General features: G+C 45.0%; 59 protein-coding genes and 6 tRNA genes (1 of these 65 only partly in view). 32 read left to right on the top strand and 33 right to left on the bottom strand.

What is annotated here, in order from left to right; genetic code table 11:
• Positions 1–56: 56 nt before the first annotated feature.
• The 7 genes from HOP38_RS00585 to orn form a co-directional block, all read right to left on the bottom strand.
• Positions 57–132: transfer RNA gene (locus HOP38_RS00585), tRNA-Gly, on the bottom strand.
• A 48-nt stretch (positions 133–180) separates the two neighbouring features.
• Positions 181–256 (bottom strand) — tRNA-Gly (locus HOP38_RS00580).
• A 30-nt stretch (positions 257–286) separates the two neighbouring features.
• A tRNA-Met gene (locus HOP38_RS00575) sits at positions 287–363 on the bottom strand.
• Between the two features lie 42 nt (positions 364–405).
• Positions 406–481: transfer RNA gene (locus HOP38_RS00570), tRNA-Gly, on the bottom strand.
• A 30-nt stretch (positions 482–511) separates the two neighbouring features.
• Positions 512–588: transfer RNA gene (locus HOP38_RS00565), tRNA-Met, on the bottom strand.
• A gap of 42 nt (positions 589–630) precedes the next feature.
• Positions 631–706 (bottom strand) — tRNA-Gly (locus tag HOP38_RS00560).
• A 175-nt stretch (positions 707–881) separates the two neighbouring features.
• Positions 882–1,427 (bottom strand): oligoribonuclease, encoded by a 546-nt coding sequence (gene orn / locus HOP38_RS00555; protein WP_006075671.1) that lies wholly within the window; start codon positions 1,425–1,427, stop codon positions 882–884.
• 99 nt (positions 1,428–1,526) lie between these two features.
• On the opposite strand from orn, the gene rsgA reads away from it, so the two are divergent.
• From rsgA to HOP38_RS00535, 4 genes are all read left to right on the top strand, one after another.
• A complete protein-coding gene (rsgA, locus tag HOP38_RS00550; RefSeq protein WP_124940538.1) occupies positions 1,527–2,582 on the top strand; it encodes a small ribosomal subunit biogenesis GTPase RsgA in 1,056 nt (351 codons plus the stop codon).
• A gap of 132 nt (positions 2,583–2,714) precedes the next feature.
• Positions 2,715–3,605 (top strand): archaetidylserine decarboxylase, encoded by an 891-nt coding sequence (asd, locus tag HOP38_RS00545; protein WP_031494866.1) that lies wholly within the window; start codon positions 2,715–2,717, stop codon positions 3,603–3,605.
• 220 nt (positions 3,606–3,825) lie between these two features.
• Positions 3,826–5,241, top strand: coding sequence for an SLC13 family permease (locus HOP38_RS00540; RefSeq protein WP_198557250.1), 1,416 nt, complete (start codon positions 3,826–3,828; stop codon positions 5,239–5,241).
• Between the two features lie 113 nt (positions 5,242–5,354).
• On the top strand, positions 5,355–6,251 hold the full coding sequence (locus tag HOP38_RS00535; protein WP_038223789.1) for a DMT family transporter: 897 nt from the start codon (positions 5,355–5,357) through the stop codon (positions 6,249–6,251).
• On the opposite strand, the gene epmA is transcribed toward HOP38_RS00535, so the two are convergent.
• Positions 6,248–7,222, bottom strand: a complete 975-nt coding sequence (gene epmA, locus HOP38_RS00530) for an elongation factor P--(R)-beta-lysine ligase (protein WP_423250075.1) — start codon at positions 7,220–7,222, stop codon at positions 6,248–6,250. The genes HOP38_RS00535 and epmA overlap by 4 nt on opposite strands.
• 249 nt (positions 7,223–7,471) lie before the next feature.
• Between epmA and frdA the strand changes: the two genes are divergently transcribed.
• The 5 genes from frdA to HOP38_RS00505 all read left to right on the top strand — a co-directional run bounded on the left by frdA (position 7,472) and on the right by HOP38_RS00505 (position 11,636).
• Positions 7,472–9,289 carry a fumarate reductase (quinol) flavoprotein subunit gene (gene frdA / locus HOP38_RS00525; RefSeq protein ID WP_006075450.1) on the top strand — a complete coding sequence of 606 codons (1,818 nt, stop codon included), beginning with the start codon at positions 7,472–7,474 and terminating at the stop codon, positions 9,287–9,289.
• Positions 9,289–10,029, top strand: coding sequence for a succinate dehydrogenase/fumarate reductase iron-sulfur subunit (locus HOP38_RS00520; RefSeq protein WP_006075449.1), 741 nt, complete (start codon positions 9,289–9,291; stop codon positions 10,027–10,029). The genes frdA and HOP38_RS00520 overlap by 1 nt, the downstream gene beginning before the upstream one ends.
• Position 10,030: 1 nt before the next feature.
• Positions 10,031–10,414, top strand: coding sequence for a fumarate reductase subunit FrdC (gene frdC / locus HOP38_RS00515; protein ID WP_006075448.1), 384 nt, complete (start codon positions 10,031–10,033; stop codon positions 10,412–10,414).
• Positions 10,415–10,424: 10 nt separating this feature from the next.
• Positions 10,425–10,787 carry a fumarate reductase subunit FrdD gene (frdD, locus tag HOP38_RS00510; RefSeq protein ID WP_006075447.1) on the top strand — a complete coding sequence of 121 codons (363 nt, stop codon included), beginning with the start codon at positions 10,425–10,427 and terminating at the stop codon, positions 10,785–10,787.
• A 153-nt stretch (positions 10,788–10,940) separates the two neighbouring features.
• The gene (locus HOP38_RS00505) at positions 10,941–11,636 is read left to right on the top strand and encodes a VV20781 family protein (RefSeq protein ID WP_198557249.1); all 696 of its coding nucleotides are present in this window, start codon (positions 10,941–10,943) and stop codon (positions 11,634–11,636) included.
• Positions 11,637–11,697: 61 nt separating this feature from the next.
• Here HOP38_RS00505 and efp read toward each other — a convergent pair whose 3' ends face one another.
• The gene (gene efp, locus HOP38_RS00500) at positions 11,698–12,264 is read right to left on the bottom strand and encodes an elongation factor P (RefSeq protein WP_006075445.1); all 567 of its coding nucleotides are present in this window, start codon (positions 12,262–12,264) and stop codon (positions 11,698–11,700) included.
• 34 nt (positions 12,265–12,298) lie between these two features.
• Between efp and epmB the strand changes: the two genes are divergently transcribed.
• Positions 12,299–13,321, top strand: a complete 1,023-nt coding sequence (gene epmB, locus HOP38_RS00495) for an EF-P beta-lysylation protein EpmB (RefSeq protein WP_062461776.1) — start codon at positions 12,299–12,301, stop codon at positions 13,319–13,321.
• Positions 13,322–13,473: 152 nt separating this feature from the next.
• Entirely contained in the window at positions 13,474–13,896 is a 423-nt protein-coding gene (locus HOP38_RS00490) for an MgtC/SapB family protein (RefSeq protein WP_081836363.1), read from the top strand.
• Between the two features lie 44 nt (positions 13,897–13,940).
• Here HOP38_RS00490 and HOP38_RS00485 read toward each other — a convergent pair whose 3' ends face one another.
• From HOP38_RS00485 to HOP38_RS00475, 3 genes are all read right to left on the bottom strand, one after another.
• Complete coding sequence (locus HOP38_RS00485; RefSeq protein WP_006075442.1) at positions 13,941–14,504, bottom strand: VC2662 family protein; 564 nt, start codon at positions 14,502–14,504, stop codon at positions 13,941–13,943.
• A 191-nt stretch (positions 14,505–14,695) separates the two neighbouring features.
• A complete protein-coding gene (gene groL, locus HOP38_RS00480; RefSeq protein WP_038223798.1) occupies positions 14,696–16,333 on the bottom strand; it encodes a chaperonin GroEL in 1,638 nt (545 codons plus the stop codon).
• 68 nt (positions 16,334–16,401) lie between these two features.
• Complete coding sequence (locus HOP38_RS00475) at positions 16,402–16,692, bottom strand: co-chaperone GroES (RefSeq protein WP_031493033.1); 291 nt, start codon at positions 16,690–16,692, stop codon at positions 16,402–16,404.
• Between the two features lie 232 nt (positions 16,693–16,924).
• On the opposite strand from HOP38_RS00475, the gene HOP38_RS00470 reads away from it, so the two are divergent.
• On the top strand, positions 16,925–18,268 hold the full coding sequence (locus HOP38_RS00470; protein ID WP_198557248.1) for an MATE family efflux transporter: 1,344 nt from the start codon (positions 16,925–16,927) through the stop codon (positions 18,266–18,268).
• A 58-nt stretch (positions 18,269–18,326) separates the two neighbouring features.
• On the opposite strand, the gene cysE is transcribed toward HOP38_RS00470, so the two are convergent.
• From cysE to HOP38_RS00450, 4 genes are all read right to left on the bottom strand, one after another.
• Positions 18,327–19,148: a serine O-acetyltransferase gene (gene cysE, locus HOP38_RS00465; RefSeq protein ID WP_038223802.1), complete on the bottom strand. Its 822-nt coding sequence runs from the start codon at positions 19,146–19,148 to the stop codon at positions 18,327–18,329.
• 39 nt (positions 19,149–19,187) lie between these two features.
• Positions 19,188–20,210 (bottom strand): NAD(P)H-dependent glycerol-3-phosphate dehydrogenase, encoded by a 1,023-nt coding sequence (gene gpsA / locus HOP38_RS00460; RefSeq protein ID WP_031493036.1) that lies wholly within the window; start codon positions 20,208–20,210, stop codon positions 19,188–19,190.
• A 152-nt stretch (positions 20,211–20,362) separates the two neighbouring features.
• On the bottom strand, positions 20,363–20,830 hold the full coding sequence (gene secB, locus HOP38_RS00455) for a protein-export chaperone SecB (RefSeq protein WP_031493038.1): 468 nt from the start codon (positions 20,828–20,830) through the stop codon (positions 20,363–20,365).
• A 159-nt stretch (positions 20,831–20,989) separates the two neighbouring features.
• Positions 20,990–21,424 carry a rhodanese-like domain-containing protein gene (locus HOP38_RS00450; RefSeq protein ID WP_031493039.1) on the bottom strand — a complete coding sequence of 145 codons (435 nt, stop codon included), beginning with the start codon at positions 21,422–21,424 and terminating at the stop codon, positions 20,990–20,992.
• Positions 21,425–21,820: 396 nt separating this feature from the next.
• Here HOP38_RS00450 and gpmM point away from each other — a divergent pair, with 396 nt between their 5' ends.
• Positions 21,821–23,353, top strand: coding sequence for a 2,3-bisphosphoglycerate-independent phosphoglycerate mutase (gene gpmM, locus HOP38_RS00445; RefSeq protein WP_006075491.1), 1,533 nt, complete (start codon positions 21,821–21,823; stop codon positions 23,351–23,353).
• A 156-nt stretch (positions 23,354–23,509) separates the two neighbouring features.
• The gene (locus HOP38_RS00440) at positions 23,510–24,640 is read left to right on the top strand and encodes a murein hydrolase activator EnvC family protein (RefSeq protein ID WP_038223809.1); all 1,131 of its coding nucleotides are present in this window, start codon (positions 23,510–23,512) and stop codon (positions 24,638–24,640) included.
• Between the two features lie 21 nt (positions 24,641–24,661).
• On the opposite strand, the gene HOP38_RS00435 is transcribed toward HOP38_RS00440, so the two are convergent.
• From HOP38_RS00435 to zapB, 3 genes are all read right to left on the bottom strand, one after another.
• On the bottom strand, positions 24,662–25,657 hold the full coding sequence (locus tag HOP38_RS00435; RefSeq protein WP_031493041.1) for a hypothetical protein: 996 nt from the start codon (positions 25,655–25,657) through the stop codon (positions 24,662–24,664).
• Between the two features lie 97 nt (positions 25,658–25,754).
• On the bottom strand, positions 25,755–26,408 hold the full coding sequence (locus tag HOP38_RS00430) for a TetR/AcrR family transcriptional regulator (protein ID WP_006075488.1): 654 nt from the start codon (positions 26,406–26,408) through the stop codon (positions 25,755–25,757).
• A 146-nt stretch (positions 26,409–26,554) separates the two neighbouring features.
• Positions 26,555–26,797: a cell division protein ZapB gene (zapB, locus tag HOP38_RS00425; protein ID WP_006075487.1), complete on the bottom strand. Its 243-nt coding sequence runs from the start codon at positions 26,795–26,797 to the stop codon at positions 26,555–26,557.
• 341 nt (positions 26,798–27,138) lie between these two features.
• Between zapB and glpX the strand changes: the two genes are divergently transcribed.
• From glpX to HOP38_RS00410, 3 genes are all read left to right on the top strand, one after another.
• The gene (glpX, locus tag HOP38_RS00420; protein WP_006075486.1) at positions 27,139–28,146 is read left to right on the top strand and encodes a class II fructose-bisphosphatase; all 1,008 of its coding nucleotides are present in this window, start codon (positions 27,139–27,141) and stop codon (positions 28,144–28,146) included.
• A 149-nt stretch (positions 28,147–28,295) separates the two neighbouring features.
• Positions 28,296–28,916 carry a helix-turn-helix transcriptional regulator gene (locus HOP38_RS00415; protein WP_006075485.1) on the top strand — a complete coding sequence of 207 codons (621 nt, stop codon included), beginning with the start codon at positions 28,296–28,298 and terminating at the stop codon, positions 28,914–28,916.
• Positions 28,917–29,048: 132 nt separating this feature from the next.
• Positions 29,049–29,378, top strand: a complete 330-nt coding sequence (locus tag HOP38_RS00410) for a DUF3135 domain-containing protein (RefSeq protein WP_038223815.1) — start codon at positions 29,049–29,051, stop codon at positions 29,376–29,378.
• Positions 29,379–29,427: 49 nt separating this feature from the next.
• Here the strand turns inward: HOP38_RS00410 and HOP38_RS00405 are convergent, their stop codons facing one another.
• A complete protein-coding gene (locus HOP38_RS00405; protein ID WP_062461756.1) occupies positions 29,428–29,853 on the bottom strand; it encodes a DUF805 domain-containing protein in 426 nt (141 codons plus the stop codon).
• Positions 29,854–29,866: 13 nt separating this feature from the next.
• Positions 29,867–30,214: a 5-carboxymethyl-2-hydroxymuconate Delta-isomerase gene (locus HOP38_RS00400; protein ID WP_038223817.1), complete on the bottom strand. Its 348-nt coding sequence runs from the start codon at positions 30,212–30,214 to the stop codon at positions 29,867–29,869.
• A 253-nt stretch (positions 30,215–30,467) separates the two neighbouring features.
• Here HOP38_RS00400 and tpiA point away from each other — a divergent pair, with 253 nt between their 5' ends.
• Positions 30,468–31,241 (top strand): triose-phosphate isomerase, encoded by a 774-nt coding sequence (tpiA, locus tag HOP38_RS00395; RefSeq protein WP_006075481.1) that lies wholly within the window; start codon positions 30,468–30,470, stop codon positions 31,239–31,241.
• Positions 31,242–31,362: 121 nt separating this feature from the next.
• Here the strand turns inward: tpiA and pfkA are convergent, their stop codons facing one another.
• From pfkA to HOP38_RS00380, 3 genes are all read right to left on the bottom strand, one after another.
• On the bottom strand, positions 31,363–32,325 hold the full coding sequence (pfkA, locus tag HOP38_RS00390) for a 6-phosphofructokinase (protein WP_062461752.1): 963 nt from the start codon (positions 32,323–32,325) through the stop codon (positions 31,363–31,365).
• 275 nt (positions 32,326–32,600) lie between these two features.
• Positions 32,601–33,512 carry a CDF family cation-efflux transporter FieF gene (gene fieF / locus HOP38_RS00385; RefSeq protein ID WP_124940533.1) on the bottom strand — a complete coding sequence of 304 codons (912 nt, stop codon included), beginning with the start codon at positions 33,510–33,512 and terminating at the stop codon, positions 32,601–32,603.
• Positions 33,513–33,730: 218 nt separating this feature from the next.
• Positions 33,731–34,252, bottom strand: a complete 522-nt coding sequence (locus HOP38_RS00380) for a CpxP family protein (RefSeq protein ID WP_107307343.1) — start codon at positions 34,250–34,252, stop codon at positions 33,731–33,733.
• A 171-nt stretch (positions 34,253–34,423) separates the two neighbouring features.
• On the opposite strand from HOP38_RS00380, the gene HOP38_RS00375 reads away from it, so the two are divergent.
• The 4 genes from HOP38_RS00375 to trmL all read left to right on the top strand — a co-directional run bounded on the left by HOP38_RS00375 (position 34,424) and on the right by trmL (position 38,436).
• Entirely contained in the window at positions 34,424–35,107 is a 684-nt protein-coding gene (locus HOP38_RS00375) for a response regulator (protein WP_124940532.1), read from the top strand.
• Between the two features lie 2 nt (positions 35,108–35,109).
• Entirely contained in the window at positions 35,110–36,495 is a 1,386-nt protein-coding gene (cpxA, locus tag HOP38_RS00370) for an envelope stress sensor histidine kinase CpxA (RefSeq protein WP_124941211.1), read from the top strand.
• A 98-nt stretch (positions 36,496–36,593) separates the two neighbouring features.
• On the top strand, positions 36,594–37,718 hold the full coding sequence (locus HOP38_RS00365; RefSeq protein WP_198557247.1) for a M14 family metallopeptidase: 1,125 nt from the start codon (positions 36,594–36,596) through the stop codon (positions 37,716–37,718).
• Positions 37,719–37,959: 241 nt separating this feature from the next.
• The gene (gene trmL / locus HOP38_RS00360; RefSeq protein ID WP_006075767.1) at positions 37,960–38,436 is read left to right on the top strand and encodes a tRNA (uridine(34)/cytosine(34)/5-carboxymethylaminomethyluridine(34)-2'-O)-methyltransferase TrmL; all 477 of its coding nucleotides are present in this window, start codon (positions 37,960–37,962) and stop codon (positions 38,434–38,436) included.
• A 100-nt stretch (positions 38,437–38,536) separates the two neighbouring features.
• Here the strand turns inward: trmL and rpmG are convergent, their stop codons facing one another.
• The 3 genes from rpmG to radC all read right to left on the bottom strand — a co-directional run bounded on the left by rpmG (position 38,537) and on the right by radC (position 39,928).
• Positions 38,537–38,704 carry a 50S ribosomal protein L33 gene (gene rpmG / locus HOP38_RS00355; RefSeq protein ID WP_002535344.1) on the bottom strand — a complete coding sequence of 56 codons (168 nt, stop codon included), beginning with the start codon at positions 38,702–38,704 and terminating at the stop codon, positions 38,537–38,539.
• Positions 38,705–38,717: 13 nt separating this feature from the next.
• Positions 38,718–38,954 carry a 50S ribosomal protein L28 gene (gene rpmB, locus HOP38_RS00350; protein ID WP_004728407.1) on the bottom strand — a complete coding sequence of 79 codons (237 nt, stop codon included), beginning with the start codon at positions 38,952–38,954 and terminating at the stop codon, positions 38,718–38,720.
• Positions 38,955–39,253: 299 nt separating this feature from the next.
• Positions 39,254–39,928 (bottom strand): RadC family protein, encoded by a 675-nt coding sequence (gene radC / locus HOP38_RS00345; RefSeq protein ID WP_107307341.1) that lies wholly within the window; start codon positions 39,926–39,928, stop codon positions 39,254–39,256.
• A gap of 210 nt (positions 39,929–40,138) precedes the next feature.
• On the opposite strand from radC, the gene coaBC reads away from it, so the two are divergent.
• The 4 genes from coaBC (at position 40,139) to lpxM (ending at position 44,078) form a co-directional block, all read left to right on the top strand.
• Entirely contained in the window at positions 40,139–41,341 is a 1,203-nt protein-coding gene (gene coaBC / locus HOP38_RS00340) for a bifunctional phosphopantothenoylcysteine decarboxylase/phosphopantothenate--cysteine ligase CoaBC (RefSeq protein WP_198557246.1), read from the top strand.
• Between the two features lie 227 nt (positions 41,342–41,568).
• On the top strand, positions 41,569–42,159 hold the full coding sequence (slmA, locus tag HOP38_RS00335; RefSeq protein ID WP_006075426.1) for a nucleoid occlusion factor SlmA: 591 nt from the start codon (positions 41,569–41,571) through the stop codon (positions 42,157–42,159).
• A 5-nt stretch (positions 42,160–42,164) separates the two neighbouring features.
• Positions 42,165–43,106 carry a Kdo(2)-lipid IV(A) acyltransferase gene (locus tag HOP38_RS00330; protein WP_031496960.1) on the top strand — a complete coding sequence of 314 codons (942 nt, stop codon included), beginning with the start codon at positions 42,165–42,167 and terminating at the stop codon, positions 43,104–43,106.
• A 15-nt stretch (positions 43,107–43,121) separates the two neighbouring features.
• A complete protein-coding gene (gene lpxM, locus HOP38_RS00325; protein ID WP_062461687.1) occupies positions 43,122–44,078 on the top strand; it encodes a lauroyl-Kdo(2)-lipid IV(A) myristoyltransferase in 957 nt (318 codons plus the stop codon).
• A 71-nt stretch (positions 44,079–44,149) separates the two neighbouring features.
• On the opposite strand, the gene mutM is transcribed toward lpxM, so the two are convergent.
• From mutM to HOP38_RS00310, 3 genes are read right to left on the bottom strand one after another with little or no spacing between them, the layout of a single operon-like run.
• A complete protein-coding gene (gene mutM / locus HOP38_RS00320; protein WP_038223838.1) occupies positions 44,150–44,959 on the bottom strand; it encodes a bifunctional DNA-formamidopyrimidine glycosylase/DNA-(apurinic or apyrimidinic site) lyase in 810 nt (269 codons plus the stop codon).
• A gap of 9 nt (positions 44,960–44,968) precedes the next feature.
• Entirely contained in the window at positions 44,969–45,475 is a 507-nt protein-coding gene (locus tag HOP38_RS00315; protein ID WP_198557245.1) for a hypothetical protein, read from the bottom strand.
• Position 45,476: 1 nt separating this feature from the next.
• Positions 45,477–45,980: an FxsA family protein gene (locus HOP38_RS00310; RefSeq protein WP_031493359.1), complete on the bottom strand. Its 504-nt coding sequence runs from the start codon at positions 45,978–45,980 to the stop codon at positions 45,477–45,479.
• A gap of 352 nt (positions 45,981–46,332) precedes the next feature.
• Between HOP38_RS00310 and aspA the strand changes: the two genes are divergently transcribed.
• The 6 genes from aspA to HOP38_RS00280 all read left to right on the top strand — a co-directional run bounded on the left by aspA (position 46,333) and on the right by HOP38_RS00280 (position 54,247).
• A complete protein-coding gene (gene aspA / locus HOP38_RS00305) occupies positions 46,333–47,784 on the top strand; it encodes an aspartate ammonia-lyase (protein WP_006075419.1) in 1,452 nt (483 codons plus the stop codon).
• Positions 47,785–47,932: 148 nt separating this feature from the next.
• The gene (locus HOP38_RS00300) at positions 47,933–49,243 is read left to right on the top strand and encodes an anaerobic C4-dicarboxylate transporter (RefSeq protein WP_038223846.1); all 1,311 of its coding nucleotides are present in this window, start codon (positions 47,933–47,935) and stop codon (positions 49,241–49,243) included.
• Positions 49,244–49,380: 137 nt separating this feature from the next.
• Positions 49,381–51,198: a protein-disulfide reductase DsbD gene (locus tag HOP38_RS00295; protein WP_198557244.1), complete on the top strand. Its 1,818-nt coding sequence runs from the start codon at positions 49,381–49,383 to the stop codon at positions 51,196–51,198.
• Positions 51,199–51,307: 109 nt separating this feature from the next.
• Complete coding sequence (locus tag HOP38_RS00290; protein ID WP_038223850.1) at positions 51,308–51,943, top strand: response regulator transcription factor; 636 nt, start codon at positions 51,308–51,310, stop codon at positions 51,941–51,943.
• 322 nt (positions 51,944–52,265) lie between these two features.
• Positions 52,266–52,532 (top strand): DUF4212 domain-containing protein, encoded by a 267-nt coding sequence (locus HOP38_RS00285; protein WP_006075415.1) that lies wholly within the window; start codon positions 52,266–52,268, stop codon positions 52,530–52,532.
• Between the two features lie 11 nt (positions 52,533–52,543).
• On the top strand, positions 52,544–54,247 hold the full coding sequence (locus tag HOP38_RS00280; protein WP_006075414.1) for a sodium:solute symporter family protein: 1,704 nt from the start codon (positions 52,544–52,546) through the stop codon (positions 54,245–54,247).
• A gap of 68 nt (positions 54,248–54,315) precedes the next feature.
• Here HOP38_RS00280 and HOP38_RS00275 read toward each other — a convergent pair whose 3' ends face one another.
• The 3 genes from HOP38_RS00275 to HOP38_RS00265 all read right to left on the bottom strand — a co-directional run.
• A complete protein-coding gene (locus HOP38_RS00275; RefSeq protein WP_031493356.1) occupies positions 54,316–54,651 on the bottom strand; it encodes a DUF3316 domain-containing protein in 336 nt (111 codons plus the stop codon).
• Between the two features lie 254 nt (positions 54,652–54,905).
• Positions 54,906–55,238, bottom strand: coding sequence for a DUF3316 domain-containing protein (locus tag HOP38_RS00270; RefSeq protein ID WP_031493355.1), 333 nt, complete (start codon positions 55,236–55,238; stop codon positions 54,906–54,908).
• Positions 55,239–55,399: 161 nt separating this feature from the next.
• Positions 55,400–56,588, bottom strand: partial view of a hybrid sensor histidine kinase/response regulator gene (locus HOP38_RS00265; RefSeq protein ID WP_124940526.1) — the final stretch only. The gene runs 2,237 nt beyond the window's last position; 1,189 of the gene's 3,426 nt are visible here — the last part of the coding sequence; its start codon lies off the right edge, out of view; the stop codon is at positions 55,400–55,402.

The following is a 56,588-nucleotide window of genomic DNA, read 5'->3' as shown; positions in this document are numbered from 1 at the left end:
ACTTTGCTATCTCTTAATGAGATGACCGCTTTTGGTGTCCATTATGAGGAAGAAATTGGAGCGACACACGAGGTTCGAACTCGTGACCTCAACCTTGGCAAGGTTGCGCTCTACCAACTGAGCTAGTGTCGCATTATTATCGCTAATTAAATAACGATTATTTCTTTCACTTTAGGAAAATGGAGCGACACACGAGGTTCGAACTCGTGACCTCAACCTTGGCAAGGTTGCGCTCTACCAACTGAGCTAGTGTCGCATATCAACAGCAAGCGCTATTGATTAAATTTGGTTGCGGGGGCCGGATTTGAACCGACGACCTTCGGGTTATGAGCCCGACGAGCTACCAAGCTGCTCCACCCCGCGTCCGTATTGTGTCACCGTTAAGTACCGTGAGAACTTTCAAACTGGAGCGACACACGAGGTTCGAACTCGTGACCTCAACCTTGGCAAGGTTGCGCTCTACCAACTGAGCTAGTGTCGCATATCAACAGCAAACGCTATTGATTAAATTTGGTTGCGGGGGCCGGATTTGAACCGACGACCTTCGGGTTATGAGCCCGACGAGCTACCAACCTGCTCCACCCCGCGTCCGTATTGTGTCACCGTTAAGTACCGTGAGAACTTTCAAACTGGAGCGACACACGAGGTTCGAACTCGTGACCTCAACCTTGGCAAGGTTGCGCTCTACCAACTGAGCTAGTGTCGCATTGAACGTCTTTCGTCGTTCAGGGCTGCGAATTATAAGAGCATTTTTTTGTGATGCAAGTCCTTATCAGCAAAAAAACCAACTTTTTTTTCGTTTGATGAAAAAGCACACAAAAATACGTTATTTTCCCGCCAGCTACAGCCCTAAACTTATCTTTTTAACAAATATTCGAAGATCAGATAGTAAAAATAGTCTCACGATAATATTTGAGTTCAGCAATAGACTCACGAATGTCATCCAACGCTAGATGGGTTCCTTGTTTAGAAAAACCATCAAGGACTTCCGGTTTCCAACGACGAGTCAATTCTTTTAACGTACTGACATCCACGTATCGGTAATGGAAATACTCTTCAAGTTCCGGCATATGTTTGTAGAGAAAACGTCGGTCTTGACCAATACTATTGCCACAAATCGGTGATTTTCCTTTTGGTACCCATTGCTCTAAAAACGTGATGGTTTGTTTAATGGCTTCCGCTTCATCATACTCACTGTCTTTAACGCGAGCCACCAGCCCACTTGCAGTATGGGTATTAGTGCACCAATCATCCATTTTGGCCAACTCTTCATCCGATTGGTGAATGGCGATTACTGGGCCTTCAGCAAGAATGTTTAACTCGCTGTCCGTCACTATACTGGCGATTTCGATAATTTTGTGTTGCTCAGGATCCAGTCCTGTCATCTCCAAATCGACCCAGATCAAGTTGTCATCACTGAAAGACATAATGCCCTCGTCTATTTGTTTTCTGCTAAAAGAGGTACTATACCGAAATTAAATTCAGTAACCCAAATGGTTTGATGCAAATTGCATCATTGAAATATCGTGGCGAAAAAGAAAAAACTAACCAAAGGTCAGGTGCGTCGTGTACGCAGCAACCAAAAGAAAAAACTGGCAAAGGAAGAAACGGTCCAGTGGGATGAAACCATGCTTGGTGCAGTCAAGCAGGGGCTTGTTATCACGCGTTTTGGGCAACATGCCGACATTGAAGATCTCGAAACTAAAGAAATTCACCGCTGTAACTTAAGGCGCGGCATTGAATCTTTGGTGTCTGGCGATCGCGTTAAATGGCGAGTTGGCCTTGAATCTATGCATGGTATTTCTGGCGTTGTAGAAGCTGTAGAGCCACGAACCTCAATGCTAACTAGACCTGACTACTACGACGGTCTCAAACCCGTAGCAGCAAACGTTGACCAAATGGTGATCGTCTCTGCTGTAGTGCCAGAGTTGTCTTTAAACATCATTGATCGCTATTTGATTGCCTCTGAAACATTAGAAATCGCGCCACTTGTGGTTCTAAATAAAATAGACCTACTTCCAGAGCAAGATCGCGAGACGTTTTACCAACTTTTAGATGTCTACAAGAACATCGGTTACAAAGTACTGTTGGTCAGTAAGGAGAGTGGCGAAGGCATCGAAGAGCTCGAGGCCCACCTAAAAGACAAGATCAATATTTTTGTTGGTCAATCTGGTGTCGGCAAATCAAGCTTGGTTAACGCCCTGATGCCAGAGCTCGATGTAGAGGAAGGTGAAGTTTCCACTAACTCTGGTTTAGGCCAACACACCACGACAGCAGCAAGATTGTATCATTTCCCATCAGGCGGCGATCTTATCGACTCTCCAGGGGTACGTGAGTTTGGCTTGTGGCACTTGGAACCAAATGAAGTCACCGAAGCATTTGTTGAGTTCAAGCCCTATCTAGGTGGTTGTAAGTTTAGGGACTGTAAACACCTCGATGATCCTGGTTGCATTCTTCGTGAAGCGGTAGAAGAAGGTAAAATCGACCAAGTACGCTTTGATAACTACCATCGAATTATCGATAGCATGAGCGAAGGCAAAGCGAACCGACAATATTCAAGAAACAAAAAAGCCGATTTGTGATAACCCTAGAACATGGGCGAGATTAACACTCTGACCGTGTATCATTCACAAATTGCTGACATTTAGGGCGAATTACATTAGTATCTCGCGCCCTGAATTAATAACACTCAATTAATGTTGGAATAGTAAACAATGGATAAGATTAAAGTTGGACTGCAATACTGGATACCTCAGCACGGCTTGACCCGTTTGGTAGGTAAACTGGCATCAGCAAAAGCAGGCGGTCTAACAACAGCGATCATTCGTTGGTTTATCAAGCAATATAACGTCAATATGGACGAAGCTTTGCACGCAGATCCGGCTCACTTTAAAACCTTCAATGAGTTTTTTGTGCGTGAGCTGAAACCAGGAATGCGTCCAATTGCTGAAGGTGAAACGGTGATTTCCCATCCTGCAGACGCATGCGTGAGCCAATTTGGGCCAATCACAGATGGTAAGCTCATCCAAGCGAAGAACCACGACTATACCGCGCAGGAGCTACTTGGTGGCAATGCTGATTTAGCGGCTGAATTTGCTGAAGGCGAATTTGCGACTCTCTATCTATCGCCTAGAGACTACCATCGAGTGCACATGCCATGCGATGGCACCTTGCGTCAGATGATTTATGTTCCAGGCGATCTGTTCTCTGTAAACCCATTGACAGCCGAAAATGTACCAAACCTATTCGCCCGAAATGAGCGCGTTGTGTGTATTTTCGATACTGAGTTTGGGCCAATGGCTCAAGTACTGGTTGGGGCAACAATCGTGGGCAGTATTGAGCTTATCTGGGCTGGCACAGTAACACCACCTCGCGGTAATACTGTTTACACCTGGGACTACCCTGCAGAAGGTGATAAGTCAGTCGTACTGAAGAAAGGCGAAGAAATGGGTCGCTTCAAACTGGGCTCAACGGTCATCAACTTATTTGCTAAAGACAGCATTCGCTTTGATGACAGCATGCAGAATAACGCGCCAACGGTTATGGGCACCCCATACGCTCATCAGCAAAACCAAACGGAAAGTGTGTTACAAGACGACGAATAACAAACTTAAACGGTGCCTAGGCACCGTTTTTTGTTTAGATGATATAACGATACTTCACTTTAAAATCCCGTGATAAATAGCCATTCAGATTTTGACGCAAAGCAAAACACCTTACGAATCTTCCCTCGACTTTTCAAAACTTTAATACCAGTCTAAGACCCCAAGTAGAATATCTTTTAACCTAGGTGCAGTTTAAATATCCACCATGGTGACCGCCCCTATGCCGAAGATACATACTGGGACACTCATTAAGCTATTCATCTGCTTTTTAGTGCCGTTAGGCGTCCTGATGATGCCTATTGATTGGATTCCGATTGATGACCTCACGCTGATTCAGCACCGATTATTAGCCATCTTTTTACTTGCCGCTTTGCTATGGGTACTCGAGCCAGTACCAGTCTTTGCCACCTCAATTTTGATCATTGCGCTTGAGTTGATCATGATCTCTGACAAAGGACTTCACTTATTCCGCACGCCACCAGCAGGTCATGAACTTGGTGAACTGATGGCTTACACCGATATTTTCAGTGCCTTCTCATCACCTATTATTATTCTGTTTATGGGCGGCTTCGCGCTTGCGATCGCCGCTTCAAAATACGAACTTGATAACAACCTAGCTCGCGTACTACTTGAACCTTTTGGACAGCAGCCTAAGTTCATTATGCTGGGGTTAATGTTGATTACGGCGGTGTTCTCAATGTTCATGTCTAATACCGCAACAACAGTCATGATGTTAGCCCTTCTCGGTCCTATCGTTGCCTCAGCACCCAAAGGTGACTTGGGTATCAAAGCTTTAGTGCTTTGTATTCCGATAGCCGCCAACACCGGGGGCATTGCCACTCCGATCGGAACACCACCAAACGCTATCGCGCTGCAATATCTTACTGGTGAAAACACGATTGATTTCTTGCAATGGATGATGATGGGACTACCGTTTGTCATCGTTCAGCTCACATTAGCTTGGTTCCTACTGCAGAAACTGTTTCCATCTTCTGAAGACAAAATGGTGCTCAAACTGGAAGGCGCTTTCCAGAGAAACTGGCGGGCTATGGTTGTCTATGTCACCTTTGCCACAACGATACTACTATGGATGACCACCAAGCTTCATGGCATGAATACCTATGTAGTTTCTATCATTCCACTTGCTGTATTTACGCTAACAGGCATCATGGGTAAAGATGAACTGAAGCTCATTAACTGGGACGTACTTTGGTTAGTCGCGGGTGGTATCGCCATTGGGATTGGTTTGGATAAAACCGGATTGGCCGCAGCATTAGCGCATGCCATTGATTACGAGTCCCTCTCTCCATTTGCTGTCGTGATTACGCTGTCGATTGTGTGTTGGTTAATGGCTAACTTTATGTCCAATACCGCAACCGCAAACCTGTTAATGCCTATCGCGGCGGCAATCGGTGCATCAATGGAAAGCTTAGCCAGCATTGGCGGTTTACAAGGGTTGCTCGTGGTGGTCGCATTCTCAGCATCCCTCGGTATGATTTTGCCAGTGTCCACACCACCAAACTCCTTGGCGTACTCAACCGGGCTTATAGAAAGTAAAGACATGGCAAAAACCGGTCTTATCATTGGTGTAATCGGCCTGCTCATAGTCTATGCAGCAACGCTCATCCTCACCTGATCATAGGTGAATGAAATCCTCTTGCTTACAAGTAAGAGGATTTCATTGCAGTTTTCACCGTGCCATAGTAAAACCTAATGAATTAACAGGGATAATACACGTTAGGGATAACAATGGGATTTGAATGGCTGGCGTTGATCGCCGCTTTTTTATGGGCGGTATCTAGCATTATTTCCGTCACCCCGGCCAAGCATCTAGGATCCTTTTCCTATAGTCGCTGGCGCATGGGTTGTACCGCAATCATACTCTCCACGATGGCTGCCATTACTGGTGGCTGGTCAAGCGTAGAAGCCAGTCACATTACACCGATGATGCTCTCTGGGCTTATTGGTATCTTTATAGGCGATACCGCCCTGTTCGCCTGCCTAAACCGTATGGGACCGAGACAAGCAGGGCTACTATTTTCCTGCCACGCCGTGTTCTCGGCGGTATTAGGTTACTTCTTATTTGCAGAAACCATGACATCGTTAGAGTTGGTCGGCTCCGCTTTAGTTTTCTCCGGGGTTGCTACGGCTATTTTCTTTGGGCGACGTGGGAAGAGTAACCATAAAGCCAGCGAACTCGAAACCATCAAAGGTAATGTGTGGTTTGGTGTAGGACTTGGTATCACCGCAGCCTTGTGTCAGGCTCTTGGTGGAATTATTGCCAAGCCCGTGATGCAAACTTCAGTGGACCCTGTCGCTGCCTCTGCCATACGTATGATCACCGCTTTTATTGCCCATAGCTTGTTTCTATTTACCGGGGCTCGACACGCTAAGAGCATTAACCCTATTACTTGGTCGATATTTGGTATTACGGCACTTAACGGTTTCTTAGCGATGGCGGTAGGCATGACGCTGATTCTGTTTGCATTGCAAACCGGAAATGTGGGGATGGTCGCTTTGCTTTCTTCGACCACGCCGATTATGGTGCTGCCACTACTTTGGTTGTACACCAAGCAGCGCCCCAATAAATATGCTTGGTTAGGTGCCCTATTAGCTGTCGCGGGCACCAGCATATTGGTCAGTTAAGCGCGCGGGAACGGAAACGCAACCACTTCATCAATATGTTTTGCACCAAGTGCTAACATAATGAGGCGGTCAATACCTAAAGCAACGCCAGCACATGCAGGAATGCCTGACTTTAGTGCATCTATTAAATGGTAATCAATTGGCTGCTGAGGAAGTCCCATTTGCTGACGCTTACGATTATCCTCTTCAAAGCGAGCTAATTGTTCGTTTGGGTTGTCTAGCTCATGAAAACCATTCGCTAGCTCTATGCCCTTAAAATAGACTTCAAATCTATCCGCAACACGCTCATCGTTTGGATTGACCTTAGCCAGAGCAGCTTGTGAGGCAGGAAAGTCATACACGAACGCAGGAACGTCTTGGCCAATCTTGGTTTCGACTCCCATGCTAAAAAGCAATTGCAATAGCGTATCTCGATCTTGTTCTTTATCCGCAATATCACTTAGCCCTAAGCTTCCAGCCGCCGTTCGGAGTTCTGGCATATTCGCTACTAGCGGACACACTCCTAAGTGGGTCATAAACGCCTGTTGATATGTCATTCGCTCAGCGCCATCACACGCCAACACCATCCTTAACAGTTCATCCATTTCATCCATTAACTGGTGGTGGTCAAAGCCTTCGCGATACCACTCAAGCATGGTGAACTCAGGGTTGTGGTAGCGACCGCTTTCTTCATTGCGGAATGCTTTATTGATTTGATAAATAGAGCCACTGCCCGCCGCCAACAAACGCTTCATATGAAACTCAGGACTAGTCATAAAATACAGCTTACGACCATCCGCATAACCCGGCCCAACAAACTCCGTTTGGAACGTATGTAAATGGATATCTGTCACGGTCGCATGACTCATAGCAGGCGTATCCACTTCCATTACATTCCTTGATAGGAAAAAGTCTCGTATTGAATGGATTATTTGCGCTCTTTTTTTCAGCAAAGCCACAGATGCTGTGGGCTGCCACTCATTGCAAATCATAATTAAACTCATTAGCTCTGTTTATTGATAATTATACGATTGTGGAGATTTCTACTCAATAACGCGTGATTTTAATCACACATCATATAAATACTATGCTTCTCTTTGCATTTCCGGAGCAAAAACCTAACTCAATCAATTTTTTTGCCATACAGCTTATCTAATATAAAACCTTACTCTATAAAAGCTTACTTAAGCATTTAATTATAACTCGCGAGCTAACTCGCTCTCACACACTGGAGGATAACTGTGAAAACAATTACCACAGATATCGCAGTCATCGGCGCAGGCGGCGCCGGTCTTCGTACTGCCATTGCAGCAGCAGAAGCAAACCCAGAAATGGAAGTTGCTCTGATTTCTAAAGTCTACCCAATGCGTTCACATACTGTGGCCGCGGAAGGTGGTTCTGCAGCTGTAATCAAGGATGAAGATAGCCTAGATAACCACTTCAACGATACTGTTGGTGGTGGTGACTGGCTTTGTGAACAGGATGTTGTCGAATATTTCGTAGAAAATGCCACACGTGAAATGATCCAAATGGAACAATGGGGTTGCCCATGGAGCCGTAAGGAAAATGGCGAAGTTAACGTTCGTCGTTTCGGTGGTATGAAGGTTGAACGTACATGGTTTGCCGCTGATAAAACCGGCTTCCATATGCTACACACTCTGTTCCAGACTTCGATGAAGTATGAGCAAATCAAACGATTTGACGAATACTTTGTGGTTGACCTACTTGTCGTTGAAGGCGAGGTTCAAGGTCTGATTGCTATTCATATGTCTGAAGGTGAACTGGTTACCATTAAAGCCAAGTCTGTTGTGCTTGCAACAGGTGGCGCTGGCCGCGTTTATCACTGTAATACCAATGGCGGTATCGTAACAGGTGACGGCATGGCGATGGCCTATCGTCATGGTGTACCACTACGTGACATGGAGTTTGTTCAATATCACCCAACCGGTCTTCCTGGTACAGGTATCCTGATGACAGAGGGCTGTCGTGGTGAAGGTGGTATCATCGTTAACAAGAATGGTTACCGCTACCTACAAGATTACGGCATGGGTCCTGAGACGCCAGTTGGCCAGCCGAAGAACAAATATATGGAACTGGGTCCTCGTGACAAAGTTTCACAAGCATTCTGGCACGAACAGCAAAAAGGCAACACGATCAAGCATCCACTTGGTGATGTTGTGCATCTCGATCTTCGCCACCTTGGTGAAGAGTATCTACAGGAGCGTCTACCGTTTATCTGTGAGCTTGCAAAAGCTTATGTGAACGTTGACCCAGCGAAAGAGCCAATTCCAATCCGTCCTACCGTTCACTACACCATGGGTGGCATTGAAACCAATGGTCAATGTGAAACACGTATTCAAGGCCTATTTGCTGTGGGCGAATGTGCTTCTGTTGGTCTGCACGGTGCTAACCGCCTAGGCTCTAACTCTCTAGCTGAATTCGTGGTATTTGGCCGTGTTGCAGGTGAACAAGCTGTAGAGCGTGCCAAAGCGTTTAAAGGCTGGGATGACGCTGCTATCGCACAACAAGTTGAAGCTGTTGAAGCTCGTATTGCTGCACTAATGAACCAAGAAGGCGATGAAAACTGGGCTGAAATCCGTACTGAAATGGGTCACACCATGGAAGCGGGTTGCGGTATTTACCGTCAAGAAGATCTAATGCAAGCCACGCTTGATAAGATTGCTGAGCTCAAACAGCGTTATAAGAAAATCAGCATCAAAGACAAAGGTAAGGTGTTCAACACTGACCTTCTTTACGCCATTGAAGTGGGTTATGGCCTTGAAGTTGCAGAAGCTATGGTTCACTCCGCTATCCTGCGTAAAGAGTCACGTGGCGCACACCAACGTTTAGATGATGGTTGTACTGAGCGTGATGATGTGAACTTCCTTAAGCACTCTCTGGCGTTCTTCCAAGAGGATAACGCGCCAAGCATCGATTACAGCGATGTGAAGATCACTAAGTCTCAACCTAAAGCGCGCTTATACGGTGAAGCAGCAGAAAAAGCTGCCGCGGCAGAAGCGAAAGCATCTCAAGATAACAGTGCGGAGGAGCAAGCATAATGTCAGCTAATCGTATTCAGAAAGTTGAGATCCTGCGTTATGACCCAGAAAAGGACTCAGAACCTTACTTCCAAACCTTTGAAGTTCCGTTTGATGAGACCATGTCTGTACTTGATGCGATTGGTTACATCAAAGATCACCTAGATAAAGATCTGTCTTACCGCTGGTCTTGCCGTATGGCGATTTGTGGTTCGTGCGGCATCATGGTGAACGGAGTGCCTAAGTTAGCTTGTAAAAGCTTCCTTCGTGACCATCAAAATGGCCTGAAGATTGAGCCTTTGGCTAACTTCCCTATCGAGAAAGACCTGATTGTCGATATGACGCCGTTCATCGAGCGCCTTGAAGCTATCAAGCCATACATCATCGGTAATGATCGCAAACCAGAAGATGGCACCAACATCCAAACACCTGAGCAAATGGCGAAGTACAAGCAGTTTGCTGGCTGCATTAACTGCGGCCTCTGCTACGCGGCCTGCCCTCAGTTTGGTCTAAACCCAGAGTTCATCGGTCCAGCAGCACTGACACTTGCTCATCGCTATAACCTTGACAGCCGTGACAATGGTGCCGCAGAGCGTATGAAGATGATCAACGGCGAAAACGGTGCTTGGGGCTGTACGTTTGTGGGCTACTGCTCTGAAGTCTGTCCGAAGAACGTTGACCCAGCAGCAGCGGTTAACCAAGGTAAAGTGGAGTCTTCTAAAGACTTCGTCATTGCAATGCTAAAACCACAGGAGGCGTAGAATGAGTAACAGAAAACCTTATGTTCGTGAAATCAAACGCACGTGGTGGAAAAACCATCCATTCTATCGCTTCTATATGTTGCGTGAAGCGACGGTACTGCCTCTTATTCTATTCACTATCTTCCTGACTTTTGGTTTGGGTGCATTAGTGAAAGGCCCTGAGGCTTGGCAAGGTTGGCTGGAGTTTATGGCAAACCCTATCGTCATCGCGATTAACATCGTGGCACTCGCAGGCAGTCTATTCCATGCTCAAACTTTCTTTAGCATGATGCCGCAAGTTATGCCGATCAAGCTGAAAGGCAAACTGGTCGAAAAGAAAACCATCGTTCTTACTCAGTGGGCAGCGGTAGCCGCTATCTCACTAGTCGTTCTCATCATTGTATAAGGAGTGAATCGTGATTAATCAAAACCCAAAACGCTCTGACGAACCAGTATGGTGGGGACTATTTGGTGCAGGTGGTACTTGGTTTGCCATGATTACACCAGTAACGGTACTTGTGCTTGGTATTCTAGTGCCAATGGGCATTATTAGCCCAGAAGCGATGAGTTATGAACGTGTCGCAGATTTTGCTACAAGCATCATTGGTGCCCTATTCATCATAGCCACATTAGCGCTTCCAATGTGGCATGCGATGCACCGCCTGCATCACGGTATGCACGATCTGAAAATCCACGCGGGCGTAGCAGGTAAAATCGCTTGCTACTTCTTTGCAGGCTTAATCAGCGCACTGTCTGTTATCTTCATCTTTATGATCTAAGCAACAGACACAAACCTCAAAGGCAGCGATATCGCTGCCTTTTTTATTGCCAGTTTTTTGTGACTCAGCATTTAAGAAGACAAATGCTTACACGCAGAACCCAACTCTCTCTATACAATCCGCGCCGCTTGATAATAAAAAAGAGATGTAACAATGAAGAAGTCTATTTGCGCACTGCTTATTTCTAGTGCACTTTTTGGGTGTGGTTCTACCGTTAATATGACCACATCAGATGCCGTGGCAGCTCAACCAAAACTGATGCTTAAAACGGATGGTACATTTTGGGGCTTTGGTCCTGAGGGCAGTTTTGATCTTGCCGGATTGTATCAAGGAAAATACTCGCGCAGTGCTTCCACTAGCTCTTGGTTCAATACCATTAATACCAAAGAAGGAGAGATGGTTGCAGAGGTAACCCGCAAGGACAACGGTAAAACTTGGACGCTCGTTTGTAGTGGTGGCGGTACTAGTGTGGATCTTGGCAGCTTCTCGTTCGGTGGTAACGGTCCCTATGTTTGTGAGATCAGCGAAAATGGTAAGTCGGTTGGTGAGTATCAAATGGCCAGAAAGTCGGAAACTATTAGTTTGTCGACAGCTAAAAAAGAAACTGGCTTCATTCGCTTAGACAGTACCCATTTTAACGCGGAATCCATCCACGATGGTGAAGGCTTAATGATGAGTGTCGATAATCCACTTGGTTATAGTTTTAGCCGTGGTAGCGTCGAGGTCGCCGCAGCACAAATCAACGGTGCGATTACCTTACAAACCTTAGCCAATCTGCCTCAAGCAGAAATGGACACCTTAGCGCTTGGCACCGTAGCCAGTGCTTTAAGCTGGCGACCACAAGAGTAATACCTCTTCCATTAAAAAAGGTCGCCTAAGCGACCTTTTCTTCATACAGCAAAGAGTAAGCTTACTTAACGCGGCCTACGTACTCACCTGTACGAGTATCAACTTTAATCACTTCACCGATTTGGATGAATAGCGGTACACGTACAACAGCACCTGTTGTTAGTGTGGCTGGTTTACCACCAGTACCCTGCGTATCACCTTTTAGACCTGGATCGGTTTCAGTTACTTCTAACTCAACAAAGTTAGGCGGAGTCACGGTAATTGGGTTACCATTCCAAAGAGTAATCATACAAGTGTTGTTTTCTACCAACCATTTCGCGTTATCGCCAACAGCTTTAACTTCCGCAGCGATTTGTTCGAATGTTTCGCTGTTCATAAAGTGGTAGAATTCACCATCTGTGTATAGGTAATCTAGATCGATGTCCATCACGTCAGCAACTTCAACAGTTTCGCCAGACTTGAAGGTTTTCTCTAGAACTTTACCAGACAGTAGCTTACGAATTTTTACGCGGTTGAATGCCTGACCTTTACCTGGCTTCACGTATTCGTTTTCTAGAATTACGCAAGGCTCGTTATCCAGCATTAATTTAAGGCCGCCTTTAAATTCATTCGTGCTAACAGTAGCCATTGTATCCTCTTAGTGTTCTTCGAGTTAAAATTTAATGTCGCCTATCATAACCCGAAATCTTGTTTCTGTTGAGCAAAACTGGCTCAAACAGCTATCGAATGCGATCTCAGACCCTTATGAACTGCTTAAGCAGCTAGAAATTGATGCGACTCCGTGGGAAAACGGCTTAACCGCTCGACGTCTTTTCCCGATGCGTGTTCCACAAAGCTTTGTCGATCGTATGGAAAAAGGCAACCCGTACGACCCTCTATTAAGGCAAGTTTTACCATTAAGCCAAGAGTTTGAAGTCCACAACGGTTACTCTGAAGATCCTTTAGAAGAGCAAGATGCAGCGGTGCCCGGTCTACTACACAAGTACCACAATCGCGCACTACTAATTGTCAAAGGTGGCTGTGCTGTGAATTGTCGCTACTGCTTCCGTCGTCATTTCCCCTACGAAGATAACAAAGGCGGTAAAGCTAACTGGCAAGTCGCACTCGACTATATTGCGGCTCATCCAGAGATCGACGAGATCATTTTGTCTGGCGGCGATCCACTGATGGCCAAAGATTCTGAGTTAGCATGGCTTGTTCAAAAAGCAGAATCTATTCATCATTTAAAAACACTTCGCATTCACTCCAGATTACCTGTGGTGATCCCAAAGCGCATTACAGAAGAGTTGTGTCAGCTTCTTAAACAGACTCGACTGAATACCATTTTGGTAACGCATATCAACCACGCTAATGAAGTGAATTCTGAATTCTCTGCGTCAATGGCACGTATTAAAGACACGGGCACAACATTGTTGAATCAAGGAGTACTGCTAAAAGGTGTCAATGATTCTGTTGATGCTCAGTTTGAGCTCAGTCATGCGCTGTTTTCTGTGGGCATATTGCCTTATTACCTTCACGTGTTGGATAAGGTTCAAGGCGCGGCACACTTCTTTATTAGCGATGACGACGCCAAAGCCATCATTCAGGGGCTGATCAAACGAGTGTCTGGGTATTTAGTCCCTAAACTGACGCGAGAAGAAGGCGGTAGAGCCAGCAAGACACCACTGGATTTACATCTTGAGTAACCTTTTTCGTCTCGACAAAATATTTTTGTTCGATCAGACGGTCTAATAGTCAGATACTGCGCTTTTTAGGAGGCAATGTGGAACTGACACAGTTATTCAATGCACAACTGCTCGACTTAGGGCCTTTTTCATGGCCTGCACTTGGGGCTTGTATGCTCAATGGTGCCTTAGTAGGCCTTGAGCGCCAAACACGCGGAAAACCTGTTGGTATTCGTACCGCGATTCTAATTGTGTCGGGGACGTACTTGTTTATGTCCATGGCCGTATCCCTTTCTCCGAACACGCTTGATCAAGCACGAGTATTAGGGCAAATAATTACTGGCGTTGGCTTTTTAGGTGCGGGGGTGATGATGACTCAAGACGGGAAAATTCATGGCGTAACCTCAGCGGCCGTTATCTGGGTTTTGGCAGGGTTAGGAATGATGATTGGACTCGGTCATCATAAAGAATCGATCATTTTAACCGTTTTGGCATTAACGGTCCTATTGGGCGTAGATAAGATTGAAAGCAGCTTTAAAAGCTTACGTCGCGGCGTTCATCAAACCATGCAAAATCGCAATCGAATGAGAAAATAAAAAAGCCCTGATTAATCAGGGCTTTTTTGACGAATCAATTCAAATTACTTCGCGAAGTTGATGATTGGGAAGCACTTGAAGAAACCGTTATCTGCACAGTTGATCAGACCAATCTGAACACCGTCGATCGTGTTGGTTTTGTTGAAGAAACCAAACTGGAAGTTAGACTTGTTTGAGAAGCTAGCAAGACCGATATCAGCCATTGTATAGCCTTCAGAGTAGTTCACTGCACTCCAGTTCAGACCTTTCACATCGTTAGTTACGTTAACGGCACCAAGGTTAACACCCGTTGTTGAACCAGTATTCCAGTTGAAGATACCTAGAGAAGCACCTTTCATCTCTTGAGTTACTTTAGACGCACCAAAGAATAGACCGAAGTTCACACCTGTTGTACGTTGAGTTTCAGACATACCTAGTACAGAGAAGTCGACACCTTTTACTTCATTCACTTGACCATGAAGTACTGCTAAACGAACACCACCAACTGCATTTGCATCTGGTGCGTTAAAGCCGTTTAGTGATGAGAACATAACTGGCGTGCTGTCTGCTAACGCCATTGGTGAAGCTACCGCTGCTGCCACTGCTAGGGCTGAAATGACTTTTTTCATTATATTGTCTCCACTGACATTTTCTTGTTGTCGAATAATAAGTTTAGACGATGCTAAAAAGGACAACCATACGATTTGTCAGTGAAATGTCATATTCAGCAACATTCTCACAAATTACTTGGTTATTATTGAACCAGATACAAAAAAAGCCGAAGGTTTCCCTTCGGCTTGTCAGAACATTCTGATGCGAATTACATCATGCCAGGCATGCCACCCATACCGCCCATATCAGGCATTGCTGGAGCATCTTTCTGAGGAATATCTGTTACCATTGCTTCCGTTGTGATCATTAGACCCGCAACAGATGCAGCAAACTGAAGTGCAGAACGCGTTACTTTTGTTGGGTCTAGAATACCCATCTCTAGCATATCGCCGTACTCACCCGTTGCCGCATTGTAACCGTAGCTACCTTCACCCGCTTTCACGTTGTTCGCTACTACAGACTCTTCGTCACCTGCGTTTGCAGTGATTTGACGAATTGGTGCTTCCATTGCGCGAAGTGCAACGCGGATACCCACTGTTTGCTCTTCGTTGTCACCTTCAAGACCAGCAACTTTAGATGCCGCACGGATAAGTGCAACACCACCACCAGCCACTACGCCTTCTTCAACAGCAGCACGAGTAGCGTGAAGTGCGTCTTCTACTCGGTCTTTCTTCTCTTTCATTTCAACTTCAGTTGCAGCACCAACTTTGATAACAGCGACACCACCAGCAAGTTTAGCGACACGCTCTTGAAGTTTCTCTTTATCGTAGTCAGACGTTGCTTCTTCGATTTGTTGACGAATTTGTGCAACACGACCTTGAATCATCGCTTCTTCACCCGCGCCATCGATGATGGTTGAGTTTTCTTTAGTGATGGTTACACGCTTAGCTTGACCTAGATCTTCTAGCGTCACTTTCTCAAGGTCTAGACCGATTTCTTCAGAAATTACTGTACCGCCAGTTAGGATAGCGATGTCTTGAAGCATAGACTTACGACGGTCACCGAAACCAGGTGCTTTAACCGCCGCTACTTTTACGATACCGCGCATGTTGTTCACAACAAGTGTTGCTAGCGCTTCGCCTTCTACGTCTTCTGCAATGATAAGCAGCGGACGAGATGCTTTAGCTACTGCTTCAAGAGTTGGTAGAAGTTCACGGATGTTTGACACTTTCTTATCGATAAGAAGAATGAACGGGCTCTCTAGATCAACGCTACCAGCTTCTTGGTTGTTGATGAAATAAGGAGATAGGTAACCACGATCGAACTGCATACCTTCTACTACGTCTAGCTCATCTTGTAGAGCCTGACCTTCTTCAACAGTAATAACGCCATCACGACCTACTTTTTCCATTGCTTCAGCAATGATGTTACCAACCGTAGAGTCAGAGTTTGCAGAGATAGTACCAACCTGAGCAATCGCTTTGGTGTCTTTACACTCAACAGACAGAGCTTTTAGCTCTTCAACTGCAGCTGCGACAGCTTTATCGATACCGCGCTTAAGGTCCATTGGGTTCATGCCAGCAGCAACCGCTTTCAGGCCTTCAGAAATGATAGATTGAGCCAGTACAGTAGCAGTTGTTGTACCGTCACCTGCAGCATCGTTAGCTTGAGAAGCAACTTCTTTCACCATTTGTGCGCCCATGTTCTGGAACTTGTCTTCCAGTTCAATTTCACGCGCAACAGATACACCATCTTTAGTGATGGTTGGTGCACCAAAAGATTTGTCTAGAACTACGTTACGACCTTTAGGGCCTAGCGTAACTTTTACTGCGTCAGCTAGAACGTTTACACCTTCTAGCATTTTGATTCGTGCGTCGTTGCCAAACTTAACGTCTTTAGCAGCCATTGTTATTTCCTTATCTAAATTCAGTGGATAGCTTGTTTAGAGTAAAAAATTACTCAACGTCTACTTAATTATTCAACGATAGCCATGATGTCATTTTCAGACATGATCAGAACTTCTTTACCGTCGATCTTTTCTGTTTTCGTGCCGTAGCCTTCAGCAAAGATAACCGTATCACCTACTTTCACGTCCAATGGCTGTACTGTACCGTTTTCTAGGATGCGGCCTTTGCCCACAGCCAAAACAGTACCACGTGTCGATTTTTCTGCAGCAGAACCAGTTAGAACGATGCCGCCAGCAGATTTAGATTCAACTTCTTGGCGCTCAACGATAACTCGGTCGTGTAGAGGACGGATATTCATCGGTCGATTCTCCTGATTATTTTCCATTTAGCTTATTAGATAGCCTTCAAGGCCTTGTGTTGAATATGTTGGGGGCGTTTTCTACGATCCCAAGGGCAGCATGCCAAAAAATTGTGACAAAAATAACGAAAATGAGCTTTGGCTAGTGAATGACCTCCCTTACCAAACCCATTCTCGCACCAACTCATCAATTGCTGTATTCTAAGCGCCTGTTTCATCAGCACTGAATGCCATGCAAGATAAACACGGCCTACTTTCCGCTCCCATCTCTACTGTCCTTAGAAACATGACTGTTCCTATGGTATTTGGCATGGTTGCGATCTTGGCATTTAACCTCGTTGATACCTTCTTTATATCGCTGCTTGGCACACAAGCACTGGCCGCCATCAGCTTTACTTTTCCGGTTACATTTGGGGTCAATTGCATCACTATGGGTATTGGTATGGGACTCTCTACCAATATTGGGCGATTACTGGGACAAGGAAATACTCAAAACGCGGCTCGTTTTGCCACTCACGGATTACTGCTCGCGGTGGTACTCGTGACCATTGCTTCAGCATTCGGGCTGCTGACCATAGAACCACTATTCAAACTACTTGGTGCTAGCGATGACATCATTCCATTAATCAGCGAGTACATGGTGATCTGGTATTTAACGGTACCATTGCTGGTTATTCCGATGGCGGGAAACAGTGCGATTCGAGCTACTGGTGATACCAAAACCCCCGCAAAAATCATGATGCTGTCCGGTTTCATTAATGGCGTGCTCGACCCTCTGTTGATCTTTGGTATAGGCCCTTTCCCAGAGTTGGGCATTCAAGGTGCTGCCATTGCTAGCGGCATTGCTTGGTTTGGCGCCCTGTTTGGCTCGCTGTTTGTACTCATCAAACGCGAAAAGTTATTGGGTAAGCTCAAACCTACGGAAATTTGGCAAGATTGGATCGCTATATTACGCATTGGAACACCATCAGGACTATCAACGGCCATGTCTCCGATCTCAGGTGCAATTTTAATGAAGATGCTGTCTTCTCATGGCACCGCTGCGGTCGCCGCTTATGGAGCTGCACAGCGTGTTGAGTCGATTCTAATTTTGGTTTTAATCTCGCTAAGCTCTGCACTAACGCCATTTATGTCACAGAACTTTGGCGCCAAACAGCCTGATCGAAGTTTTGCCGGCTTATTTTTGAGTATGCGGTTTTCGATCGTATTCCAGCTGTTTATCTTCGCAATGATGGTACCACTCAGCATTCCAATTTCTGCGCTGTTTTCCCAAGAACAAGCCGTAAGAGATATTCTTTGGCATTACTTACTCGTAGTACCATTCAGCTATGGATTCCAAGGGATCATCATGATGCTGGGTAGTGGTATGAATGCGTTACACGAACCAAACAAAGCCTTTATGTGGAGTGCGATGAGACTGTTTGTCTTCACCTTGCCAGCCGCGGCCCTAGGTAGCCATTATTATGATGTCGAAGGCATGTTTATTGGCGTTGCAGTCGGTAATGTTCTAGGCGGAATATTGGCGTATCTTTATGCGCTTGGTGTGAGAAAAAAACATCTGTACCAAGCCAGTTAAAAATAAAGCCAAGGCTGATACCTTGGCTCTACGTTTTTGATTCATTTCTCAGGCTTGTTTAAATACCATCACCGCCCATAAAGGTTTGTGACTTACCGTTAAATTGCTGATCCATATCTAGTGATGGTTTATCGGTTTTCGGTTTACCGACAATCTTTGCAGGAACACCAGCAGCAGTAGTATGCGGAGGTACTGGCTGAAGTACCACAGAGCAAGAACCAATTTTGGCTCCCTTACCGACTTCAATATTACCTAGAATCTTCGCCCCAGCGCCAATCATAACGCCTTCACGGATCTTAGGATGTCGATCACCACACTCTTTACCAGTACCGCCTAGTGTGACGTTCTGCAAGATGGAAACATCATTTTCAACGACAGCGGTCTCACCAATAACAATGCCGGTGGCGTGGTCAAGCATGATGCCTTTACCAATGCGAGCCGCAGGGTGGATGTCTACCTGACACGCAACGGATATTTGGTTTTGTAAATAGGTCGCAAGAGCCATACGCCCTTGATTCCATAGCCAATTGGCAACACGATAGCCTTGTAGTGCATGGTAGCCTTTCAGATAAAGTAGCGGCATTGAGTACATGGCAACCGCAGGATCTCGGTTCACTGTCGCACAAATGTCACAAGCAGCTGCATCAGTAATTGATGGATCAGCATTAAACGCTTGCTCAACCACTTCACGTACTGCCATTGCTGGCATTGACGCGGTCTTCAGCTTATTGGCTAAAATGTAGCTTAATGCTGCACCAAAGCTTTCGTGGTTGATTATGGTGGCATGATAGAAACTCGCAAGCATCGGCTCTTGCTCTGCTTGCTCGCGCGCTTCTCTTACAATGCACTCCCAGACATTCTTCTTTTCACAGTGTTTCATTTCTTGTCCTACGACTGGTACTCAATCACCAACAGAGCGTTATTGTTGCTCCGCTTTTTTATCCCTAGCAAGCAAATCTTGCGCTGCAAGTCTTGCGTCTTTACCTTGATACAGTACTTGATAGATTTGGTCAACAATTGGCATTTCCACACCCATGCGCTGAGATAACAACCATACCTCTTTAGTATTGCGGTAGCCTTCAACAACCTGACCGATCTCTGTCTGAGCCGTATCCACATCTTTACCCTGACCAAGTGCCAAACCAAAACGGCGGTTACGAGACTGGTTATCAGTACACGTCAGGACTAGATCACCAAGACCTGCCATACCCATAAAGGTATCCGGCTTAGCACCCAAGGCAGCACCTAGACGTGTCATTTCAGCTAGACCTCGGGTAATCAGCGCGGTACGTGCGTTTGCACCAAAACCGATGCCGTCCGACATACCTGCACCAATCGCAATCACGTTTTTCACCGCACCGCCCAATTGCATGCCAGTAAAGTCATCGTTGGCATAAACACGGAAGGTTTTACTACAGTGGATTTTTTCTTGAAGATCAGCTACAAACTCAGCATTTGGAGAGGCCACGGCAATCGCAGTTGGAAGTCCCGCCGCCAACTCTTTGGCAAAAGTAGGTCCAGAAAGCACTGCCAACGGATAGTCATCACCAATAATGTCATGAGCAACATCCTTCAACAATCGACCCGTTTCAGGCTCTAGACCCTTGGTTGCCCAGCAGATGCGGCTGTCTTGACGAAGATGAGGCTTGATACTGTTAAGCACAATACCAAATACATGGCTCGGTACCACAACCAAAAGATCGCGACTGGCTTGAACGGCTTTGTTCAAGTCAGACTCGACAATCAACGTTTCTGGAAATTCAATCCCAGGCAAGAACTCATGATTGGCTCTGTCTGCTTCAAGCTTCACCATGTGTTCAGGCTCGTGTCCCCAAATCACCACGTTTGCTCCGTTACGAGCAAGAGAGATCGCCAATGAGGTTCCATAAGAACCGGCACCGATAACGGTCATTGCGATTTCTTTTCCATATGCGTTATTCATAACACCACCAAATTTTCGTTATGGCTCAATGTAGTTAGTCTACTCCGTACGGAGCAAATAAAAAATGCACATCGCGATGCGCTGTGCATTTTTATTAGCTAAGTCTATTCACTTCGCTTACTCGTGCAGAAAATATGTTCTGCGAAAAAGGCTTAAGCTTCTGCTTGGCCTTCTTGTTGAGCTTGCTGTTGTAAGTAGTTCATGAACAGAGCGTCAAAGTTAACTGGCGCTAGGTTCAGTTGAGGGAACGTACCTTTCATCGTTAGGCTAGAAATAGTTTCACGAGCATATGGGAATAGGATGTTCGGGCAGAACGCGCCTAAGCAATGTGCAAGTTGACCTGCTTCCATCTGCTCAGCAGTGAAAATACCGCCTTGTTGAACTTCACATAGGAATGCTGTGTCTTCTGCGTTTTTCACAGTCACAGTTAGGCGAAGAACAACTTCATAGATGCCTTGGCCTAGTTCACGGCTTTGAGTGTCAAGATCTAGCTTAACATCTGGGTTCCAATCTTTCTGGAACATATCTGGCGAGTTTGGCGCTTCAAAAGATACGTCTTTTAGAAAGATGCGTTGGATTGCGAAGTTTTGTTGTGCTTCTTGTGGAGCTGCTTCAGCCATGATGTTTTTCCTTAAATACGTCTAAAATTGTCAAAAACGTTTATGAGTTGTCTTGCAGACTATCCGAGCCAATCTTCTATGACTAGGCGAGCCGTTAATTCCGTGGCACTTATCACATCCCTTAGTCATAACTGCCGCGAAATTACTCAAAATTCTCGATTACTTTTTGCCTTTGATCAGTGGCAGGTTCGCTTCGCTCCATGCCGTCAGACCATTTTTCAGCAAGTAAACTTTCTCAAACCCTGCTTTAGCTAGCAGATTCGCGCTCTCTTGCGCTGTTTGACCAGTCTTACATACAACAATGATTGGGTCTGATTTATGGTTTTCAAGGCTTGGGATTGAACCTGACTTAATATCAGATGGCAGCACATTTACCGAGTCAGTAATATGGCCACGCTTGAAGTCGTCTTTTGAACGAATATCAACCACTAAACCATTCTCACGGTTCATCATATGAGTCACTTGCGCAGCCGATACTTCTTTATATGCAGCATTTGCTGATTTGAAGATGTTGGCAATCAGAGCGACGAATAGTGCAACCCACACTAGTGCCATGATCATGTTTTGTTGAAAAAATTCTAAATACTCTTGCATAGCTTGCGCTCTTAATAGTTGAACATTAAATCAGTCGAGGAGTATAGCGGCTTAGTCGTGCTCTGGCGAGAGGGGAAAATGTTTCGAACAAAGAATTGAGATCCCTCTCCTCAACCCAGGCGACATTACTATTGCAGAGATAGAGAAAACCAATTAGCCAAACCTGCTAGTAAAGGCGTATTAATAGAAACAAAGGCGAGGAATCATCCAAAAATAGCGTCTATGATTACCTCACGCGGAAAACTATTAGTGGTTTCAACTGTCCAAAACTGAAAACAAGTAACGGCAATCACAAACATTATTTGATCTGCCACTACAGTTTTGGTTAAAAAGTGTAGTAAAATTACGCTAATTTGTTTTCTGTAAAGTTACTATCGATTTGACGAGGTTATAACTATGTCAGCTAAGAAGCCAATGGCTCTAGTGATTCTTGACGGTTGGGGTTACCGTGAAGACAACGCAAGCAACGCAATCAACAACGCAAAAACTCCAGTTATGGACGGCTTGTGGGCAAACAATCCACGTACACTAATTTCGGCTTCTGGCATGGACGTAGGTCTACCGGATGGTCAAATGGGTAACTCAGAAGTGGGTCACACCAATATTGGTGCTGGTCGCGTGGTATACCAAGACCTTACTCGCATCACAAAATCTATTACTGACGGTGAATTCGGTCAAAACGAAATCCTTGTTGCGGCAATGGATAAAGCTATCGCAGCAGGTAAAGCGGTTCACCTAATGGGTCTTATGTCTCCAGGTGGCGTTCACTCTCACGAAGATCACATCTACGCTGCAGTGAAAATGGCAGCAGAGCGTGGCGCAGAGAAAATCTACCTACACTGCTTCCTAGACGGTCGTGACACACCACCACGTAGCGCGGAAGGTTCACTGCAACGTTTTGACGCTCTATTTGCAGAGCTAGGCAAAGGCCGTGTAGCGTCTCTTGTTGGTCGTTACTATGCAATGGATCGTGATAACAACTGGGATCGCGTAGAAAAAGCGTACGACCTACTGACTCAAGCAGAAGGTGCCTTCACATTTGATTCTGCAGTTGCAGGTCTAGAAGCGGCTTACTCTCGTGATGAAAACGATGAATTCGTTGCACCAACAGAAATTCGTGCAGAAGGCCAAGAGTCAGCTGCTATCGTTGATGGCGATGCCGTTATCTTCATGAACTACCGTGCTGACCGTGCTCGTGAAATTACTCGTGCATTCGTACCTGCATTTGATGGTTTCGAGCGTAAAGTCTTCCCAGCGGTTGACTTCGTTATGCTGACTCAATACGCAGCTGATATCCCACTTGCGTGTGCATTCCCACCAGCCTCTCTTGAAAACACTTACGGTGAGTGGCTATCTAAAGCAGGCAAGACTCAGCTACGTATTTCTGAGACAGAAAAGTACGCACACGTCACTTTCTTCTTCAACGGTGGTGTTGAAACTGAATTTAACGGTGAAGAGCGTCAACTTGTTGCTTCTCCAAAAGTAGCTACATACGACCTACAACCAGAAATGAGCTCTGAAGAGCTGACTGAAAAAATGGTTGCGGCTATCAAGTCAGGTAAATACGACACTATTATCTGTAACTATCCAAACGCAGATATGGTTGGCCATACAGGCGTATACGAAGCCGCTGAGCAAGCGATTGAAGCTCTAGACGCAAGTGTAGGTAAAGTGGTTGAAGCGATTAAAGAAGTTGGCGGTCAAATGCTAATCACTGCTGACCACGGTAACGCTGAAATGATGGTGGACCCTGAGACAGGTGGTACTCACACTGCTCACACTAACCTACCAGTACCGCTGATCTACGTTGGTGATAAAGCGGTTGAGTTCAAAGAAGGTGGTAAGCTGTCTGATCTAGCTCCAACTATGCTTTCTATGACTGGCATGGAAATTCCAGCAGAAATGTCTGGCGACGTACTGGTTAAGTAATCAGCTTCGCAAAGTAATGACATAAGCTTGATAAAACGCCGGTGCATACGCATCGGCGTTTTTGTATGCTTGCACCTCTGGCCCTAAGTGTGGATATAATGGTGGTTGCGCATCTGGGCACGAACAGACTTGGTCGGTATTTTTAACGGAAGTAGAATGAAACCCAATAATAAAACGCCTTTCATCCCCTCTATATCGGCATGGATTCTTAGCATCGGGCTTGTTACGTACCCGACTCTCACTTTAGCCAATCAAAATGAACTGACTGGCGTAAAGAGCGAAATTACACGCCAACAGAAAGAACTGTCTGCGCAGCAAAAAGAGCTCGATAAATTACAAAAGTCTTTGCGTCAACAAGAAGTCGGCATTTCTAACATTGAGAAAGAGATAAAATCGACCACCGCTCAACTTGCTCAAGCTAATCGCAACCTCGATAGTTTTCATCAACAAGTCGAAGAGCTCACCGAGCAGAAAAAACAACAGCAAAAGATCCTCGCCGAGTTGGTGCAAACCTATTACGTGACCAAGCAGAACAACTCAGCCTCGAGTGTGTTTAGTACTAATCCAGATGAAGACCGTATTAGCCAGTACTACCAATATCTTGCCAAAGCACGTGCTGAGACTTTGGAGAAATTAGCACAAACTGAACTGGAGCTGGCAGAAAGTGAACGTGCCCTTGAGCTTGAACGTAATCAAATTGCACAATTACTCGAGCAACAAAAAGACAAGCGAAACTCTCTTGCGAAAAACCAAGCCAGTCGCAAAAGTACGGTATCTAAAATCAGAAAGAGCATCTCAAGCGATAAGACCTACCTAGCTGAACTGCAGCGTAATGAAACACGCTTGAAGGCGGAAATTGCTAAAGCCGCTAAGCGCAATCAAGTACCTATGGATGGTCTGGCTCGACAGAAAGGTAAGCTGCCTTGGCCGGTGAAAGGGAAAGTTCTACATAGCTTTGGGACCAAGCAAACTGGACAAGTGAACTGGAAAGGCATGGTTATTCAAGCTAATTACGGAGAATCTATAAAGTCTGTGTATTCTGGTACTGTCGTCTTCGCCGACTACCTACGCGGCTATGGACTGGTAGTACTATTGGACCATGGTAAAGGTGACATGACGCTTTATGGTTATAACCAGACATTGCTGAAAAAAGAAGGGGATAAAGTCTCCGCAGGAGAGACCATCGCACTTGCTGGTGACACGGGCGGTCAATCAAGCTCATCGCTGTATTTCGAAATCCGCCGCAACAGTAAAGTACAAAACCCAAAAAGCTGGCTAAAACGATAACGTAAAGCCAAGTGTGGGTACTTAGCGATAACACTCTTGAGCGACTTGAATCAGTCGCTCTACCTCATGCTCTGGCAACTCATTGATGCCCCCTGCCGCCTCTCGCCCACCACCTGTGGCGAACTGACTACAAATCTCAGCAGCGCCTTGCTTATTGTTCAGCGGAGCCCTAACTGAAACGGTATAACTAGCGCTTTTGCTCGAGCCGCTTCTCGGCACTAACGAAATATGAGCTTGGTCAGGCGCTTCATTCGCCAAGCGATTTATCCAAGTCCCCGACATTCTCCTCGCCGCTGGCGTTGCTGGCAGCTTTACCACTTTCAAGATGTCCGACTCAAAGACAGTTTCCGTTCCCTCTAACGCTATTTCATCACTCTCAAACGCCGATTTAAGAGTGTAATACGGAGAAGAGGCGTCTTTCTGGCAATCAAACGGGTCAGGGTACGCCAATAACGCCTGATAAAGGATGACTGGGTCAAAATGCAGATCAGCTAAGCTCTCTCCATAACCGTTGTAATTCACCAAGGTTCCTAATTGCTTGAGAAAGTGTCGTTGCTCGTGCGTGAGTTTAAGCTCATTCGCTAAATGCTCAGCACTACTCAACATATTATCTCCATAGGCCGCAGCAATCGCCCAAGTTCGATACTGACCTTGTAATAGCTTATCTACAATCAGTGCGGTGCACGTATTGGCATCAAGGTCGATATGTGCATCCAAAATGTCGCTGTGGGGAATAGTTGATGCTTTGTGGTGATCGATATAAGTAATAGGCACATTATGATCCAAAAGCTCATCTAAGGCGTTTTGGTTTTTATCCATGGAGATGTCGAGCACTGTAACAGAGCCTGCTTCTGCGACGGGGACTCGTTGTAACAGCGCAATATCACGCTTAATCCCTGAGATCAGCTGTGTTTCTTTCGGCTGAGCTAATCGCAATTGCAGCAATGACAAAATACCATCGGCATCACCATTGAATACATCATAGTGTGCTTTTGCTTTCATTTCGTTATCAGCCATCCCGTCGTCACTCTCCAATTAATCTGGTGTCTAAAACAACAAACCCTACTAAGATAGCAGGGTTTGTAACAAGATGAATTGGCTATATATCATGCCGTTAGAGCGAGCGACTGTCTGTCGACCCCATCATTTTCACACCATCTTCTAGTAGAGACAGCTGTTCACGACCTTTTGCCGTTGATAGTGGCTTCACGACATTAATCATGTGTAACATACCCTGCTGAATTACCTCTTCAGTAATTTGAGTCTTCGGTGACATCGCCGATTGGTAGCTCAACCAACCAACCGCCATCATATGCAGAGTGGTCACCAATGACTTAAGTTCTTTCTCGTTAATCGTCAATAAATCGAGTTCAACAAAGGCTCTTAGGATATTAACTAAGTTACCCTGCAATCGCTCCTGAACCTCAATATACTCTTCGTGCAGCTTAGGATCACGTTGCAGAATCTCTGGCAGGTTGGCGTAGAAGAAACGATATTTCCACATTAGATTAAAGATAGAATCAAGATAGTGCTTGAGGAGCGCCAAACTTTCTTGCTGACCTTGGATAGGAGTAAAACGTTCAATGAGCTCTTGCGAATATAGCGCAAAGATCTCTCTCACTATCTCTTGTTTATTGCGAAAGTGGTAATAGAGGTTACCTGGGCTAATCTCGATATGAGCAGCAATATGGTTGGTCGTCACGTTGCGCTCGCCATCTAAATTAAATAAGTCGAGGGCGGCATACACTATTTTGTCACGTGTTTTCATTCTAACTTTTCCTTTCCCTAGTTGGGGTTAGTATACGTGCTCAAGTTGTGTACGAAAAGTCATGAGACGGTGAGTCGCACTGGTTAGACCAAATGATATAAAAAAAGCACTCAAATGAGTGCTTTCGAATACGTTTGACGAATGAATTACTCTACTTCGTCCATTTTACCAAGCAGGTTACGAATACGCTCTTGCCATTGGCCGTGCTCACGTTGCATTTGCTCAGTCTTTTGAACCAATTCTTCACGGCTATTACGTAGCTCTTCCGCTTGATTTGCTAGTTGCACTTTTTCTTCTTTCAGTTCTTCAACTTCCATTTGAAGAAGCGCGATTGTGTCAACTGCAGTTTGAATTTTTGCTTCTAGTTGTTCCAGTACTTCAAAAGACATCTCGGCCTACCCTTAATTTAATTCTGTGACATGAAAAGACTTCATACTCTATATTGTCCCATTCTACTCAGCATAGAGAAGATAGACACGCCCTATATTGCAGATTTTTCACCATTCGGTCAAAAAAGCATCGCAAAATGACATAAGCTTTACCTAAAACTTGTCAAACCTTCCCTGTTATCACTTTACTCTGACCTTTCTCCCTGCACTTTCTCAATGAGTAATCATAACTTAGCGACAAGATAGCGACCAAAACCACAAAAAAGCAAACGTTTCCTTTTGGATATGCTAGAATTCGCGCCATAAATCCTTTTGTCATTTTTCATTTAATTGGAGTCAGTATGAAGCGCGATTTAGCAATGGCTTTTTCACGAGTTACCGAAGGTGCCGCCCTAGCAGGTTATAAATGGCTTGGACGTGGCGACAAGAATGCTGCGGATGGTGCCGCAGTAGAAGTCATGCGCAGCCTACTGAACAAAACCGATATCGAAGGTGAAATCGTTATTGGTGAAGGTGAGATTGATGATGCACCTATGCTGTATATCGGTGAGCAAGTTGGTATTGGTGGTGACGCTGTTGATATCGCGGTTGACCCTATTGAAGGTACTCGCATGACAGCAATGGGCCAGTCGAATGCACTTGCTGTTCTAGCCGCTGGTGAAAAAGGCAGCTTCTTGAAAGCACCTGATATGTACATGGAAAAGTTGGTAGTAGGCCCGGGCGCTAAAGGGGTTATCGACCTAGAAAAACCACTTTCTGAAAACTTAACCAACATTGCAGCGGCCTTAGGCAAATCTCTTGATACGCTTGTGGTTACGACACTGGCAAAGCCACGTCATGATGACGTTATCGCTGAAATGCAAGCCATGGGCGTACGTGTTTTTGCTGTGCCAGATGGTGATGTAGCCGCGTCTATTCTGACTTGTATGCCGGATAGTGAAGTAGATGTTATGTATTGCATTGGTGGCGCACCAGAAGGCGTAGTGTCTGCCGCTGTTATTCGTGCTCTAGATGGTGACATGCATGGTCGCTTACTTCCACGTCATGAAGTGAAAGGCGATAACGAAGAAAATCGTAAAGCGGGTGAACTTGAACTTGAGCGCTGCGCACAAATGGGTGTCAAAGCCAACATTGTGCTTCGCATGGAAGACATGGCACGTAGTGACAATGTGGTGTTCTCGGCAACAGGCATTACTAAAGGTGACCTGCTTGAAGGCATCACACGTCAGGGCAATATCGCGACCAGTGAAACACTGCTTATTCGTGGCCGCTGCCGTACTATTCGCCGTATTAAATCAACGCACTATTTAGAGCGTAAAGACCCAGAGATTCGCGATATCATCTTATAATCGCCATTATTGAGATAAAGCGCTGGCTGTAGCCAGCGTTTTTTTCATCTATTATGAAGATAGTAAATAATTTGCTTTATTAACCTTATTCGCCATAATACCCCAACTATCGTTATCCATAGGCTGATTTAAGAGAAACGGACGCACTAATGAAAGCCACTGACCAAATTATTGACATCATAAAACGAGAAGGCGCAGTCACCGCTAAACAGATTGCTTCACGTTTAAACATCACCACGATGGGCGCTAGGCAACATTTGCAGGGCCTAGAAGAGGAAGGATTTCTACGTTTTGAAGATGTTAAAGTTAAAGTAGGTCGACCGAATCGACATTGGTCACTCACTGCCAAAGGGCATGCCCAGTTTTCCGATCGCCACAGTGATTTAACGGTTCAGTTTATTGATGCAATTGAACAAGTGTTTGGTACTGAAGGACTCAATAAAGTATCCAAAGAGCGCGAAACAAACACCCTCGCGACTTATCGTCCTCATTTTGACAGCCTTCCCGACCTACAAAGTAAAGTAGAGAAACTCACTGAACTGCGCGATAAGGATGGGTACATGGCTGAATTTCAACAGGTTGAAGATGGTTTTGTCTTAATTGAAAATCACTGCCCAATCTGTAAAGCCGCACAACGCTGTGAAACTCTGTGTCAGTCTGAGCTGAATGTCTTTCAAGCCCTCGTTGGTAACGATATTTCGGTTCAACGAGACGAACATATTGTTCAAGGTGCTCGTCGCTGCGTATATATCTTTAGCAACAGAAGCTAACTTCAATAAACAGCTCATAGCAACGCTGCTGGCTCGTCTCACTCCTGAGACTATTTACAGTTTTATTTTGTCTTTTCTCATTAACTCCTACGCTGATTATATGCATGGAGATTCTTTTGGTGAGGAACGTACATGGTAACGCCTATTACTCTACCGTCATTCGATGAACTAGCCGCAATGGCCAAGGACAACCCCGAGAAGTTGAGTCGACTGCGTCACGACTTGTCCCAGCAGTTTATCGCTACCTGTTCTGATGAGATGCAGCCTCGACTGCACGCTCAACAATCTCACATTGAACGGGTTTTACAGCGCGCCAAAAACCCCATTCACGCCAATGTGTTATTACGTCAAGAATTGCATCGTCAAATCGTTAAATTCTCGCAAGCCTTAAATGGAGAAGCGTCAGAGAGCAACAAAAGCGCCGATATTTTGCCTTTCTCTAAACCTGAAGAATGGCGCTAAACCAACAAAAAAGGGAAGCCATGCTTCCCTTTTTGATTGTTCGTCAATTTTATTGAGGCTCACGTCCATACTGGTTTTCGCCTTCTGTGCCTTTCATAAAGCCACATTCAACTAATATCCACAAACCACAAGCCAGCGCAGCAAAGGAGATAACACTTTGTACCATGGACGGCTGAGCTGCGGTTGCTGGATCCAATGTCGGCAGGCTCATTCGACCAAAGACCAATGGGATATTCAACAATAGCCACCAACTCGATTTATTACGATCATGCCAACGCTTTGCCGTAATCGCCAAATCTGGAATCAAGATAATGAGCAAGAAGATTGGCAACAAAATATGTACCAATGCAGGGAAGAGCACGTTCATACCTTGAGCAAAAATCATAATGGCAAGGTAATAACAGACATTCCACATCCAGAATGTTTTGCGTCCCACACGACCTTGAAACGAAAACAGTAACGATTTAAACGACATCACATAATCTCTTTTAATTGGTAATTTTTTGAAAACAGCTTTTATCCATATCACGAACATTGACCGTCAAGCTCTTGATATGTCCCGCCTGCTCTCGAAGTACTTCCATTAACTTTCTCGAAAGCTCTCTTTTCTGTTCCTCAGTGCGACCTGACAAAAGTTCAAAGCTAATATGAACAAAATCTTCACTGTCTCCATACTCACCAATCAACCAATTGTGGCTACGTAAAGAGCGTGATTTCACAGAATCTTTCTCGAATAATCCACAGTTTAGCGTGACTCTGTGTAAGTCTTCCAGCAACCCCTGAACATTCAGTCTTTCGTCCGCTGTATTTGAGTACTCTAGTACAAGGTTTGGCATGGTACATCCCTATTTTTAACCATCAAGCGACAAGGTATAACAAGCTATAAGGAAAATTCCGAGAAGTATTCTATTATTCTGTTTACTGGATCACTGAGGTGAGCTTCTGGGCTTGTTTACTAGGATAAAACGTCAAAGCGATAAAGAAATGACCCCAATCATGATCTACATGAATTAATCTGTTATATTCTTTCGTAATCACGTTTATTTTTTACATTCGTTTTTTACAAACACTGATTTTGGAGAAAATCTCATGCGTCAACCTGTAGTTATGGGTAACTGGAAACTCAACGGCAGCAAAGCAATGGTAACTGAGCTGCTAACTGGCCTAAACGCTGAACTTGAAGGCGTAACTGGTGTAGACGTGGCGGTAGCTCCACCTGCACTATACATCGACCTAGCAGAGCGCGTAATCGCTGAAGGCGGCAACAAGATCATTCTTGGTGCACAAAACACAGACCTAAACAACAGCGGTGCATTCACTGGCGACATGTCTCCAGAAATGCTTAAAGACTTTGGTGCTTCTCACATCATCATTGGTCACTCAGAGCGTCGTGAATACCACAACGAATCTGACGAGTTCATCGCTAAGAAATTTGCTTTCCTAAAAGAAAATGGCCTGAAGCCAGTTTTCTGTATCGGTGAATCTGAAGCTCAAAACGAAGCGGGCGAAACTGAAGCAGTTTGTGCACGTCAAATCAACGCAGTAATCGACGCATACGGTGTTGAAGCGCTAAACGACGCTATCATCGCATACGAGCCAATCTGGGCTATCGGTACTGGTAAAGCAGCAACAGCTGAAGATGCGCAACGCATCCACGCTTCTATCCGCGCTCTAATCGCAGAAAAAGACGCTGCAGTTGCTGAGCAAGTAATCATTCAATACGGTGGTTCTGTTAAGCCAGAGAACGCTGAAGCATACTTCTCACAACCAGACATCGACGGTGCTCTAGTTGGTGGTGCATCTCTAGATGCTAAGAGCTTCGCAGCAATCGCTAAAGCAGCGGCAGCAGCAAAAGCTAAGTAATCGCTTATCGCATTACTGAAAAACAGGCTCATTCGAGCCTGTTTTTTTATGCCTTCATTTTATTGAGGCAAATAAAAACCGCGACTTAAGCCGCGGTTTTTATCTTTAGAATCGCTGTCAGTTAGAACAACTCTTCTGCAACCTTGAATAGGTCATCGCGAACTGGACGCTTCATGTTCTCGATCGCATCAATGATGTCATGGTGTACCAATTGCTCTTTCTGGATACCCACACAACGACCACCATGACCTTCCATTAGAAGGTGTACTGCATAGTTACCCATGCGAGACGCTAGTACGCGGTCAAACGCAGTTGGACGACCACCACGTTGGATGTGACCTAGAACCGTTGCACGAGTTTCACGACCAGTTGCAGTCTCAATTTCTTTAGCCAGCTCGTTAGCATCCATCATAAGCTCAGTCAACGCGATAATAGCGTGCTTCTTACCTTTCGCAATACCGTCTTGGATATTGTTGATAAGCTGATCTTTGTTCAAGCCAGTTTCTGGTGTGATGATGTACTCACAACCACCAGCAATCGCAGACATAAGCGTTAAGTCACCGCAATGGCGACCCATGATTTCAACGATTGAGATGCGTTGGTGAGATGAAGACGTATCACGTAGACGGTCAATCGCATCAATAACAGTGTTAAGCGCAGTCAGATAACCAATGGTGTAGTCAGTACCTGCGATATCGTTATCGATAGTGCCTGGTAGACCAATACATGGGTAACCCATTTCAGTCAGCTTCTTCGCACCCATGTACGAACCGTCACCACCGATAACTACTAGAGCATCGATACCGTGTTTCTTAAGGTTTTCAATCGCTTTTTCGCGGACTTCCACTTCTTTAAACTCTGGGAAGCGTGCAGAACCTAAGAAAGTGCCACCACGGTTAATAACGTCAGAAACGCTTGAACGATCCAGCTTTTGGATGCGGTCTTCGTACAGACCTAGGTAACCGTCGTATACGCCGTATACTTCTAAATCCGCTGACAAAGCCGTACGAACTACGCCACGTACCGCAGCATTCATACCTGGTGCATCACCACCACTTGTCAAAACACCGATTTTCTTAATCATGCTCACCCTCGATTTGGCAATCTAATTTCAATTTTGAGTGCACCGCCTGGTAGCGATACACGGAATTTGTTGTTATTGCTACGATTTTTCGATGTGTTCCCCAAAACATCACCGACGTAACTTTATTACTTATGTAAGAGTATTACAGTTTATAAGAACTATTGTGTTGATTCACATCAGAATCGCACTTTTTTATCATGAGCCTTGATAATAGACAATCGATTTTGAAGTTGCCATTCTCAATGCTTTCACAGTCACTTTTGTTTACGTATTGGTTACCAGCCCTGCTCTTTTTGCTGTTTTTCTTCCGACAGTACAACAGAGTATGGATCTTGATGGATAATGACATCCGCTTCAGGAAACTCCAGCATTAATCGCTCTTCTGCACAATCGGCAATTTTATGAGCATCAATCAGGCGCAAGTTATCATCTAACTCTAAATGCAGTTGAATAAAACGCACTGGTCCAGACATTCGTGTTCGTAGTTGGTGGACGCCGATGACACCTTCAACCTCGTTACACACTTCTCGAATTCTGACGAGTTCCTCTTCGGGAAGCTGCCTATCAAGCAATGACTGTATTGCTTCATAAGCCATCTTAACGGCGCTTACCAGTATGAAGATACCAATGCCGATGGCAAATACTGAGTCTGCTTGACCTATGCCATACCAACTCAAGGCGAGCGCGATCATAATAGCGGCGTTCATATACAAGTCAGTTTGATAGTGTAACGAGTCCGCCGCTATCGCCTGACTGCCTGTTTCGCGCACCACGTATTTCTGAAATGCAACTAGACCAGAGGTGACCACTAGCGCAAAAAAGCTGACATAGATGCCAAGCTCAGGCGAATTCAATTCATGAGGTCTAAAGAATCGTTCAACACCGTTTAAGATAAGAAAGCAAGCGGAGCCAGAAATGAACATAGCTTGTGCTAGAGCAGCTAACGACTCCGCCTTACCATGCCCAAAAGTATGTTCTTTGTCAGCAGGTTGCAGTGAGTAACGCACCACCAGCAAGTTAACCACTGATGCTGCAATATCTAGCAGTGAGTCGATCACTGACGCTAGCAGACTAACAGAACCTGTTATCCACCATGTAACCACTTTGGTAATAAGAAGGATAGTCGCGATCGTGGTAGCAGCCCATGCTGCGGTAGTCACCAACTTAGCGTAGTTGCCCTTTGTCATGCTTGCACTCGTTCCCTGTCTTGTTGCTAACGCGGTATAAGTATACTGATAAATGATGACAAAAATAGAAAAAGCGTGCTGGATGTCACACCAAATGGTGACAAATATTCGGACAAGGCTCTGAAGACAGAATTCTTTAGTGCATCGTATAAACAAAAGCCCCTCTGACTAGGAAGCTCAGAGGGGCTATATATTATCGAGCCAAGATTTCGTTATAATTACTGAGCAGCACGCTTCTCCGCACGAGACTCCATTTTAGAGAAACACTTTTCCATTCGCTCTTGCTGAAGCTCTTTGAACTTCACTTTTTGCTCTGGCGTTAGAATATTAAGCATTTCATGTTGCTTCTCAAGCATTTGAACACGACGCTCTGTTTGTTGCTGTACCATTTCTGAAGCCAGAGCGTTCGCTGCATCCGCATCAAAGTTGTCAGCAAGTACTAGATCTTGCATCTTTTGTTGGCGAGCTTGCATTTCTGCTTTCTTAGCAGCAAAGTCACCCGAGAATTTCGCTTTCATGGCTTCTTTGTTTGCCTGACGAAGTTCTTTCATTTGCTCTTTCTGAGCATCCGTCAAGTCAAGTTCACGGAACATACGCTTACCATCGAAGCCACCGCACATCCCTTCGCCGCCTTTACCATGATGACCACCTTTGCCACCACCGTATGCCAATGCGCTTGCTGAACCTAATGCTAGTGGAAGAACCGTTGCAGCGATAACCAGTTTTTTTGAAAATTTCATAATCTTTACCCTTATGTGATTCATACCATGGCTGCCTCTGCAGCGCTTGAGTATAGAATAGGGTCTGGTGAGTAAAGTAACGTACAGTGAGCGTAAAGAATCGTAAAGATCGCTTTTTCTGATATTTAACGCTTTATTATTACAAGGCACAGGACAAGATAGAGGTAGTTTATGGCACACATACTTATCATTGATGACGATACCGAGCTAACCAGCTTACTTAAAGACATCTTGAGCTTTGAAGGATTTGAGATCTCTGAGGCTAATGACGGAATCGCCGGATTAGAAGCAATGCATCAGGATATCGATCTGGTATTGATGGATGTCATGATGCCACGGCTCAATGGTATGGATACCCTAAAGAAACTACGCGAAAAGTGGGAAACCCCTGTTTTGATGCTGACGGCTAAAGGTGAGGAAATAGATCGTGTTATCGGTCTAGAGCTTGGCGCCGATGACTACTTACCGAAACCGTTTAGTGATCGAGAACTGCTCGCTCGCATTAAAGCGATTCTTCGCCGCACTCAATCTAAGCCAGAATCAGCCACTGCTGATTGCCTTTCGTTCGACGACATTCAAGTTTTCCCAGGCAAACAAGAAGCTCACTGCCAAGGGCAGTTACTGGACTTAACTACTACAGAGTTTGCACTGTTACACTATTTCGTACAAAAACCAGGGGAGACCTTAACCAAAGAGTCTCTCAGTCTTGATGTGCTAGGGAAAAGGTTGTCTGCTTTCGATCGCGCCGTCGATATGCATGTCTCGAATTTACGTAAAAAACTCCCAGAAAAAGCCGATGGCAAACCACGTATCAAGACACTACGTGGACGCGGATATTTGTTGGTTAAGGAGTAATGATGAAACTGCCCAAGATAACCAGCCTTTATGGCCGTATCTTTGCCATATTCTGGTTTACCATGTTGTTGGTCCTCATTGCGGTACTTGCTTTGCCGCACCTTGATCCGCGCGTCACTAAAGAGATCTCCGGAGAGCCACTACAACAGTTATTGTCCTTAAGAGATAAAGTAGAGAAACGTTTTGAAGGACAAACCAACCTTGGGCGCATTATCTATCAGCTTGATAAACCTGAACCTAAACATATGGGTAACCGTAAGCCACGTAGCCCAAGTATGTTTATCGTCGATCAAGAAGGTAATATTCTCAGTACGCAAAAACACCCAGATTTTAAGACCAAAATCCTCAAGAATTTTATCACCTCTGTCGACTCATTCGATACACCGATGCAGAAATTGTATGGCCGCTACATGCTCGCAGGTCCCGTTCCAATTAAGTTAGCCAACCAAGATTTTTATCTTTATATAGGCTTACGTTGGACTGAGCCGCCACCGTTCTTACTGCGAATGTTTGATAAGCCATTCCAACTGCTATTTGCCGTGATGGCGGTCAGTACCCCACTACTCTTGTGGCTCGCATGGGCACTAAGCCAACCCGCAAGAAGATTGGAGCGTGCAGCGAAGCGAGTGGCAAACGGTGAGTTCAAACAGGATCCTGAGTTGGAAAAAGGCACATCCGAGTTCAAGCAAGCAGGCAGCAGCTTTAACCAAATGGTAATGGCCGTAAATCAAATGATCTCTGGACAGCAGCGTTTATTGTCCGATATTTCTCATGAACTACGCTCGCCACTCACTCGCTTGAGAATGGCAACGGCACTCGCAACTCGTAAGCAAGGTGAAAGCCAAGAACTGTTGCGTATTGATACTGAAGCACAACGGTTAGAACAGATGATTGGCGAGCTTTTAGAGCTGTCACGCATGAACACTGACAGCCATGTAACACGCGAATCACAACCAGCTAGCAGCTTATGGGAAGAGATCTTCAGCGATGCGGAGTTTGAAGCAGAGCAAGTAGGCAAGACCTTACGCTTTACCACTATCCCAGACGTCACAGTCACTGGTAACCCAAAACTGCTCATGAGTGCTATTGAGAACATCGTAAGAAATGCCATTCGCTACGGCACAACCACTATTGATATTACCCTGTCTACTCATAAAGAGACATTGCTGATTACTGTGGAGGATGACGGTCCAGGCGTACCAGATGACGAGCTACAAGATATTTTCCGTCCTTTCTACCGCGTATCAACAGCTCGCGATAGAGATTCCGGAGGCACGGGTTTGGGACTTGCTATAACACAGAGCGCAATCTTGCAGCATAGTGGTCAGATAACAGCATCGCGAAGCCATTTAGGAGGTTTAAAGATGCATGTTGAGCTCCCGCTATAAAGTCGGCACGAAACTGACATTGTATTTATACTCAAATAGGCGCGGTATGTGGTAGCCTCGACGTCTTGCTCAAACACAGAATAAAGAGAACTCAGCCGATGAAAATCTTCAGCAACTTTGAAAGTGGCAATATCCAAGTCGTCAAAGCCGATGACAAAGATGATATCCAAGTTAAAATCGTCAACGACAATCAGTCAGAATTTTATCAGTGGTTTCACTTTCGCTTGGAGTCAACACCTGAGCTAGCACACACTATTAAGATCATAGACTTAGCTAATTCAGCCTATCCAGAGGGCTGGAAGGGATACGATATTGTCGCGTCCTACGATCGTGAGGAGTGGTTCCGTATTCCTTGTGACTTTGACGGTGACACCTTGAGCTGTAGCTTCCTTCCAGAGAGAAGCTCAATGTACTTCGCTTACTTTGCTCCCTACAGCTACGATCGTCATCTCGACTTATTGCACATGGCTCAAAACGAGCACCACTGCACCCTTGAAACTCTAGGCCATACTCTTGATGGTAACGATATGTCGTTGCTAACGTTTGGTGAGCCAGAAGAAGGTAAGAAGAACATTTGGATCATTGCACGCCAGCATCCAGGTGAGTCTATGGCGGAATGGTTTATTGAAGGCCTAATTCAGCGTCTTGTTGATGACAGCGACACCGCCGCTCAAGCCTTACTTGAGCAAGCCGTTGTGTATGTGGTACCAAATATGAACCCTGATGGCAGCATTCGCGGCCACCTTAGAACCAATGCAGTGGGCGTGAACCTTAACCGTGAATGGCAAACGCCTTCTATGGAACAGAGCCCTGAAGTCTATCTAGTACGTGAACGTATGCGGCAAACCGGTGTGGATATGTTCCTTGATATTCACGGTGACGAAGCAATTCCATACAACTTTGCTGCTGGCTCTGAAGGGATCCCATCTTATGATGAGCGCTTAGCATCACTGGAATCAGCGTTCAAACAGGCACTACTGACTATCACACCTGAGTTCCAAGACGACTACGGCTATGATAAGGATGAACCGGGTAAGGCTAACCTAACGGTTGGCTCTAATTGGGTTGCAGAGCAATTTAAGTGCTTGTCTTACACCATTGAAATGCCATTTAAGGATAACAACAACTATCCAGATCCTTTCTACGGTTGGTCACCAGAACGAAGTATTATGTTTGGTCGTGATATGTTGGCAGCGACATTAGCGGTCACTGATAAGCTGTAATCTGGGAACGAACATCGTTTTTTTGTTCTCTCGTCATTACCTATTTACATATGCATGTGCAAGCAGGAATTTTCTTAAGGTCGAGTGATCGCTTTAGGTAGATCCCTGCCTGCGCAGGGATGACGCGATTATCAAGGTGACGTTATGCTTCGGGATGACGTCATTATTGTAATTAGTCGCCTCACGTTCTCATCACTTCGGGTATACTCATCTCATTATTTTATTTGAGTCGACACCCTATATGTTTGATATTGCCCTTTACGAGCCTGAAATTGCTCCAAACACCGGAAATATTATCCGACTTTGTGCCAACTGTGGCGCGAACCTACACCTAATCGAGCCGCTTGGTTTTGATTTAGAAGAGAAGAAAGTGCGTCGCGCCGGTCTCGACTATCATGATCTAGCTCGCGTCAAACGTCATAAAGACTACGCCGCCTTTATCGCTTACCTTGAAGAGAACAATCCGAACTACCGCTTGTTTGCTTGCACCACAAAAACCACCGGCCATCACACGGATGCGAAGTACCAGCAAGGTGATGTATTGCTATTTGGACCAGAGACTCGCGGCCTGCCCGCAGAAGTGATTGAAAGTCTACCAATGGAGCAACGCATTCGCATTCCGATGATGCCAGATGCGCGCAGTTTAAACCTATCCAATGCGGTGGCTATTATTGCCTATGAAGCGTGGCGACAGTTTGGTTTTGAAGGGGCGGTTTAAGCCCTTTTTAGCGAGAGCGTTAACCGAGCCTGAAATTCAGGCAATAAAAAACCCAGCACTAGGCTGGGTTTTCAATACATAACAAGAAGAAACCTATCAATTACTTGATTTTAGCTTCTTTGTACATAACGTGTTGGCGAACAACTGGATCAAACTTTTTGATCTCAAATTTGCCTGGCATGTTACGCTTGTTCTTGTCAGTTGTGTAGAAGTGACCAGTACCAGCAGATGATACTAGACGAATTTTCTCACGAATGCCTTTAGCCATTGCTTAATTCCTCTTATACGTTCTCGCCACGAGCACGGATATCAACAAGAACAGCATCGATGCCTTTCTTATCAATAATACGCATACCCTTAGCGGTCAGACGTAGTTTAACAAAGCGTTTTTCGCTTTCTACCCAGAAACGATGAGTTTGTAGGTTCGGCAGAAAACGACGCTTGGTAGCATTTCGTGCGTGTGAACGGTTGTTACCCGTTACAGGACGCTTACCAGTTACTTGGCATACTCGGGACATGAATGTCTTCTCCAAATCGTTTCAGCTCGATATCAACCTTGGTGGCCGAACCTCAATTATAAGAGGCCATAACCATTATGGAGTACCCATACAAGGCTATCAAAGGTCGCGCATTATACTAACTTGACATGCATTGCTCAAGACCCGAACAGATCCTTTTTTAAGGATTTGCTGATCTTTTTCACTTTGAGCTGATGTTGGTTGATAATTTAGTGCGCGAATCATAGCAGAAAATCACCAAAACAAAAGCTCTGTATCACAGTTATTACAATAAAATGTACTTTCTTCTATTTAGGCCGCTAAATCCAGCCTCTTTCTGCAAAAGAGACGACTTCCCCATCTCCAACAACGAAATGGTCCAAAACTCGAATATCGACTAAACCGAGTGCATCAGATAACCGTCTAGTGATACGCCTATCGGCTTGGCTGGGCTCTGCCACTCCCGAAGGATGATTATGAGCAAGGATTAAAGCCGCCGCATTATGATGCAGAGCGCGCTTTACCACTTCCCTAGGATAAACAGACGCAGCATCTATCGTACCTTCAAACATTATTTCATCGGCAATGACACGATTCTGGTTGTCTAAGAACAGAACATAGAAAGCTTCTCTATGCCTATCTCGCAGCACACTCATTAAATAGTGTTTAGTCTGCTCTGGACTATTTAAGCTATCTCCTCGCTGAATGGTCTCACATAAATAGCGCTGGCTCATTTCCAACACAGCTTGCAACTGAACGTATTTTGCCAGCCCCAACCCCTTACGCTGACAAAATGCCTCCTGACTAGCAGTAAACAGAGCTCTTAAGGAACCGAAATCTGACAACAAAGCATCTGCCAGTTGCACTACATTCATGCCTTTTGTTCCGGTACGCAGAAAAATGGCAAGCAGCTCAGCATCACTCAGAGCATGACTGCCTCTATTTAGCAGCTTCTCTCGAGGTAATGATTCACTAGGGAGATGTTTTAGAACCATGATGGATAGTTAAAGTAGGACTTCGGTCTCTGCTTTATTACTTAATTAGCAATAAATAGACAGGAAGCAACAAGTAAGCTGCGAATGAATACTCGTTAGTATGTAACTGCGAGGTTTATCAAACAGCAGTTTTGCAGGTAAGCCCCTTGAAAGTGGCGGGACATCAACGCATTTGGTATCTTAGCCGCAGAAAAATTTAAGGAGCTGGTTATGCAAACATTAGCTGGAAAGAAAATACTATTGGGCATTAGCGGTGGTATCGCAGCCTACAAATGTGCAGAGCTAACGCGTCGACTCATCGAGCGCGGCGCAGAAGTGCAAGTCGTCATGACGAAAGCGGCCAAAGAGTTCATTACCCCTCTCACCATGCAAGCCGTCTCCGGCAGACCAGTCTCCGATAGTTTACTCGACCCTGCTGCCGAAGCTTCCATGGGTCATATTGAATTAGCTAAGTGGGCTGACCTTGTTCTTCTAGCTCCAGCGACTGCCGACCTTATTGCTAGAATATCAGCGGGCATGGGGAATGACTTACTGTCGACGCTGGTTCTGGCTACCGACGCTCCTGTTGCCGTATCACCGGCAATGAATCAACAAATGTACCTTAACGTAGCGACCCAAGAAAACATCGCCACACTCGCGCGTCGAGAAATGATGATCTGGGGACCCGCCGCTGGTGAACAAGCCTGTGGTGACGTTGGTCCAGGACGCATGCTTGAGCCAATGCAATTGGTCGAGAAATGTGAGCAGTTCTTTGGTCCTAAGCCATTGTCGGGCAAGTCGGTTGTGATCACCGCAGGCCCAACTCGTGAGGCTATCGATCCTGTCCGTTATATTTCTAACCACAGCTCTGGAAAAATGGGCTTCGCTTTGGCTCAAGCAGCACAGCAGCTCGGAGCTGAGGTTACGCTGATTTCAGGTCCAGTTTCTCTCCAAACGCCAAATGGAGTAAAACGCATTAACGTTGTCAGTGCCGAAGAGATGCATCAAGCGGCTATGGCCAATGCCACTCATCACGATATTTTCATTGGCTGCGCCGCTGTAGCCGACTATCGCCCTGTCGATATTGCCGCTCAAAAAATCAAGAAAACTGCAGATAACGATGATATGCATATCACTATGGTGAAGAATCCTGACATCATTGCCTCAGTGGCTTCGTTATCAGCATCACGTCCTTTTACTGTAGGTTTTGCCGCTGAGACACAAGATGTCGAGGCATACGCCTTAGATAAGCTACAACGTAAGAATCTGGATATGATTTGTGCAAATGATGTATCTATCGCTGGTCAAGGCTTTAACAGTGACTCAAATGCGATTACCGTATATTGGCAAGGCGGTAGCAAGTCATTAGGCAGCGCAATGAAAACTGAGTTAAGTCACGCCATTTTGGAAGCTATCTCAGAGCAGCTAGCATAAATCTAATGAGACAAGGTGGCACAGGCTGTTTGTGTTACTCATAGGCAAACTGCTTATCACAGAGTGCCTTTCCATTAATGTACTCTCCAAAACAGAGATTGTTACACAGTTCAACCATTTACCACGTTGAACTGTGTAGTTATAAGCCGCTTAGGTACACTAACAGATCTACTTATGGGCGATATCGTGCTGAAATTGGCATGCAGTAATCAAAAGGAAAAGGATTTATGTCCGCTACGAAAAAGTCGAATAGAAAAGAGGAAATCCTTCAAGCACTCGCTCAAATGCTTGAGTCTAATGAAGGAACATCTCGCATCACCACCGCAAAGCTTGCCAAGCAAGTTGGGGTGTCTGAAGCAGCCCTCTATCGTCATTTTCCCAGCAAAGCCCGTATGTTCGAAGGGCTTATCGAGTTTATTGAAGAATCTTTAATGTCTCGAATTAACCGCATTCTCGATGAAGAAAAAGACACTCTGACACGTATTCGTCTGGTGCTTCAATTGATTCTCGTTTTCTCCGAGCGCAACCCAGGATTAAGTCGCATTCTTTCTGGTCATGCTCTAATGTTTGAGAATGAACGATTACGCGACCGAATTAATCAGCTTTATGAAAGAATTGAGACATCTTTACGTCAAATCCTTCGTGAGCGCAAAATTCGCGAAGGTAAAAGCTTCCCCGTTGATGATAAAATCCTAGCAGCACAACTGCTTGGTCAAGTTGAAGGTAGCTTAAACCGCTTTGTTCGCTCTGACTTTAAATACACGCCAACGTCCACGTTTGATGAATACTGGGCGTTACTCAAACTACAATTGCAGTAAACCGAATGAAAACAGATAAAAAGCCAGACTTTACCTTGTCGTTACTTCATCCTAAATATTGGGGAGTATGGTTCGGGTTTGGTCTACTGGCGCTGATTGTAAATTTGCTTCCTTATTCACTCCTCTTCAAGTTAGGCCGAGGTTTGGGCAAATTTGGGATGCGCTATGGCAAGAAAAGAGCGAAAGTCGCTCGGCGAAACCTTGAGCTCGCTTTTCCTGAGATGAATGAGCAAGAGCTTGATCGTTTTGTTGAAGAGAACTTTAAAAACTCCGGTATGGCTCTGATTGAAACAGGAATTACTTGGTTTTGGCCAACATGGCGCTTCAAGCGTATTTTGGTTGCAAAAGATATCAGTGCGCTTGAAAAGCATGAAGCTGAAGGTAAAGGTGTACTGCTGTGTTGTGTACATGCGTTAAATCTCGAAATTACCGCTCGAGCTTTCGCAGTATTAGGGCTTCCTGGTTACGGAGCTTATCGTCCTCACAGTAACCCTGCGTATGAGTTCATTCAATACCGTGGAAGAACACGTAATGGTAATAAACTGATCTATCGAACTGACCTAAAATCGATGATCCGCGTTATGCGTCAAGGCCATCGTTTGTTCTATTTACCTGATCAGGATTATGGTCACAATAAGTCAGTGTTTGTTCCACTATTTGCGGTCAAAGACGCCTGCACAACAACAGGAACCAGTATTCTAGCTTACACCAGTAAGTGTGCCATTGTTCCTGGGTCAGGGTTTAGAACTAGTGAAGGCAAATATGAAATCATCGCGGCTGAATCCATAGAAGGCGACTACCCTAAGAAAGATGAGACTGCCGCAGCCGCTTACATGAATAAGTATGTTGAGCAAATTATCCTACGTGCGCCAGAGCAATGGTTATGGATGCACAAACGGTTCAAATCGCTGCCAGATAAAACTCTTACAGACTCAAGGTATCAATAAGCTCAAAGGTAATGAATGAGTAATCAACAACACGTAGATAAGAACCTCTACAATCCTACATTCCAATGGGCATTCTTACACCCAAAACACTGGGGAACTTGGCTCGGTATTCTCTTTGCTGTTTTGCTGGCTTTTGTACCCGCTAAACCACGCGATAAATTTGCCCGCTACATCTCTGGTATTATCGTTGGCAAAAATGGTCGTGTAGTCAGGCGTACTCGCCTCAATCTACAAAAGTGTTTTCCAGAAAAGTCCGAGCAAGAGATCCAGCATATTGTCGAAGAGACGTTTGCTAAAGCAGGTCAATACTTGTTGGGGTATTCAGAGTTTTTGATTCGCTCAACTAAACACAACCAGCAGCGCGGCGTTATGATCGGTGAAGAAAATCTGATGCCTTTATTAGATGCTGGTGAGAATGTGATTATCTTAGCACCACACGCATGGGCTGTTGATTACCCGGCGGTGATGCTCGCTGCGCAAGGTTACAAAGTCGCAACGATCATGAAGCCACAAAACAACCCTATTGGTGACTGGCTGATGCATGTTCAGCGTATGCAATATGGTGGTCGTATATTTGCTCGTAGTGCTGGAGTGAAACCATTCGTGCGCTCTATTAAAGATGGGTATATCGGATATTGGCTGCCTGATGAGGATCATGGTCCACAAAACTCAGTATTTGTGCCTTTCTTTGCCACTGAAAAAGCCACATTAAAGGGCTTTGGCAAAATGTCTCGATTATCGCGAGCGAAAGTAGTACCCGTCCTGCCTGCCTATAACGACAAAACCAGCAAATACGAAGTGCATATTCTGCCTGCTATCGACAACTTCCCTACGGGTGATGAGGAGCAAGATGCACGGGCGATGAATAAAGCGATTGAAGATTTGCTACGAGATAAACCTGAGCAGTATATGTGGAACCTATACCTTCTCGAAACCCAACGTGACGGTATTCGTATCTACGACAATATCTAGTCGCCAAACATCAATCAAAAACAAAAGCGCTTGCCTCGGCAAGCGCTTTTGTTTGAATACAAGACACAATATTACTGCTGACAATGGGAACAAAAAAAGGTGTTTCTCTGCCCGATTTTCATTTGTTCTATTGGTTCTCCGCACTGATGGCAAGGTTCGTTAGCTCGTCCATAGACTTGCAACTCTTGAGCGAAGTACCCTGGCTTACCATCCGATTGAGAAAAATCTTTTAACGTCGTACCACCTTGAGTGATCGCTTGTGCTAAAACACGCTTTATTTCTGAAACGAGTAACTGCCACTGAGTCAAAGTCACTTTATAAGCGGGTGTTGTTGGGTGTATTCCAGCGCTAAACAAGGACTCACAAGCGTAGATATTGCCTACCCCCACAACATTGGCGTTGTTCATAATGAAGGTTTTTACCGCCACACGTTTGTTTCTTGCTTTCTCCAACATCCAATCGGCACAAAACTCTTCCGTCAATGGCTCAGGACCACAGTTCGCTAGGAGTTCATGAGATTCTCCAGGCGCACACCAAAGCCAAGCCCCAAAGCGACGTGGATCGTTGTAACGCATCACTTTACCGTTACTCAAAACCAAATCAACATGATCGTGTTTCTCCGCTTCAGGTGGGTTCTCAAGAACACGTAAACTTCCCGACATACCAAGGTGAACAATTGCTGTTCCTTTGTCAGTATCTATCAGCAAATATTTAGCTCTACGACGAATCGACGTGATCGCTTGCCCATGTAACTGATGAATTTCCTGTGGGATCAACCAGCGCAATTGTCTTTGGCGTACCACAATTTCTTTAATGGTCTCATCCAATAAGTGTGGACTGATCCCAAGACGAGACACTTCTACTTCAGGTAACTCTGGCATAAGAGCCCTTTATTGATTGGATTCGGTAGGTATTAGACTACTGGCTTCAAAGCTGACTGCAACCCAATTTTCATCGTAGGTATTCAGCAGCCAGAATTTTTCAAGCTGATAGGCCGTTATACGTTGAGGCTCTTCTTTCTCTTGATACCACACCTCGACCGTCATTGGGCTTTCCAATACAGGTTTTAGTTTGGCGTAGGTCTTCTCATCCACAGGAGTCCCCTGAATGGCTCGCCAACGCTGAATGACACTAGCTGCGTCTGACGTCCATTTTTCAGGAATAGCATGCCAAGTCTCGTCATCAAGATAAAACTGTATGCCTGCGTAGTTAATTTCAATTGGACTGGCATTTGGATCCAGCACCAACCCAGTTAAAACCTGAGGCTCGACATCTTGTTCAATAAGATACTGCTTAATGAGATTTGGCGCCGCCATCAACAACATAAACGCCGAGATGGCGATAATTAATATGTTGTTCCAACGACGCTTGGTGAGCTTGAAACGTTTGAATATCACGTTAGTTTAACTTATTACGATCATCGTCATCCTTACGCTCGTATTCACCTTCAAAAGTATTGCCATCTTGGTGCTTGTCGAAAGGATTTTGTTGGAAAGGATCATGACCTTGGAAGCCGCCTTGGTGAAACCCTCCGTTAGACATGGTTTTCACTACCATTTTACTCATCAAATATTTCGCTATCGCCGCACGCGGTGCCGGTAATAGGACTAACATGCCAAGGGCATCCGTCATAAAGCCAGGGGTAAGCAATAGGACACCCGATACCGCTAGCATGACACCTTCAACAATTTGTTGTGCAGGCATTTCACCTTGCTGAAGTCGCGTTTGCACCGACATTAGCGTTTGCAAACCTTGGCTTCTTACTAAAGACGCACCCACAAAAGCCGTTAGTAAAACTAACCCGATTGTTGGCCACAATCCTAGGAAACCACCGACTTGAATAAACAACCCAATTTCGATAATTGGTACAAAAATAAACAGTAATAATAATATCGGAAACACAACGTCCTCCTTGGTTTGATGTCAGTTTACGCTGACCTAGAACCAAACCACAAATAAAATGCTCAGTTTCACCTGCCTAAAGCACAGATTTAGTTTTACAAAGTATAAATTTGAACAATAAATTCATGAATTTTTTTGATGGTTATCGCATCTCCGACTCGTTACGCAACGTTGTGCAAACTTTCGGTGAAAAAGGTGATCTGGATACTATTTTTATGTGCTACTTTGAGTAATATGTACCCCATAAGTCAGGACGTAATAACTAGCCAATTATTCTGGCGAATGGATTCTTAAAACAGATTTGGCAAATATACTGTAATCAACGCAGAACAATAATCTAAGGATCCAAAATATGGCTACAACCACACACGCTAATCCTGTAGCAACTCAAGCCACTCGTATTGAAGAAGATCTATTAGGCCAACGTCATGTCCCGGCGGATGCTTATTATGGCATTCACACGCTGCGCGCTATCGAAAACTTTAATATCTCCAACGTTACCATTTCTGATGTACCCGACTTTGTTCGCGGTATGGTAATGACCAAGAAAGCAGCCGCATTAGCCAACAGAGAACTAGGCGTTATTCCAAAAGACATCGCGCAATTCATCATTCAAGCATGTGATGTTATTTTGGAAACTGGCAAGTGCATGGACCAATTCCCATCTGACGTGTTCCAAGGCGGCGCAGGCACTTCTGTCAACATGAACACCAACGAAGTCATTGCTAACGTTGCGCTAGAGCTGATGGGTAAAGAAAAGGGTCAATATGAGTTCATCAACCCTAATGACCATGTAAATAAGAGCCAGTCTACCAACTGTGCGTACCCAACAGGGTTCCGCATCGCGGTTTACAACAGTGTTCGTAAACTCATTGATGCTATCGAGTATCTAAAAGGTTCATTTGAAGACAAGAGCCAAGAGTTCTCTACGATTCTAAAAATGGGCCGTACCCAGCTACAAGATGCCGTTCCTATGACTGTGGGCCAAGAATTCCATGCTTGGGCTGTCACTTTGAACGAAGAAATTCGTAACCTAGACTACACCTCTAAGTTACTGCTTGAAGTAAACCTAGGCGCAACAGCCATCGGTACAGGCCTAAACGCTGCAGAAGGTTATCAAGAGTTAGCCGTTAAACACCTAACTGAAGTCACAGGACTAGAATGTGTTCCAGCTGAAGATTTGATTGAAGCAACGTCAGACTGTGGCGCTTACGTAATGACACACGGCGCTCTAAAACGCTTGGCCGTTAAGCTATCTAAGATCTGTAATGATCTTCGTTTGTTGTCTTCAGGCCCACGTACAGGCTTGAACGAGCTGAACCTACCTGAGCTTCAAGCTGGTTCATCCATTATGCCAGCTAAAGTAAACCCTGTAGTGCCTGAGGTGGTTAACCAAGTGTGCTTCAAAGTACTTGGTAATGACAACACTATCTCATTTGCAGCAGAGGGTGGACAGCTTCAGCTTAACGTGATGGAGCCAGTCATTGCACAAAGCATGTTTGAGTCTCTCGATATTCTGAAGAATGCCTGCATTAACCTTCGTGATAAATGTGTAGATGGCATCACCGTTAATAAAGAAATCTGTGAGGGCTATGTCTTTAACTCTATTGGTATTGTGACTTACCTAAACCCTTATATTGGTCACCACGAAGGCGACATTGTGGGTAAGATTTGTGCTGAAACTGGTAAGAGTGTTCGTGAAGTAGTGCTTGAGAGAGGGTTACTTTCAGAAGAAGAGCTCGATGACATCTTCTCAGTAGACAATCTGATGAAACCTCAGTATAAAGCGAAACGCTACGAGTAATACTGCAGTTGAGGCTCTCCTTTTGGGGAGCCTTTTTAGTTGTTACTTTGCCAAATTAAAGACTTTATAAAATTCAAATAACACGACATAAACAAATATCTTCCGTCATTTACACAAATGACCCAAAGATATAATGCGAGGAATTGCTATGGTTGCTATAGAACTGGCCGTCGTACTGCTATTTATCTATTTAGGTGCACGTATAGGCGGTATTGGAATTGGTTTAGCGGGTGGTGCGGGTGTTATTGCCCTATCTTTAGTCTTAGGCGTACCGACAAGCCAAGCTTACATCCCGGTGGATGTTATTCTAATTATCATGTCGGTCATTACTGCGATTGCCGCAATGCAAGTTGCTGGTGGCATGGACTGGTTAGTACAAGTTGCTGAAGATTTTCTTCGCAAACATCCAGAAAGGATTACCTTTTACGCTCCAATTGTAACTTTCTTGATGACACTCATGGCTGGTACAGGTCATACCGCGTTCTCTACACTACCTGTAATTGCCGAAGTGGCAAAAGGTCAGGGCGTTCGTCCATCTCGCCCACTTTCAATCGCCGTTGTCGCTTCCCAAATCGCAATTACAGCGTCTCCAATCTCAGCCGCAGTTGTCGCTTTTGCAGCTATGCTAGCGCCAATGGGCGTTGATTACTTAACACTTCTTGCGGTTTGTATCCCAACCACCTTTATCGCTTGTATGGTCGGTGCGTTTGTTGCCAACTTTATGGGTAGCGAGCTTAAAGATGATCCGGTTTATCAAGAGCGCTTGGCTCAAGGTCTTATCAAACTAAACACTGCTCAAAAACGTGAGATCCTACCGACAGCGAAGAAAGCAACCTACATCTTCCTAGGTGCGATTGCCTTCGTTGTTTGTTACGCAGCGGCTATCTCTGGCTCTATTGGTTTGATTGAAGACCCTGCACTTGGACGTAACGAAGCAATTATGACGGTGATGTTAGCAGCGGCAGCCATCATCACGCTAACCACTAAGATCGATGCGTCTAAAATTCCTTCAGCAGCCACCTTCCGCTCGGGCATGACAGCATGTGTGTGCGTACTAGGTGTTGCATGGTTAGGCTCAACATTCGTTAACGCACACGTAGACGGCATCAAAGAGTTTGCAGGCGCGCTACTTGCTGACTACCCATGGATGCTAGCCCTAGTACTGTTCTTTGCTTCTATGCTGCTTTATTCTCAAGGCGCAACGACAGTTGCACTTATGCCAGCAGCATTGGCGATTGGAGTTGCTCCTCTCACAGCTGTTGCCTCATTTGCAGCGGTTAGTGCACTATTCGTTCTTCCAACGTACCCAACCTTATTGGCGGCGGTAGAAATGGATGACACAGGTTCAACGAGAATCGGTAATCTAGTCTTTAACCACCCATTCTTCATTCCTGGTGTTGCAACTATCGCAACAGCAGTCGCACTAGGCTTTGCCTTTGGCGGCATTTTGATTGGCTAACCTTAGGCTATTCTAAAAAATGAGAGCTGCGTTGATACGCGGCTCTTTTTTTGTCTGAGTTGAAACAAAACAGCCTATCTTCCTGTCCTAAGTTAATATAATCTCAACTTATTCACGATCGCGTTTACTTGGCTTGTATGTACCGAATATTGTCTCCGTTCATCTTACTTTTCGCTATTGCCTTCTCTACCCCGAGCTGGGCGCTATTTGGCAACTCCAATAATGCACCAGCTTTCGCTCCAAATACCGCCAATACTTTTGTCCCTGTTGATGAAGCTTTCCCTATGAACTTCTACCAACAAGGTAATAAAGTGTTCATCGATTGGCAGGTCAAAGAGGACTATTACCTCTATCAAGAGCGCATTGCAATCAGTGGTGAAAATGTCGCTATTGGCAGCATCAAAATGGAAGACGGAACACCGTATAAAGATGAATTTTTTGGTGACGTCAATATCTACACAGAACCCCTTTTTGTCGAAGTACCATTGAGTCAATATCAGACTGGAGCCAAGCTCATTGTGCAGTACCAAGGCTGTGCAAAAGCAGGCTTCTGTTATCCACCAGAAACACGTGTCATAGACATCAGTCCATTCGACTTTGACAGTGCAACTCCTCTCGATAACGCGAATGTCGTTAAAACAACAGCTGCGGATACTGCTAACGCCACACCCTCGAAAACTCGAGATAGTGAACTGACTGATAAACTGGCTCAAAACTGGTGGACACCTGCATTATTTTTACTATTAGGCATAGGGCTCGCATTCACGCCTTGTGTGCTACCTATGTACCCTATCCTAACCAGCATTGTATTGGGCGGTGGTAAACGCAGCCATAAACAAGCACTGGTATTATCCCTCGTATATGTACAAGGTATGGCGTTAACTTACACACTACTGGGACTAGTCGTCGCCTCTGCTGGTATGCAGTTTCAAGCCGCGATGCAGCATCCGTATGTGTTGATCGGCCTCAGTACTTTGTTTGTCGCGCTATCATTATCTATGTTTGGTTTGTATACCCTACAGCTCCCAAGCGGACTGCAAACTTGGCTCAATAATCTCAGCAATAAACAGCAAGGTGGCAACTTATTTGGTGTTTTCGCCATGGGAGCTATCTCAGGTTTAGTCTGTTCTCCTTGTACTACAGCTCCGTTATCAGGAGCGTTGTTGTATGTAGCACAAAGTGGAGATTTACTGACTGGCGGTATCGCGCTTTATGCTCTTGCCCTAGGTATGGGTATCCCTCTTATGGCTGCCGCGGTATTTGGAAATAAACTGCTGCCTAAAGCGGGTAATTGGATGGAACGAGTTAAAATACTGTTTGGTTTTGTCTTACTCGCAGCGCCAATCTTTCTACTTGAAAGACTACTGCCTGAGTTTTGGAGTACCGTGCTTTGGTCAGTACTGGGCATCTCTGCCTTTGGTTGGCTTTATCATCAGAAAAACGCACTGCCCTTCGGCGGTTGGAAACAAAGCTGTGTTGGGATACTGGCCATCCTAGGTTTATTTGCTTCAGCACAACCTTTGCTGAGCCATTGGTTTGGCTCCACCAGCAATAATGTAAGCAGCGAAGTCACAGTCAGTTTTATTCAGATTAGTAATGTGCAAGAGCTCAATGCGGAACTCGCCAAAGCAAAACAAGCCGGAAAACCCGTTATGCTGGACTTCTATGCCGACTGGTGTGTGGCGTGTAAAGAGTTCGAGAAGTACACCTTCCATGATGCCTCGGTTGAGCCCGTGTTGTCTCAGTTTGTGTTACTTCAAGCCGACGTCACTAAAAACCAACCTCAAGATATTGAGTTGCTTAAACAGATGGATGTGCTTGGGCTCCCTACGATTGAATTTTGGGATGCAAAAGGCAATGCGGTGTCCAGCGCTCGTCTTACAGGCTTTGTTCCTGCTGAGGACTTTTTGCAACATCTTCGTAAAAACCAGCTGATTGATACTTTTAGCCCATGATAGACAATAAAAATTCGATTCTCATCAGAGTTTTGCATTGATTCATTTGTTCAAAGAGCCGTCTGAATTAATAATATAAATTAACACTTTCGTAAAAAGTTGAGATGTTATGGAACCCAGCTACACCATTATTATCGCTGATGATCACCCACTCTTTAGGAATGCACTTTTCCAATCAGTGCACATGGCGATAAGTGGTGCCAATCTACTAGAAGCTGATTCCTTGGATTCGCTACTTGGATTGCTTGCCAAGAATGATGAACCAGATTTGATCTTGCTTGATCTTAAAATGCCAGGAGCCAATGGCATGTCCGGACTGATTCACCTACGAGCTGACTATCCGGATATTCCGGTCGTCGTTATCTCTGCTAGTGAAGAGCCCAGTATCGTGTCTCAAGCTAAAACGCATGGCGCTTTTGGTTTTATTCCTAAATCCAGTGACATGCGTGAACTGATTAATGCTTTGAATCAGGTGTTGAACGGAGAACCTTATTTCCCTGCTGAGCTTTTGATTGATAGTGCTGAGAACAACGACCTTGCGGAAAAGCTGGCAACACTTACTCCACAACAATACAAAGTATTAGGCATGTTGTCTGATGGTTTACTGAACAAGCAAATTGCTTATGATTTGAATGTCTCTGAAGCTACAATCAAAGCACATATGACGGCGATATTTAGAAAACTTGGTGTAAAGAATCGTACTCAAGCGGTGATTCTATTGCAGCAAATGGAATCCGACAGCTAGCTCTTTCCGCTCCTCAACTCGCTTCACTACTCCCTTTAGAGCTAGTTGCTATGCGCTCTGAAGGGGGGGCATGCAGTATTTGCAATAAATTCCTACCCCATTCAACTACTTTTATTTCCAATCTTATCGATAAACGTTAGACCTTTGGCTAATTTAACATCAAATTAACATCACACTTTTCATACCGAAATTCAGCAACGCTTTGTTTTGTATATGCTTAATCATTTTCTTCTGTCGACTAAAGTTGCACTGAGTTATCGCCTTTAGCCTGCTACCTTATAAAACGTAACAATACGTTAACACCACACAAAAGGAGAAGGCCATGGCGTTCGAATCATCAGAACAAGCTCAAGCCTATTGGAAGGAAAATCTAGGAATCATGGGATCCCTATTAGCCGTTTGGTTCATCGTATCTTACGGCGCAGGAATCCTATTTGTTGACGCACTTAACGCTATTCAGTTTGGCGGATTTAAACTGGGCTTCTGGTTTGCACAACAAGGTTCAATCTACACCTTTGTTGCACTGATTTTTGTTTATGTCGCTCGCATGAACGCTCTCGACAAGAAATATAACGTACAGGAAGACTAAGAGGCACACTAATGGATATTCAAACTTGGACGTTTATTCTTGTTGGTATTACCTTCGCGCTCTATATCGGTATCGCGATTTGGGCACGCGCAGGTTCAACAAGTGAATTTTATGTCGCTGGCGGTGGTGTTCACCCTGTAGCGAACGGTATGGCTACGGCAGCTGACTGGATGTCGGCAGCATCATTTATCTCAATGGCAGGTATTATCTCATTCATCGGTTACGATGGTGCGGTGTATCTAATGGGTTGGACAGGTGGTTATGTTCTACTTGCTCTATGTCTAGCACCATACCTACGTAAGTTCGGCAAATTTACCGTGCCTGACTTTATCGGTGATCGTTACTACTCTAAAACGGCACGTATGGTAGCAGTATTCTGCGCAATTTTCGTTTCTTTCACTTACGTGGCTGGACAGATGCGTGGCGTTGGTGTTGTATTCTCTCGATTCCTAGAGGTAGATATTAACCTTGGTATCGTTATCGGTATGGCGATCGTCTTCTTCTACGCGGTAATGGGTGGGATGAAAGGCATCACGTATACTCAGGTGGCGCAATACTGTGTGTTAATCTTTGCATTCTTAGTACCAGCCGTGTTTACTTCACTCATGATGACAGGCTCAGTCTTCCCACAAGTGGGCTTTGGCTCAACTATCTCGGGCTCTGAAACCTACTTACTTGATAAACTTGATGGCTTGACTCAAGAGCTTGGCTTTACCGCCTATACTGATGGCTCGAAGAGTATGGTCGACGTCTTCTTTATCTGTGCAGCTCTAATGGTCGGTACTGCGGGTCTACCTCACGTTATTATTCGCTTTTTCACAGTACCTCGCGTAAAAGATGCACGTATCTCAGCAGGTTGGGCACTTGTCTTTATCTCGCTACTTTATACCACTGCGCCTGCAGTAGCAGCCTTCGCTCGCGTTAACATGATTGACACGATCAACGGTCCAGACATGAAAGGTGTCGCAGCAGCTGAAGCACCAAGCTGGTACAAAAACTGGGAAAGCACTGGTCTAGTAGGTTGGGAAGATAAGAACGGTGACGGCAGAATGTTCTACTCAGGCGACGAACGCAATGAGATGAAGATTAACCGTGACATCATCGTATTAGCTTCTCCAGAGCTTGCTCAATTACCAAACTGGGTAGTGGCATTGCTGGCTGCTGGTGGTCTTGCCGCCGCACTTTCTACCGCAGCAGGTCTACTGCTTGTTATCTCAACGGCCGTCTCGCACGACTTGCTCAAGAAAGGGTTTAAGCCCGACATGACCGATAAGCAAGAATTGATGTATGCCCGGATAGGCGCCGCACTCGCAGTAATAGGTGCAGGTTACCTAGGTATCAACCCACCAGGGTTCGTAGCTCAGGTAGTAGCATTCGCCTTCGGCTTAGCAGCGGCTTCCTTCTTCCCTGCGATTATCCTAGGTATCTTCTATAAGAAGATGAATAAAGAAGGTGCGATCGCAGGTATGCTTTCAGGTATCTTGTTCACTGCGGCTTACATCATCTACTTCAAGTTTGTAAACCCAGCAGCAAATACACCTGATAACTGGTTATTCGGAATCAGCCCAGAAGGTATCGGTACTCTAGGTATGTGTTTGAACTTCACGGTTTCTATCATCGTTAACAAGTTCACCGCTGAAGTGCCAAAAGAAGTACAAGATATGGTTGAGTCAATCCGCTATCCGAAAGGTGCGGGCGCAGCACACGACCACTAATATAGCGCTACAACGCTAAAACTAAAAAGCCACCGCAATTGCGGTGGCTTTCTTTTTTAACGCCGAACTTATGAGCGCTCTTTATAAGAGTAATCGACATCGATCACCGCACGATACATGACGTTGCCGCTATTCTCAGCAAACTCCTCGACAGTAACTTGAGCATCTTGGACCTCAATAGAATTACGCAGAAGGTCATTTTCGTTGACACGAAGCTTATACACTAAATCGGTAGAAGGGGTAGATTTCAAATCGTTTACCATTTTGAAGCCAGCTTCATACGCTTGCTCTTTAGTGTTAAAACCTTCTGTACGGAAATCGGCATCACCTACCAAGCTTGTAGTAGTTGCCATAGCGGCAGTAGACATAACTAATGATGCTGTAATAAATGCTAGTTTTTTCATGATTTCACCTCATTGTTTCCTTTTGGGGATATCCCCTCACCGTACATACAAATATGTTGGTGTTAAGCCAAGTACTTCAACGGACTCCAACTTACTTACGGTGCATACTTACTAAAAGTTAAGCAACCCAACAGTAGTGACAATACAACGTAAAATGATGTGTATTATCATTAGCAAAATAGTTTGCTGCTATTTCTACGGTCAGATAACCAATTCAGATTAACGCATCTCGATATATAAAGACCGTCGTGATATTAACTATCTTTCGCGTCATATTGATAATTTACGTCAACAATAGCACGGTATTTAATAACACCTTGTTTTTCCGCAAATTCCTGAACCACAATTTCTGTGTCATTTAGTTCAATACTATTAAATCCCGTATCATGGCCATTGAGTTTTAACTCGTGAGCAAGTTCGCCATGTGGCATTGCTTTTAGGTCTTTAACTAGGTCGTACCCAGCTTCATAAGCTTGTTGCTTCGAGTCGAAAGCTGATGTTCTAATTTCCGTATTGCCTAAGTCGCTTCCTGCGAACACACTTCCAGAAACTAAAACTAATGATGTGATGGTTAGTAGTTTTTTCATGTATTCACCTTTTTATTGTTGGCTGACTCTCTGTGAGTGGTGTCTAGATTACCGAGTCATTTGTAAAGAGTCTGTCAACGAAGGTAAAGACAACAACATATTTAGTAAAGACATAGAAAAAGAGAAAACATAACCATAACAATTACATTTTCTCTGACATTTTATTGACTTAATATAGCCCTCAACTTTAATGGTTTGACAGGTTTAGCAATAAACTTGAATCCATTCGACTTAATGCCTTCAAGCATTGAGTCTGTTCTATCGGCACTAATAATAACGCCATTAAATGAATCACCGATACGTAACCTAAACTGTTGAAGCACTTCCAGCCCAGTACGTCCATTGTCTAACCGGTAATCCGATAGAATGACATCAGGCTCCCACCCCTCTTCTAAGTGCTTAAGACTAGCAACCAGATCCAATGCGGTACGAACATCACAACCCCACCGAGCTAGTAAGGTTTGCATCCCGACTAAAATGTCGGGTTCGTTATCCACGCATAGCACTTTGAGATGACTTAGCCCCGCATCTGGCGCCAATTTGGCTTTGTCGGCAGCAGGAGCCACTTCAGTCGCCACATCCAGAGTTATCGAGAAGACGCTTCCTCTATCCGGCCACGAGCGCATCGATATCTGGTGATTAAGCACTCTTGCAATACCACGTGATATCGCAAGCCCTAACCCAAGGCCTTGATCCGCGCGTGCTTGATCTACCCGAGTAAACTCATTAAAAATCTCTTTTTGCTTGTCTTCAGGAATACCAATGCCATCATCCCAGACATCAATTCTTACTCGCCCGTTAACTCTTCTTGCACCTAACAGCACCTTACCTTCTGGGTTATAACGAAACGCATTAGTGAGGAAGTTCTGTAACACGCGGCGCAGCAATTTTGGATCAGACTTTACGATGAGCGAGGAAGAGACGACCGAGAAATCGATCTGTTGACCAATAGAGATAGCACTAAATTCCGCTTTCAGGTTGTTAAAGACTTCCGACAGTTGAAACCCGCGCACGTTAGTCTGCAACTTCCCAGATTCAAGGCGTGAAATATCCAGCAAATCGCCAATCAACTCCTCTGCGGCTCCCAATGCACTCTCGATATGAGAAGAGAGTTGGCGTGTTTCATCATCCTTGCTTGCCTCCGATAAAGAAGAGGCAAATAAACGAGCTGCATTTAGCGGCTGCATTAAGTCATGGCTCACCGCAGCTAGAAAACGCATTTTTGATTGCGATTCTGATTCCGACTTTTTGGTGGCAAACACCAATCGTTTGTTGAGCTGTTCGAGCTCTTGCGTTCGTTCAATCACCCGCTCTTCAAGCCGTTCATTCGCATCACGTAGGGCACTTTCC

The sequence above is a fragment of the Vibrio mediterranei genome (genome assembly GCF_013364395.1).
GTDB classification, from domain to species: domain Bacteria; phylum Pseudomonadota; class Gammaproteobacteria; order Enterobacterales; family Vibrionaceae; genus Vibrio; species Vibrio mediterranei.
This window is presented reverse-complemented; position numbering and strand designations above follow the sequence as displayed.

Excerpts from the sequence above, each read along its gene's own strand:
- HOP38_RS00285 (WP_006075415.1), top strand. The coding sequence starts at position 52,266 with ATGGCGTTCGAATCATCAGAACAAGCTCAAGCCTATTGGAAGGAAAAT.
- rpmG (WP_002535344.1), bottom strand. The coding sequence starts at position 38,704 with ATGGCTAAAGGCATTCGTGAGAAAATTCGTCTAGTATCATCTGCTGGT.
- coaBC (WP_198557246.1), top strand. The coding sequence starts at position 40,139 with ATGCAAACATTAGCTGGAAAGAAAATACTATTGGGCATTAGCGGTGGT.
- HOP38_RS00270 (WP_031493355.1), bottom strand. The coding sequence starts at position 55,238 with ATGAAAAAACTACTAACCATCACATCATTAGTTTTAGTTTCTGGAAGT.
- pfkA (WP_062461752.1), bottom strand. The coding sequence starts at position 32,325 with ATGATTAAGAAAATCGGTGTTTTGACAAGTGGTGGTGATGCACCAGGT.
- HOP38_RS00430 (WP_006075488.1), bottom strand. The coding sequence starts at position 26,408 with ATGAAAACACGTGACAAAATAGTGTATGCCGCCCTCGACTTATTTAAT.
- HOP38_RS00490 (WP_081836363.1), top strand. The coding sequence starts at position 13,474 with ATGCTCAATGGTGCCTTAGTAGGCCTTGAGCGCCAAACACGCGGAAAA.
- HOP38_RS00375 (WP_124940532.1), top strand. The coding sequence starts at position 34,424 with ATGGCACACATACTTATCATTGATGACGATACCGAGCTAACCAGCTTA.
- HOP38_RS00485 (WP_006075442.1), bottom strand. The coding sequence starts at position 14,504 with ATGAAAAAAGTCATTTCAGCCCTAGCAGTGGCAGCAGCGGTAGCTTCA.
- groL (WP_038223798.1), bottom strand. The coding sequence starts at position 16,333 with ATGGCTGCTAAAGACGTTAAGTTTGGCAACGACGCACGAATCAAAATG.
- glpX (WP_006075486.1), top strand. The coding sequence starts at position 27,139 with ATGAAGCGCGATTTAGCAATGGCTTTTTCACGAGTTACCGAAGGTGCC.
- cpxA (WP_124941211.1), top strand. The coding sequence starts at position 35,110 with ATGAAACTGCCCAAGATAACCAGCCTTTATGGCCGTATCTTTGCCATA.
- HOP38_RS00330 (WP_031496960.1), top strand. The coding sequence starts at position 42,165 with ATGAAAACAGATAAAAAGCCAGACTTTACCTTGTCGTTACTTCATCCT.
- gpmM (WP_006075491.1), top strand. The coding sequence starts at position 21,821 with ATGTCAGCTAAGAAGCCAATGGCTCTAGTGATTCTTGACGGTTGGGGT.
- HOP38_RS00290 (WP_038223850.1), top strand. The coding sequence starts at position 51,308 with ATGGAACCCAGCTACACCATTATTATCGCTGATGATCACCCACTCTTT.
- mutM (WP_038223838.1), bottom strand. The coding sequence starts at position 44,959 with ATGCCAGAGTTACCTGAAGTAGAAGTGTCTCGTCTTGGGATCAGTCCA.
- HOP38_RS00280 (WP_006075414.1), top strand. The coding sequence starts at position 52,544 with ATGGATATTCAAACTTGGACGTTTATTCTTGTTGGTATTACCTTCGCG.
- HOP38_RS00520 (WP_006075449.1), top strand. The coding sequence starts at position 9,289 with ATGTCAGCTAATCGTATTCAGAAAGTTGAGATCCTGCGTTATGACCCA.
- HOP38_RS00295 (WP_198557244.1), top strand. The coding sequence starts at position 49,381 with ATGTACCGAATATTGTCTCCGTTCATCTTACTTTTCGCTATTGCCTTC.
- rpmB (WP_004728407.1), bottom strand. The coding sequence starts at position 38,954 with ATGTCCCGAGTATGCCAAGTAACTGGTAAGCGTCCTGTAACGGGTAAC.
- aspA (WP_006075419.1), top strand. The coding sequence starts at position 46,333 with ATGGCTACAACCACACACGCTAATCCTGTAGCAACTCAAGCCACTCGT.
- trmL (WP_006075767.1), top strand. The coding sequence starts at position 37,960 with ATGTTTGATATTGCCCTTTACGAGCCTGAAATTGCTCCAAACACCGGA.
- asd (WP_031494866.1), top strand. The coding sequence starts at position 2,715 with ATGGATAAGATTAAAGTTGGACTGCAATACTGGATACCTCAGCACGGC.
- HOP38_RS00440 (WP_038223809.1), top strand. The coding sequence starts at position 23,510 with ATGAAACCCAATAATAAAACGCCTTTCATCCCCTCTATATCGGCATGG.
- HOP38_RS00300 (WP_038223846.1), top strand. The coding sequence starts at position 47,933 with ATGGTTGCTATAGAACTGGCCGTCGTACTGCTATTTATCTATTTAGGT.
- HOP38_RS00415 (WP_006075485.1), top strand. The coding sequence starts at position 28,296 with ATGAAAGCCACTGACCAAATTATTGACATCATAAAACGAGAAGGCGCA.
- secB (WP_031493038.1), bottom strand. The coding sequence starts at position 20,830 with ATGGCTGAAGCAGCTCCACAAGAAGCACAACAAAACTTCGCAATCCAA.
- cysE (WP_038223802.1), bottom strand. The coding sequence starts at position 19,148 with ATGAAACACTGTGAAAAGAAGAATGTCTGGGAGTGCATTGTAAGAGAA.
- fieF (WP_124940533.1), bottom strand. The coding sequence starts at position 33,512 with ATGACAAAGGGCAACTACGCTAAGTTGGTGACTACCGCAGCATGGGCT.
- HOP38_RS00505 (WP_198557249.1), top strand. The coding sequence starts at position 10,941 with ATGAAGAAGTCTATTTGCGCACTGCTTATTTCTAGTGCACTTTTTGGG.
- HOP38_RS00365 (WP_198557247.1), top strand. The coding sequence starts at position 36,594 with ATGAAAATCTTCAGCAACTTTGAAAGTGGCAATATCCAAGTCGTCAAA.
- HOP38_RS00475 (WP_031493033.1), bottom strand. The coding sequence starts at position 16,692 with ATGAATATCCGTCCTCTACACGACCGAGTTATCGTTGAGCGCCAAGAA.
- HOP38_RS00405 (WP_062461756.1), bottom strand. The coding sequence starts at position 29,853 with ATGTCGTTTAAATCGTTACTGTTTTCGTTTCAAGGTCGTGTGGGACGC.
- HOP38_RS00275 (WP_031493356.1), bottom strand. The coding sequence starts at position 54,651 with ATGAAAAAACTAGCATTTATTACAGCATCATTAGTTATGTCTACTGCC.
- HOP38_RS00410 (WP_038223815.1), top strand. The coding sequence starts at position 29,049 with ATGGTAACGCCTATTACTCTACCGTCATTCGATGAACTAGCCGCAATG.
- epmB (WP_062461776.1), top strand. The coding sequence starts at position 12,299 with ATGTCGCCTATCATAACCCGAAATCTTGTTTCTGTTGAGCAAAACTGG.
- frdC (WP_006075448.1), top strand. The coding sequence starts at position 10,031 with ATGAGTAACAGAAAACCTTATGTTCGTGAAATCAAACGCACGTGGTGG.
- HOP38_RS00540 (WP_198557250.1), top strand. The coding sequence starts at position 3,826 with ATGCCGAAGATACATACTGGGACACTCATTAAGCTATTCATCTGCTTT.
- HOP38_RS00535 (WP_038223789.1), top strand. The coding sequence starts at position 5,355 with ATGGGATTTGAATGGCTGGCGTTGATCGCCGCTTTTTTATGGGCGGTA.
- HOP38_RS00400 (WP_038223817.1), bottom strand. The coding sequence starts at position 30,214 with ATGCCAAACCTTGTACTAGAGTACTCAAATACAGCGGACGAAAGACTG.
- orn (WP_006075671.1), bottom strand. The coding sequence starts at position 1,427 with ATGTCTTTCAGTGATGACAACTTGATCTGGGTCGATTTGGAGATGACA.
- efp (WP_006075445.1), bottom strand. The coding sequence starts at position 12,264 with ATGGCTACTGTTAGCACGAATGAATTTAAAGGCGGCCTTAAATTAATG.
- radC (WP_107307341.1), bottom strand. The coding sequence starts at position 39,928 with ATGGTTCTAAAACATCTCCCTAGTGAATCATTACCTCGAGAGAAGCTG.
- tpiA (WP_006075481.1), top strand. The coding sequence starts at position 30,468 with ATGCGTCAACCTGTAGTTATGGGTAACTGGAAACTCAACGGCAGCAAA.
- zapB (WP_006075487.1), bottom strand. The coding sequence starts at position 26,797 with ATGTCTTTTGAAGTACTGGAACAACTAGAAGCAAAAATTCAAACTGCA.
- HOP38_RS00380 (WP_107307343.1), bottom strand. The coding sequence starts at position 34,252 with ATGAAATTTTCAAAAAAACTGGTTATCGCTGCAACGGTTCTTCCACTA.
- lpxM (WP_062461687.1), top strand. The coding sequence starts at position 43,122 with ATGAGTAATCAACAACACGTAGATAAGAACCTCTACAATCCTACATTC.
- HOP38_RS00450 (WP_031493039.1), bottom strand. The coding sequence starts at position 21,424 with ATGCAAGAGTATTTAGAATTTTTTCAACAAAACATGATCATGGCACTA.
- slmA (WP_006075426.1), top strand. The coding sequence starts at position 41,569 with ATGTCCGCTACGAAAAAGTCGAATAGAAAAGAGGAAATCCTTCAAGCA.
- HOP38_RS00470 (WP_198557248.1), top strand. The coding sequence starts at position 16,925 with ATGCAAGATAAACACGGCCTACTTTCCGCTCCCATCTCTACTGTCCTT.
- HOP38_RS00435 (WP_031493041.1), bottom strand. The coding sequence starts at position 25,657 with ATGGCTGATAACGAAATGAAAGCAAAAGCACACTATGATGTATTCAAT.
- epmA (WP_423250075.1), bottom strand. The coding sequence starts at position 7,222 with ATGATTTGCAATGAGTGGCAGCCCACAGCATCTGTGGCTTTGCTGAAA.
- gpsA (WP_031493036.1), bottom strand. The coding sequence starts at position 20,210 with ATGAATAACGCATATGGAAAAGAAATCGCAATGACCGTTATCGGTGCC.